At 61.9% G+C, this 57,671-nt stretch carries 51 protein-coding genes and 1 pseudogene (2 of these 52 running past the window's edge); 18 read left to right on the forward strand and 34 right to left on the reverse strand.

Annotated features, from left to right (window positions below; all coding sequences use genetic code 11):
- The 14 genes and pseudogenes from THL1_RS30175 to THL1_RS18670 all read right to left on the reverse strand — a co-directional run.
- Positions 1-1,528, reverse strand: the start of a protein-coding gene (locus tag THL1_RS30175; protein ID WP_069084603.1) for an AAA family ATPase. The gene continues 1,628 nt to the left of window position 1, outside the view; 1,528 of the gene's 3,156 nt are visible here — the first part of the coding sequence; its start codon is at positions 1,526-1,528; its stop codon lies off the left edge, out of view.
- Entirely contained in the window at positions 1,525-2,058 is a 534-nt protein-coding gene (locus THL1_RS29800; RefSeq protein WP_145928342.1) for an ABC-three component system middle component 1, read from the reverse strand. Before THL1_RS29800 ends, THL1_RS30175 begins: the two co-directional genes overlap by 4 nt.
- Positions 2,042-3,319: an ABC-three component system protein gene (locus THL1_RS18615; protein WP_069084604.1), complete on the reverse strand. Its 1,278-nt coding sequence runs from the start codon at positions 3,317-3,319 to the stop codon at positions 2,042-2,044. The genes THL1_RS29800 and THL1_RS18615 overlap by 17 nt, the downstream gene beginning before the upstream one ends.
- A 1-nt stretch (position 3,320) precedes the next feature.
- A complete protein-coding gene (locus tag THL1_RS18620) occupies positions 3,321-4,379 on the reverse strand; it encodes a ComEC/Rec2 family competence protein (protein ID WP_069084605.1) in 1,059 nt (352 codons plus the stop codon).
- Positions 4,380-4,881: 502 nt separating this feature from the next.
- Positions 4,882-5,175 (reverse strand): annotated as a pseudogene (gene tmk, locus THL1_RS18625) (dTMP kinase); the annotation flags it as partial.
- Positions 5,176-5,188: 13 nt separating this feature from the next.
- On the reverse strand, positions 5,189-6,226 hold the full coding sequence (mltG, locus tag THL1_RS18630) for an endolytic transglycosylase MltG (RefSeq protein WP_069084606.1): 1,038 nt from the start codon (positions 6,224-6,226) through the stop codon (positions 5,189-5,191).
- Between the two features lie 3 nt (positions 6,227-6,229).
- Positions 6,230-7,045 carry an aminodeoxychorismate lyase gene (gene pabC, locus THL1_RS18635; RefSeq protein ID WP_069084607.1) on the reverse strand — a complete coding sequence of 272 codons (816 nt, stop codon included), beginning with the start codon at positions 7,043-7,045 and terminating at the stop codon, positions 6,230-6,232.
- On the reverse strand, positions 7,045-8,289 hold the full coding sequence (gene fabF / locus THL1_RS18640; protein ID WP_069084608.1) for a beta-ketoacyl-ACP synthase II: 1,245 nt from the start codon (positions 8,287-8,289) through the stop codon (positions 7,045-7,047). Before fabF ends, pabC begins: the two co-directional genes overlap by 1 nt.
- Positions 8,290-8,459: 170 nt before the next feature.
- Positions 8,460-8,696 carry an acyl carrier protein gene (gene acpP, locus THL1_RS18645; protein ID WP_016493661.1) on the reverse strand — a complete coding sequence of 79 codons (237 nt, stop codon included), beginning with the start codon at positions 8,694-8,696 and terminating at the stop codon, positions 8,460-8,462.
- 191 nt (positions 8,697-8,887) lie between these two features.
- Complete coding sequence (gene fabG, locus THL1_RS18650) at positions 8,888-9,631, reverse strand: 3-oxoacyl-ACP reductase FabG (protein WP_069084609.1); 744 nt, start codon at positions 9,629-9,631, stop codon at positions 8,888-8,890.
- 15 nt (positions 9,632-9,646) lie between these two features.
- Positions 9,647-10,585: an ACP S-malonyltransferase gene (gene fabD, locus THL1_RS18655; RefSeq protein WP_069084610.1), complete on the reverse strand. Its 939-nt coding sequence runs from the start codon at positions 10,583-10,585 to the stop codon at positions 9,647-9,649.
- Positions 10,586-10,739: 154 nt separating this feature from the next.
- Positions 10,740-11,750 carry a phosphate acyltransferase PlsX gene (gene plsX, locus THL1_RS18660; protein ID WP_083245948.1) on the reverse strand — a complete coding sequence of 337 codons (1,011 nt, stop codon included), beginning with the start codon at positions 11,748-11,750 and terminating at the stop codon, positions 10,740-10,742.
- A 3-nt stretch (positions 11,751-11,753) separates the two neighbouring features.
- Positions 11,754-11,936 (reverse strand): 50S ribosomal protein L32, encoded by a 183-nt coding sequence (gene rpmF, locus THL1_RS18665; protein ID WP_069084611.1) that lies wholly within the window; start codon positions 11,934-11,936, stop codon positions 11,754-11,756.
- Positions 11,937-11,949: 13 nt separating this feature from the next.
- The gene (locus tag THL1_RS18670) at positions 11,950-12,477 is read right to left on the reverse strand and encodes a YceD family protein (protein ID WP_069084612.1); all 528 of its coding nucleotides are present in this window, start codon (positions 12,475-12,477) and stop codon (positions 11,950-11,952) included.
- 107 nt (positions 12,478-12,584) lie between these two features.
- Between THL1_RS18670 and THL1_RS18675 the strand changes: the two genes are divergently transcribed.
- Positions 12,585-13,163, forward strand: coding sequence for a Maf family protein (locus THL1_RS18675; protein WP_069084613.1), 579 nt, complete (start codon positions 12,585-12,587; stop codon positions 13,161-13,163).
- Between the two features lie 66 nt (positions 13,164-13,229).
- Here the strand turns inward: THL1_RS18675 and sppA are convergent, their stop codons facing one another.
- From sppA to rluC, 3 genes are read right to left on the reverse strand one after another with little or no spacing between them, the layout of a single operon-like run.
- Positions 13,230-14,210 (reverse strand): signal peptide peptidase SppA, encoded by a 981-nt coding sequence (gene sppA, locus THL1_RS18680; RefSeq protein WP_069084614.1) that lies wholly within the window; start codon positions 14,208-14,210, stop codon positions 13,230-13,232.
- A complete protein-coding gene (locus tag THL1_RS18685; protein ID WP_069084615.1) occupies positions 14,203-14,895 on the reverse strand; it encodes an HAD-IA family hydrolase in 693 nt (230 codons plus the stop codon). Before THL1_RS18685 ends, sppA begins: the two co-directional genes overlap by 8 nt.
- On the reverse strand, positions 14,888-15,841 hold the full coding sequence (gene rluC / locus THL1_RS18690) for a 23S rRNA pseudouridine(955/2504/2580) synthase RluC (RefSeq protein ID WP_069084616.1): 954 nt from the start codon (positions 15,839-15,841) through the stop codon (positions 14,888-14,890). Before rluC ends, THL1_RS18685 begins: the two co-directional genes overlap by 8 nt.
- A 558-nt stretch (positions 15,842-16,399) precedes the next feature.
- Here rluC and rne point away from each other — a divergent pair.
- Complete coding sequence (rne, locus tag THL1_RS18695; RefSeq protein WP_069084617.1) at positions 16,400-19,429, forward strand: ribonuclease E; 3,030 nt, start codon at positions 16,400-16,402, stop codon at positions 19,427-19,429.
- A gap of 66 nt (positions 19,430-19,495) precedes the next feature.
- Here the strand turns inward: rne and THL1_RS18700 are convergent, their stop codons facing one another.
- From THL1_RS18700 to THL1_RS18710, 3 genes are all read right to left on the reverse strand, one after another.
- Complete coding sequence (locus THL1_RS18700) at positions 19,496-21,277, reverse strand: ABC transporter transmembrane domain-containing protein (protein WP_069084618.1); 1,782 nt, start codon at positions 21,275-21,277, stop codon at positions 19,496-19,498.
- Between the two features lie 130 nt (positions 21,278-21,407).
- Positions 21,408-21,848, reverse strand: coding sequence for a thiol-disulfide oxidoreductase DCC family protein (locus tag THL1_RS18705; RefSeq protein ID WP_069084619.1), 441 nt, complete (start codon positions 21,846-21,848; stop codon positions 21,408-21,410).
- 71 nt (positions 21,849-21,919) lie between these two features.
- Positions 21,920-23,047 carry an ATP-NAD kinase family protein gene (locus tag THL1_RS18710; RefSeq protein WP_069084620.1) on the reverse strand — a complete coding sequence of 376 codons (1,128 nt, stop codon included), beginning with the start codon at positions 23,045-23,047 and terminating at the stop codon, positions 21,920-21,922.
- 191 nt (positions 23,048-23,238) lie between these two features.
- Between THL1_RS18710 and THL1_RS30340 the strand changes: the two genes are divergently transcribed.
- Positions 23,239-23,415 carry a PA1571 family protein gene (locus THL1_RS30340; protein WP_177343842.1) on the forward strand — a complete coding sequence of 59 codons (177 nt, stop codon included), beginning with the start codon at positions 23,239-23,241 and terminating at the stop codon, positions 23,413-23,415.
- A gap of 34 nt (positions 23,416-23,449) precedes the next feature.
- Here the strand turns inward: THL1_RS30340 and pdxB are convergent, their stop codons facing one another.
- Positions 23,450-24,592 (reverse strand): 4-phosphoerythronate dehydrogenase PdxB, encoded by a 1,143-nt coding sequence (gene pdxB, locus THL1_RS18715; protein WP_069084621.1) that lies wholly within the window; start codon positions 24,590-24,592, stop codon positions 23,450-23,452.
- A 267-nt stretch (positions 24,593-24,859) separates the two neighbouring features.
- Here pdxB and THL1_RS18720 point away from each other — a divergent pair, with 267 nt between their 5' ends.
- Positions 24,860-26,242 (forward strand): MATE family efflux transporter, encoded by a 1,383-nt coding sequence (locus THL1_RS18720; RefSeq protein ID WP_069084622.1) that lies wholly within the window; start codon positions 24,860-24,862, stop codon positions 26,240-26,242.
- 205 nt (positions 26,243-26,447) lie between these two features.
- Positions 26,448-27,587, forward strand: a complete 1,140-nt coding sequence (locus THL1_RS18725) for an IS481 family transposase (RefSeq protein ID WP_069081451.1) — start codon at positions 26,448-26,450, stop codon at positions 27,585-27,587.
- Between the two features lie 237 nt (positions 27,588-27,824).
- Here THL1_RS18725 and THL1_RS18730 read toward each other — a convergent pair whose 3' ends face one another.
- Positions 27,825-28,280, reverse strand: a complete 456-nt coding sequence (locus tag THL1_RS18730) for a gamma-glutamylcyclotransferase family protein (RefSeq protein WP_069084623.1) — start codon at positions 28,278-28,280, stop codon at positions 27,825-27,827.
- Complete coding sequence (gene tusA / locus THL1_RS18735) at positions 28,280-28,519, reverse strand: sulfurtransferase TusA (RefSeq protein WP_069084624.1); 240 nt, start codon at positions 28,517-28,519, stop codon at positions 28,280-28,282. The genes THL1_RS18730 and tusA overlap by 1 nt, the downstream gene beginning before the upstream one ends.
- Before the next feature lie 167 nt (positions 28,520-28,686).
- Between tusA and THL1_RS18740 the strand changes: the two genes are divergently transcribed.
- Positions 28,687-30,231: an alpha/beta hydrolase gene (locus THL1_RS18740; protein ID WP_069084625.1), complete on the forward strand. Its 1,545-nt coding sequence runs from the start codon at positions 28,687-28,689 to the stop codon at positions 30,229-30,231.
- 36 nt (positions 30,232-30,267) lie between these two features.
- On the forward strand, positions 30,268-30,435 hold the full coding sequence (locus tag THL1_RS30345) for a hypothetical protein (protein ID WP_177343843.1): 168 nt from the start codon (positions 30,268-30,270) through the stop codon (positions 30,433-30,435).
- Between the two features lie 552 nt (positions 30,436-30,987).
- Here THL1_RS30345 and rlmM read toward each other — a convergent pair.
- Positions 30,988-32,037, reverse strand: coding sequence for a 23S rRNA (cytidine(2498)-2'-O)-methyltransferase RlmM (gene rlmM, locus THL1_RS18745; RefSeq protein WP_069084626.1), 1,050 nt, complete (start codon positions 32,035-32,037; stop codon positions 30,988-30,990).
- Between the two features lie 214 nt (positions 32,038-32,251).
- Between rlmM and acnA the strand changes: the two genes are divergently transcribed.
- Entirely contained in the window at positions 32,252-34,942 is a 2,691-nt protein-coding gene (acnA, locus tag THL1_RS18750) for an aconitate hydratase AcnA (protein WP_069084627.1), read from the forward strand.
- Positions 34,943-35,001: 59 nt separating this feature from the next.
- Here acnA and THL1_RS18755 read toward each other — a convergent pair whose 3' ends face one another.
- From THL1_RS18755 to THL1_RS18795, 9 genes are all read right to left on the reverse strand, one after another.
- Positions 35,002-36,447, reverse strand: a complete 1,446-nt coding sequence (locus THL1_RS18755) for a mannose-1-phosphate guanylyltransferase/mannose-6-phosphate isomerase (protein ID WP_069084628.1) — start codon at positions 36,445-36,447, stop codon at positions 35,002-35,004.
- Positions 36,448-36,553: 106 nt separating this feature from the next.
- Complete coding sequence (locus tag THL1_RS18760; RefSeq protein WP_069084629.1) at positions 36,554-37,645, reverse strand: mannuronate-specific alginate lyase; 1,092 nt, start codon at positions 37,643-37,645, stop codon at positions 36,554-36,556.
- Entirely contained in the window at positions 37,642-39,027 is a 1,386-nt protein-coding gene (locus THL1_RS18765; RefSeq protein WP_069084630.1) for an alginate O-acetyltransferase AlgX-related protein, read from the reverse strand. Before THL1_RS18765 ends, THL1_RS18760 begins: the two co-directional genes overlap by 4 nt.
- A 4-nt stretch (positions 39,028-39,031) precedes the next feature.
- A complete protein-coding gene (gene algG, locus THL1_RS18770; protein ID WP_069084631.1) occupies positions 39,032-40,552 on the reverse strand; it encodes a mannuronan 5-epimerase AlgG in 1,521 nt (506 codons plus the stop codon).
- Between the two features lie 12 nt (positions 40,553-40,564).
- On the reverse strand, positions 40,565-42,007 hold the full coding sequence (locus tag THL1_RS18775; protein WP_237234846.1) for an alginate export family protein: 1,443 nt from the start codon (positions 42,005-42,007) through the stop codon (positions 40,565-40,567).
- Positions 42,008-42,009: 2 nt separating this feature from the next.
- Complete coding sequence (locus THL1_RS18780) at positions 42,010-43,389, reverse strand: SEL1-like repeat protein (RefSeq protein WP_069084633.1); 1,380 nt, start codon at positions 43,387-43,389, stop codon at positions 42,010-42,012.
- On the reverse strand, positions 43,386-44,564 hold the full coding sequence (locus THL1_RS18785; RefSeq protein ID WP_069084634.1) for an alginate biosynthesis protein Alg44: 1,179 nt from the start codon (positions 44,562-44,564) through the stop codon (positions 43,386-43,388). The genes THL1_RS18780 and THL1_RS18785 overlap by 4 nt, the downstream gene beginning before the upstream one ends.
- 67 nt (positions 44,565-44,631) lie before the next feature.
- Positions 44,632-46,113 (reverse strand): mannuronan synthase, encoded by a 1,482-nt coding sequence (gene alg8 / locus THL1_RS18790; protein WP_069084635.1) that lies wholly within the window; start codon positions 46,111-46,113, stop codon positions 44,632-44,634.
- 80 nt (positions 46,114-46,193) lie between these two features.
- A complete protein-coding gene (locus tag THL1_RS18795; RefSeq protein ID WP_069084636.1) occupies positions 46,194-47,504 on the reverse strand; it encodes a nucleotide sugar dehydrogenase in 1,311 nt (436 codons plus the stop codon).
- 626 nt (positions 47,505-48,130) lie between these two features.
- Here THL1_RS18795 and THL1_RS18800 point away from each other — a divergent pair.
- On the forward strand, positions 48,131-49,696 hold the full coding sequence (locus tag THL1_RS18800) for a methyl-accepting chemotaxis protein (RefSeq protein WP_069084637.1): 1,566 nt from the start codon (positions 48,131-48,133) through the stop codon (positions 49,694-49,696).
- A 34-nt stretch (positions 49,697-49,730) separates the two neighbouring features.
- Here the strand turns inward: THL1_RS18800 and THL1_RS18805 are convergent, their stop codons facing one another.
- Positions 49,731-50,366 (reverse strand): alpha/beta family hydrolase, encoded by a 636-nt coding sequence (locus THL1_RS18805; protein WP_069084638.1) that lies wholly within the window; start codon positions 50,364-50,366, stop codon positions 49,731-49,733.
- A 109-nt stretch (positions 50,367-50,475) separates the two neighbouring features.
- On the opposite strand from THL1_RS18805, the gene ccoN (THL1_RS18810) reads away from it, so the two are divergent.
- The 9 genes from ccoN (THL1_RS18810) to ccoG all read left to right on the forward strand — a co-directional run.
- Positions 50,476-51,912 carry a cytochrome-c oxidase, cbb3-type subunit I gene (ccoN, locus tag THL1_RS18810; RefSeq protein WP_069084639.1) on the forward strand — a complete coding sequence of 479 codons (1,437 nt, stop codon included), beginning with the start codon at positions 50,476-50,478 and terminating at the stop codon, positions 51,910-51,912.
- Positions 51,912-52,523, forward strand: a complete 612-nt coding sequence (gene ccoO / locus THL1_RS18815; protein WP_069084640.1) for a cytochrome-c oxidase, cbb3-type subunit II — start codon at positions 51,912-51,914, stop codon at positions 52,521-52,523. Before ccoN (THL1_RS18810) ends, ccoO (THL1_RS18815) begins: the two co-directional genes overlap by 1 nt.
- Positions 52,524-52,527: 4 nt before the next feature.
- Positions 52,528-52,695, forward strand: a complete 168-nt coding sequence (locus THL1_RS18820) for a CcoQ/FixQ family Cbb3-type cytochrome c oxidase assembly chaperone (RefSeq protein ID WP_069084641.1) — start codon at positions 52,528-52,530, stop codon at positions 52,693-52,695.
- Positions 52,692-53,630 carry a cytochrome-c oxidase, cbb3-type subunit III gene (gene ccoP / locus THL1_RS18825; protein WP_069084642.1) on the forward strand — a complete coding sequence of 313 codons (939 nt, stop codon included), beginning with the start codon at positions 52,692-52,694 and terminating at the stop codon, positions 53,628-53,630. The genes THL1_RS18820 and ccoP (THL1_RS18825) overlap by 4 nt, the downstream gene beginning before the upstream one ends.
- Positions 53,631-54,063: 433 nt before the next feature.
- Complete coding sequence (ccoN, locus tag THL1_RS18830; protein WP_069084643.1) at positions 54,064-55,503, forward strand: cytochrome-c oxidase, cbb3-type subunit I; 1,440 nt, start codon at positions 54,064-54,066, stop codon at positions 55,501-55,503.
- A complete protein-coding gene (gene ccoO, locus THL1_RS18835) occupies positions 55,503-56,114 on the forward strand; it encodes a cytochrome-c oxidase, cbb3-type subunit II (protein ID WP_069084644.1) in 612 nt (203 codons plus the stop codon). Before ccoN (THL1_RS18830) ends, ccoO (THL1_RS18835) begins: the two co-directional genes overlap by 1 nt.
- Before the next feature lie 6 nt (positions 56,115-56,120).
- Positions 56,121-56,309, forward strand: coding sequence for a CcoQ/FixQ family Cbb3-type cytochrome c oxidase assembly chaperone (locus THL1_RS18840; RefSeq protein ID WP_069084645.1), 189 nt, complete (start codon positions 56,121-56,123; stop codon positions 56,307-56,309).
- A complete protein-coding gene (ccoP, locus tag THL1_RS18845) occupies positions 56,306-57,280 on the forward strand; it encodes a cytochrome-c oxidase, cbb3-type subunit III (RefSeq protein WP_069084646.1) in 975 nt (324 codons plus the stop codon). Before THL1_RS18840 ends, ccoP (THL1_RS18845) begins: the two co-directional genes overlap by 4 nt.
- Positions 57,281-57,415: 135 nt before the next feature.
- Positions 57,416-57,671: the 5' end (the start) of a cytochrome c oxidase accessory protein CcoG gene (gene ccoG / locus THL1_RS18850; RefSeq protein ID WP_069084647.1), read on the forward strand. The gene runs 1,160 nt beyond the window's last position; only the first 256 of its 1,416 coding nucleotides appear in the window; it begins with the start codon at positions 57,416-57,418; the stop codon falls past the right edge of the window.

Here is a 57,671-nt window from a genome sequence, read left to right on the forward strand (position 1 = left end):
CTACTAAACGTTCGATGGTGCTTGATTGCTCAGTTAGCGCATGCTGGACAGTAAGCAACCCACTTACCTGTTCTTCATAATTGATAACTCTAGATCGAAGCTCTGAAAGCTCTAATGTAAGAGACGCATCAATCTCAAGCGCAGAGATATCAGTAGAAAGCAAACCATCAACGCTCACGTCAAGTGAACTGATCTGGGCTAGCTCAAACCGCTTAGCCTCTATAGAGGCCAAATCTACATTTCTACTGGCATCTAGAGCCTCAATCTCCGAATTTAGATTGGAGGCAAGCTGGCGGGCATTAGCCATTTCAACATATATATTGCTGGCATTAATCTGCAAATCGACAATTTTTTGTAAATCGCCCTGCCAATTCGCAATGAGTGCCTCAACGCTCCTCAAACTAAATAGCTGTTTATCAATCTGTGACTCTAAATCAACCCGAAGACTGTGGAAATTCATATTTTCTGAACGCCCCTTCTCAAGAGTTGAATATAGCTCCATAAACTGAGGCAGTTCAGACTTTAGCCCGTTGAGATCATTGACTCTCGCTAAGGCAGTGCCTTGTTCGTCAATTTTCCTCATGTGGAGATGATAGAGCTCTTGATATTTCTGAGCGTCCTCAATGCCTTTATTAATACGCTGCGCCTCAGGCTCCAACTCAGATTTCTTGAGCAGTAGGCTCGTAACTTCGCCAGCTCTATCAAACTTCTGCTGCAATGACTCCACTACGGCATCATAATGCTTTATTTCTAAGCTGATCTGGTGCTTCCGTGTCAAAATAAACGATACAATTTCGAGCTCTTGGATCGAAGTAAGATCAGAAGAAATAGGTTGTATTGCCTCTCCAGCTGACGCCAGCGAGCTTACGGTATTGTTGTAGTCAACAAAGACGCTCTCATCTATACCATTAACGATCTGCGACGATATCTGGCCGCGCTTAACCTCCAAATCTGACAATGTGGCGCTATTTTCATACGCCAATATATGCAGGCCCTTCCGGACTTGCTCGGCGTTACCGCCGAAATGCGCCATAAATAGGTCATATCGATCTTCGGGCTTCACCTCTCGAACAAATCGATCTATCGCCTCCTGCGAGAGAATGATGTTCCTGAATTCTCTTGTACCGTCTTCAGTGTCCCGGTCATTAAATCTAATATCACGAGAATCCACACGGACGCTATTTAGCTTACGCGGAAAATCCTTCTCTGTAGTACTGACAAGAACAGAAGTCTCCACCGTGCTCTCGACATCTTTATTTCTCAGAATATACTGAGGCACACCCTCTAACTTTGTCCCTTTGGCCGCAATCTCATTATTTTTCTTATACGCGTCACCGATATACCGAGACACATTATTGGTAAGCGCCCATTCTACGGCGTCGTAAAATGAACTTTTACCGAATCCATTCGGTGCATAAATAGAGACAAACCCCGAAGGTTTGTTGCCGTCTACCGTAAAATCGAAAGTGCCATCCACCTTATACTTGTAGGCACGGAACGCTTCAATTGAAACCTTCTTAAGCTTCATGATTTGCCTACAAAATTAATAAGAGACATTATTTTTTCTGCACGAATGCTCCGAGCGCTCGCACTAGAATCAAAAGGTACATCTTCGAGAAAATCAGAGATAGCCGATTGATAGTTGCACTCTACAACCGCCTCGCTAAAGTCAGCCTTTAAGTCAAATCCCAGCAATTCATTGTTAAGAATTTGAACCGCTCTAGAGTTCTCGACTGGAATTGGTTCTCTTTCAACAATCAGCTTCCTGGCCGTGTAGGTGTCATTTTGAATAATGTACTTACCTCTAACATCGACATCTTCCGGACAAAGAAGAATAAGATACACATTCCACCGCGCAGCTTCGACCTTTGGCTGGTGATAAACAGAGACAAAATTCTGAATTGACTCCCATTGGTCTACGAGGCTTTGCGCAGTCTCAAACTCACATAGGATGCAGCTGATAAAAGAGTGGATTTCTGACTCATAAAACCCAAAGCCAACAGATGGGAAGCTTCGTTGAAGCTCTGTGAAATCGAAATCCTTAATTGACATAGACATTATAAAAGCCCCGAAGCATTTCAAGATGCTCAACTGAATCCCTTTCGTAAAACTCTTCAATGCGGTCGACTACACAGCGCCTATGCAAGGCCCGTATATGTGCAAGTTTGAATGTCGTGTATTTTTCTTTCGAAACCTGACTAATTCTCAGCCTACTACCGGCTGATCGTGGTCTAGTAATGTTTGCCAAAACATCCTGTATCTGAAAACTGGCGGGCTGTGCCATTGGCGCAGCTTCATGATTATCAATAAATAACGAGCCACCCTCGTCCAGAATTGAGCCTGCCAGTTCAAGCAAATTTCGCAACTCACCAATCCAACTCTTTTCGCTCTTACTGAAAACCAACCTCCTCTTTGGATCGAGCCCAGAGAAGTAGCTCGAATCGGCCTTAGCAGGATTATCGAGCAAGACCGATATAGCCATGAACTCTAAGTAAGATATCCATAATTTGACATCTAAAAGCGCTGACTTTCCTTCGCCACTGAATAGCAAACCAGACTCGTATTTCTTCAATATAAGATTTGGCTTTACCGACTCATCGCCCAATATTTCGTCAATGATCCCTCCAAGCTCCTCTCGAATATGCTCTATGAGAGCCACGCCTGGAACATCAAAAATAAACGCCTGGTCTTTCAGCCTAGAAAAGCACTCAAGAAAGCTAGGCATAATGGGCGCTAAAGAATTTGCCTCTACTATCTCCTCAAACCAGCGGATAGCATTACACTTAACACGGCCAAAATACTCTTCAGCCTTAGCGCCATCCATACGGAACTCGACAGCCACAAGACGTGGAAAATCATCATCGAGATAATAAACCCCGGCCCCCGAAAAGCCGTCGATCATCTCTTTATCTGGCGACCCATTAGCCGATATCACGATTTCTCCATTAACCCATGAGGTTAACGAAGCATCTTGCTGCTTAGCCTGTTGAATAAAATCTTTTTCTTTTGCACGAGTGTCCGGATATCCAACCATCATCAATGGAGCTTGGAAAGGCGGCTCCCCTAAGCAGAGCGATAAGTTGATGCTAGGATTAAAGGGGATCTTTATAACTGCGCAGTCGACTTTGGGATGGACATACGTCTGAATATCAGGAATCTGCTCACCCTTATAATTAAATATCGCTTGATTCTGAAATCCACTGACGACATGACCAGCCGTCAACACATATGAGTACTCATGAGACAACGCACTGATCAAAACACCACTGCCGTTGTTCACCTTTACTGCGTGAGCACCCATTAACTCGAAATTATTCATATCAGATCTGAATCCCACCTGCGAGAGAGCGCAATCTAGACTCGTAACCCTCGACCTCGCTATCTAACAAAACTCCGTCAAACGCATCTTCGTAATTGAAATATATTACATTGTCTGGATGTGCATTAAGGATTCTCGCCAACGTTCTCTTATGCGGATGACCATGCCTAGTCCCGTCAGTACTGATTAGATAGGATCTACACTCAATAAGCCCAAGCATCTCTACACTTGTATTGAAATGACTCCCATGATGAGAAATCTTTACGTAATCGACTACAAGCTTATTTTCTTGGGTATAACCAAGCTTTGCTAGAGCAGCCACAATGGTGGAAGCATAAGCATCGGCTAGGAATAGGACTTTCTTCCCTTCAACCTCAAGAATAAATGCGATGGAACTACCATTCGCAGGTGAAGAATCTTCAGTGAACGTATCATTATCGAGAAGATCACTGAGGCTCAGATGGTAGTCATTAGCCTCTCCTGACGTATCAGCTGAGAGTGACTCATCGGGCCATATGCAGTGTAGATTTTCGAGATTTTGATGCGCAGGCGAGAGAATTGTGAACTTGAAAGGCCCCTCAGTAATTACCTGCCCGGCAACAATGACTTCACTCCCCCAGCAGTGCAGCTTAGTAAGAGCCTGCTCAAATGTTTGGCCGTCGCTAACGCTCGTTTCCGGGCTCTCACCTGTGCTGAAGGGAATCGAGTTTTCAGGTATTTCAGGCTGGCTCAAGTAGGCTGAGATGTTGCTCGATGCGTTTAGCCATACTCTCTTTGCAAGAGTACTGAGGTAGCCTTCAGCCTTGAAGGCATTGATCAGCCCCCTGATATGATCCGAATCAATATGGGTCAGGATCACCAGATCGACGTGCTGGCCTTTTCCCTTGATCTCATCCAAGGCCTTGCGCAAGGGGCCGGGACGCCGCCCTCCTGGGCCTACGCCAAAAGTCTTGGCGGGGCCGCCATCAATCAGAAGGTTGGCGCTACCGGTCTCAGAGGAGTGGGAAACCACAATAGCGTCGCCATAGCTCGCCTCTAGTAGATGGATTGTAGTCGCCACGAAACCTCCCTGTTCTGATCACAGCTAATGCTGGTTGCCCTTTCGCTTTATATCACGTCGCCTAAGCCATTTCGAAAACTGTGACAGCGATCAAAAAATGAAGTGCATCGTACAACTGAATCAGGACGCCAAAACGCTCGGGCTGTCGCACAAGCGCCGCCATCAATCGCTATGCGACTAGGGCAACCAAGGGAAATGTAAACGTCGGGAAAGGGAGATTTCGGGGTTTCAGATGGTAAGCAGGGGGTAATTGAAGCTCTAGGAGGCGTAAAAAGAGGGCAAGTGAAGGAGGCAGGTTTACATTTTTTGGTAAGAACGAAGCCGAAAGCTATGGGGTTTACATTTTTGCGTGACTTCGTGTTAAAATTTCGTTAATAGGCAACCTAAAAACAGTTTAAGCCCTTACAAATTCTAGCCTCTAGGCTGATAGGGTGAATACTGAAGACGGAGCAGGCTGCAAACGATCTGGTTTACGCCATAGCCATTCAAGAACCAACGTCGCGGTGAAACGGTCGCAGAGCACCACGGCGCCACGGGCCAGGGCCGGCTTGATCACGCCTTCGAGGTGCTGGGCGCGGGCGGCGAACACCAACAGCAGCTCTGTGTCGACCCCCATGGTTTCGTCGCTGGGGGTCAGCAGAATTTCGCGGATTCGCTCAGCGATCGGCGTGCCGCCAGGCTCGCGGGTCAGCACCACCTCAATGCCGTGGCTACGCAGGCGCTCGGCGAGGTACTCGCGGTTGGTACTCTTTCCGGCGCCTTCGGGGCCTTCCAATGTGATGAACAGACCGCTCACTGGGTGTCCTTATTCATTGCGGGATCGGGCTGGAGCGGTAGCCGTTGCGGCGCTTCAACTGGAAGTCACGCACGGCCTGGTTGTGCTCGCCCAGGGTCTCGGAGAATACATGGCTGCCGTCGCCACGGGCGACGAAATAGAGGCTCTTGCCTGCCGCCGGGTGCAGCGCGGCATGAATGGCCTCACGCCCGACAAGGGCGATGGGGGTCGGAGGCAGGCCACTGATTACGTAGGTGTTGTAGGGCGTTGGCTCGCGCAGGTGGTCACGGGTCAGGTTGCCGTTGTAACGCTCGCCCAGGCCGTAGATGACGGTAGGGTCAGTCTGCAGGAGCATCCCGGTCTGCAAACGTCGCACGAAGACGCCAGCGATCTGCCCGCGCTCGCCGGGCACGCCGGTTTCTTTCTCCACCAGGGAAGCCATGATCAGCGCCTGGTAGGCATCGTTGTAGGGCAGCCGGTCCGCGCGCTTGCCCCACTCCTCGGCTAGTACCTGATCGAGCCTGTCGCGCGCCTGCTTCAGCAGGTCGATGTCGCGCATGCCGCGCACATAGCGGTAGGTATCGGGGAAGAAGCGTCCTTCCGGATACTCCCCCGGCCGACCGAGCCGGGCCATCAGATCGGCATCGCTGACGTCGGCCAGCGTCTGTTCCAGTCTGGCCTGCCTAGCCAGTGCCGCCCGCACCTGGCGGAAGTTCCACCCCTCTACCAACGTCAGGGTGTACTGCACCACCTCACCACGCTGCCACAGGCCAAGCAGGTCAGACGCGCTCATGCCGGGTGCAAGCCGGTACTCACCACTGTGCAGGGACGCGTTGGACAGGTTGAAGAGCCAGTACTGCCGGAGCCAGAAGGCATTGTTCAGTACTCCCTCCTCTTCCAGGCGATTCAACAGGCCACCCGGCGTGGCGCCTGCCGGGACGTCCAGCATCCGCTCCGACGAGATGTTCAGGGGTTGTTCGAGGGTGACGCGCTGCTGCCAGCCGGCAAAGGCTACCAGCAGGCCGGCAAGAAGCAGGCCTGCCTCCAGCATCAGCAGGAATTTGCGTATCACGAATCAGATGTCCAGTAGATCGCGGGCGATGGCCTGAAGTTTACGGGTCAGCGGCCCGACCGGCCAGTGATGGCCTGTTACAGAACACACCGGCCAGATACCGAAGAGGCTGTTGCAGAGAAAAACCTCGTCGGCCCGGATGAACTCCTCGAAGGCAATGTCACGCACCTCGGTCTTCATCCCGCTGGCCACGGCACTGTCCAGCAGAGCCGAACGCATCACACCGGCAACGCCACAACGGGACAGCTCAGCCGTAACCAGCACGCCATCACGAACGATGAACAGGTTGCTGAACACGCCCTCGATCACGCGTCCTGATTGGTCACGCATCAGTCCCTCGGCGTAATCGCTGCCCTGCCATTCTGCACGGGCCAAGACCTGTTCCAGGCGATTCAGGTGCTTGAGGCCGGCCAGCAATGGCTGCTCGGCGAGGCGAGTGGAACAGGGGAACAGTTGGACGCCCTGCTCCGCATTGGATTCCGGATAGACTGGAAACGGACTGCCCTGCAAGATGCGGCGAGGCAGTGCTACAGGCGGCGGCGCATAGCCCCGCAAGCCTTCACCGCGAGTGACCATCAACTTGGCGACGCCCTCTCCCAGCCCGGCCGAAAACGCCAGCAGCTCGGTACGCATCAGTTGAAGGTCAAGGGGAATGGCAAGGCGCCGGCAGCCTTCGGCCAGCCGCGCCATGTGGTACTCAAGAAGCGGGGGCCGACCGGCACGTACGGCGATGGTCTCGAACAACCCATCGCCGTAGGCCAGGCCGCGATCCTTGATGGACAGCGACTCGGCCGGGCGACCGTCGACCCAGTTCAGCATCAGCCCGCGAACCGGCGGAACACCAGGGAACCGTTGGTGCCGCCGAAGCCGAAGGAGTTGGACAACACCACATCGATGGACATGGAGCGCGCTTCGTGAGGCACGAAGTCGAGGTCGCAGCCTTCGTCCGGCTCGTCCAGGTTGATGGTGGGTGGCGCCACCTGGTCGCGCAGGGCCAGCACGCTGAAGATCGCTTCAACGGCGCCGGCGGCACCCAGCAGGTGGCCCGTCATGGACTTGGTAGAACTGACCGCAAACTGGTGGGCGTGCTCGCCAAACACCGATTTCAGCGCCATCGCTTCAGCAATGTCGCCTGCTGGCGTCGAAGTGCCGTGAGCGTTGACGTACTGAACCTGGTCAGTGTTCAGGCCGGCATCGCGCAGGGCGTTGCGCATGCAGCGGGCAGCACCTGCGCCATCATCCGGCGGGGACGTCATGTGATAAGCGTCGCCGCTCATGCCGAAACCAATCAGCTCGGCATAGATGGTCGCACCACGGGCCTTTGCGTGCTCCAGCTCTTCCAGCACCAAGGCGCCGGCGCCGTCAGACAGCACGAAGCCGTCGCGCCCCTTGTCCCACGGACGGCTGGCACGAGTCGGGTCATCATTGCGGGTGGACAGCGCGCGGGCTGCACCAAAGCCGCCCAGACCCAAGCCGCAAGCTGCCATTTCGGAACCACCCGCGACCATGACGTCCGCTTCGCCGTAGGCGATGTTGCGGGCAGCCATGCCGATGCAGTGAGTGCCGGTGGTGCAGGCGGTGGCAATGGCGTAATTCGGCCCCTGGATACCCAGGTGGATCGACAGGAAGCCCGACACCATATTGATGATGGAGCCGGGAACGAAGAAGGGCGAAATGCGACGCGGACCTTGATCGATCAGGGACTTGCAGTTGTTCTCGATATTGGTCAGGCCGCCGATACCGGAGCCCATGGCCACACCGATACGCTCACGATTGGCATCGGTGACTTCGAGCCCCGAATCACGCACAGCCTGGAAGCTCGCGGCAAGGCCGTACTGGATGAACAGGTCGAGCTTGCGCGCTTCCTTGGCCGACAGGTACTCCTCGACGTTGAACCCCTTGACCGAGCCACCGAAACGAGTGGTGTACGCGGAAAGGTCCATATGTTCGATCAGGCCAATTCCACTGCGGCCAGCCAGAATTCCCTGCCAACTGCTCGATACATCGGTACCCAGCGGCGACAGCATGCCAATGCCAGTGACCACGACGCGTCTACGCGACACAGCGATCTCCTTCTTCAATCTCTACACGGCGGTTGATTCGGATTAACAGACTGTTGAAAAGCCCGGCAGGCAACACGCAAACCGTGGATTTTCAACAATCGGCTTAAAGAAAAGCCGCACGCCCCAATCGGGTCGTGCGGCTTTTCCGCGTCGGGTAACCGACGACTACATTACTGCGCGTGGGCGTTGATGTAGTCGATGGCTTCCTGAACGGTGGTGATCTTCTCGGCTTGCTCGTCCGGGATCTCGGTCTCGAATTCCTCTTCCAGAGCCATCACCAGCTCAACGGTGTCAAGGGAATCGGCGCCCAGGTCTTCAACGAAGGAAGCGCTGTTGGTGACTTCGTCTTCTTTGACGCCCAGTTGCTCGGCGACGATTTTCTTGACGCGTTCTTCGATGGTGCTCATACCGTGTTTTCACTCCTATGGAAAAATCCGTGCAGCTGGGGCTGCAGTGTATAGAAAGGGTTTTCCGCATTTCAAGCAGAACGCCTGAACCCCTTCTGGATCGCCGCAACGAAATGTCTATAACCCGACTGCACTGTTATAGCGAATTCTAGACAGGCCATATGACAGCTTCCTGAAGGGATTCGTCACATTCAGCTCATGTACATGCCGCCATTGACCGGAACGGTGGCGCCGGTGACATAGGCGGCACCGTCGGAAGCAAGGAAACCAACTACCTTGGCGATCTCTTCGGCCTGGCCCAGGCGGCCCAACGGAATCTGGGTCAGCAGCGCATCGCGCTGGGCTTCCGGCAGCTCGCGGGTCATATCGGTGTCAATGAAGCCCGGGGCTACGGCGTTGACGGTAATGGCACGGGAACCGACCTCGCGCGCCAGGGCGCGGCTGAAACCTTCGAGGCCGGCCTTGGCTGCGGCGTAGTTGGTCTGGCCAGCGTTACCCATCGCACCCACCACCGAACCGATGTTGATGATGCGCCCCCAGCGAGCCTTGGTCATGCCACGCAGTACCGCCTTGGAGAGGCGATACAGGCTGTTGAGGTTGGTGTTGATGACATCGAACCACTCGTCGTCCTTCATGCGCAGCATGAGGTTGTCACGGGTGATACCGGCGTTGTTCACCAGGATCAGCGGCTGACCCTGGTGCTGCTGGATCTGCTCCAGCGCGCTGGCGACCGACTCGTCATTGCTGACGTCCAGCACCAGGCCAGCACCTTCGATGCCGTTGCTCTTGAGGTACTCGGTGATGCGCTCGGCACCGGAAGCGGAGGTCGCAGTGCCGATGACGACGGCGCCCTGACGACCCAGTTCGAGAGCGATAGCCTGGCCAATGCCGCGGCTCGCACCGGTGACCAATGCCACCTTACCTTGCAGACTCATAGGTCTTCTCCTTGTTCAGGCCAGCGCGGCACGGGCAGCCGCGAAAGCATCAGGGGTATCCAGGTTGTGGGTGTTGACACCCTTCACACAGCGCTTGTTCAGACCGGACAGCACCTTGCCCGGACCGCATTCCACCAGGTCGGTGACACCGCGTTCGGACAGGCTGACCATCGACTCAACCCAACGCACCGGGCTGTAGAGCTGGGCAAGCAGATCGAGCTTGAGCTGGGACAGATCAGCCACAACAGCGGCGCTCACGTTCTGCACCAGGGGAATCTGCGGTGCTTGCCAGGCGAGCGCTTCGACGGCCTCGGCGAAACGCTCGGCAGCTGGCTTCATCAGAGCGCAGTGGGACGGCACGCTGACCGGCAACGCCATGGCGCGCTTGGCGCCACGAGCCTTGCACGCCTCGATGGCACGCTCGACAGCAGCGGCAGCACCTGCGATCACCACCTGGCCCGGGGCGTTGAAGTTCACCGCACTGACCACTTCACCCTGAGCCGCGTCGGCGCAGGCTGCCAGCACGTCGGCATCATCCAGACCGAGGATGGCAGCCATACCGCCCTGCCCTGCCGACACAGCCTGCTGCATCAGTTGGCCACGACGCTCCACCAGCTTCACCGCATCGGTGAAGTCCAGGCTACCGGCAGCCACCAGAGCGGAGTATTCCCCCAGGCTGTGACCAGCCACATAGGCCGGGCGCGCACCACCCTCAGCCAACCACAGACGCCACAGGGCGATGGAAGCAGCGAGGATGGCCGGCTGGGTTTTGTCGGTCTGATTGAGTTGTTCTTCCGGACCTTGCTGGGTCAGTGCCCAGAGGTCATAGCCGAGGGCCTCGGAGGCTTCGGCGAAGGTATCCAGGACCAGCTTCTGCTGGCCCCCCTGCTCGGCCAGCATACCCAGAGACTGGGAGCCTTGGCCGGGGAATACGAAAGCGAGGGATGCGGACATGGGGTGAGGTCCCTTATCTGACGGTATAGGGAGATTGACGCCCGGCATAGCCAAGCGCACGAAACTGACAGTTGGATGACAGGCTGCCGGTGGCGGTCACATTCTAGGGTCTATTAGCGTTTCATCGCGAACCGCGAGCGAATGCCAATAGGCTCTACAGCAACAGATGCTCCAAACGACCATGAAGGCGCTGCGGGAGATTCTCTCGAACCTCGATCATCGCGCGACGAATGGCGCTCTGAAAGCCCTCTGAACCAGCCGAGCCGTGGCTCTTGATGACAATGCCCTGCAACCCCAGGAAACTCGCCCCATTGTGGCGCGCGGGTGCCAGGTCAGTGCGCAGCCGGCGCAACAAAGGCAACGCCAGCGCCCCCACCATTCGAGCCCCGAGACTCTCGGTGAACAAGGCCTCCATGCGCGAGGAAATCATCGACGCAAGCCCCTCGCTGGACTTGAGCAGGATGTTGCCGACGAAACCGTCGCACACCACCACGTCCGCTTCTCCCCGGTACAGGCCATCGCCTTCGATGTAGCCGATGTAATTGAGGCCCTCGGCCTGCTGCAACAGATTCGCCGCCAGCTTGACCTGCTGGTTGCCCTTGATGTCTTCGGTACCGACATTCAGTAGCGCGATGCGCGGACGCACAGTACCCAAGGCCTCGGCAGCAACCGCCCCCATCACCGCGAACTGATAGAGATGCTCGGCACTGCAATCGACATTGGCACCCAGATCCAGCAAATGGCAGTGGCCACGCGCCGTGGGAATCGCACTGACCATGGCCGGACGATCGATCCCGGGCAACGTCTTCAGGACATAGCGGGAGAGCGCCATCAAGGCACCGGTATTACCGGCACTGACACAGGCCTGGGCACGGCCATTGCGCACCAGTTCGAGGGCGACGCGCATCGAGGCATCCGGCTTGCCGCGCAGGGCTTGCGCAGGACGCTCGTCCATGGCGATCACTTCGCTGGCATGTTCGATTTGCAGGCGATGACGATCGGCCGCTGGAACACGGGCGACGAGATCTTCAAGAAGGGGGGCTTGGCCAACGAGGACCAGGTGAAGCGAGGGGAACTCAGCCAGACAGGCGATGCTGGCTGGAACAATGCAGCGGGGACCGTAGTCCCCGCCCATTGCATCAATCGCGATGATCGAGGCGGCCAAGGATTACTCGGCAGCGCCCTTGTCGACCACTTTGCGACCGCGGTAGAAACCGTCCGGGGAAACGTGGTGGCGCAGGTGAACTTCACCAGTGCTCTTTTCTACGGACAGTGCATTGGCCTCGAGGGCGTCGTGGGAACGACGCATGTCGCGTGCCGAGCGGGATTTTTTGTTCTGCTGAACAGCCATAATCAATTAACTCCTAAACGTTTGGGTCACGCTTTAACTGCGCCAATACACTGAACGGGTTGGACCGCGAAACCTCGTCCTTGCTCGGCTCGGGCTCATCGGTGCCCACCGGCTGTTGGCAATCTTCAGGGTCATGGGCCGGAACTATGGGCAGGGCGAGCAGCAACTCGTCCTCGACCAGAGTCATCAGATCCAGCGGATCTTCACCCACTTCCAGCACGTCATAGCCCTTCGGCAGCGACTGACTGTCAGCCCCTTCCTTCACCACCGCGTAATCACATTCGCTGTGGATGTTCAGAGCTACCAGCTCGAGACAACGCTGGCAAACCATCTTGACCTCGACGTCAATCCGGCTATGGATAACGACTGCGCGACGTTCGTCACGAGCAAACGCCAGGCTTGCATGGATGCTGCCCGCGCTGTCCGCTAAGGGTTCGCAGAGTCGCTCCAGACTGGCGAGCGCAATGTCACCTTCAAGAGTGACTTCGCGGTCCGCCAGCTTGCGCGGATCTACATGAGGTGGAATCGGCCCATTCAACATAGGCGCAGCATTCTATGGATGAGCCCCTGCCCTGTCAAAAGAAATTCCGCGCTGTCCGCAGCTTGAGGGGCTCGATAGAATCCTTCGCCCAATCCCCGGAGATCGCCATGCTACCCCTGGTGCTCGCATCCAGCTCCCCCTACCGCCGAGAACTGCTCGAGCGGCTGCGCTTACCCTTCACCTGGAGCGCGCCCGCCATCGACGAAAGCCGCCACCCCCAGGAGCCGGCCGAACAACTGGTACGCCGACTAGCCCTGGAAAAGGCCCGCGCCCTTACCCCGCAACACAGGAATCATTTGATCATCGGCTCCGACCAGGTCGCAGTGCTTGGCAACCAGATCCTTGGCAAGCCGCACGACTTCGAGCGCGCACGCAGCCAACTTCTTGCGGCCAGCGGCGCCAGTGTCAGTTTCCTCACCGGGCTGGCCGTATTGAATAGCGCCACCGGCCAATTCCAGGTCGATTGCGTGCCATTCACCGTGCACTTCCGCGACCTCGATGAAGCTCGCGTCACGCGCTACCTGGAAGCCGAGCAACCCTACGACTGCGCAGGCAGCTTCAAGGCTGAAGGACTGGGGGTCAGCCTGTTCCGCGCCACCGAAGGCAGCGACGCTACCAGCCTTGTCGGCCTGCCACTGATCCGCCTGGTGGACATGCTACTCGCCGAAGGCATGCAAATCCCCTGAGCGCACATATAGAAGGAAGAAAGCCCGGCAATGCCGGGCTCTCTTTTTTCTGTGCACTGCACCCCCCTAGCGCAGGGATGGCCCCTGGAAGCCCATCCACAGCGCCAGGCGCTCAGCAACACTGGCCCCGAATTTCTTCGAGAAACGATCGAAAGGCGACTCCTGAACGGTGTAGTCGACAATCTCCTTGGCGCCGATGACTTCACGCGCCACGAAGCTGGTATTGCCAAGCTTATCCACCAGACCCAGGGCCAGCGCCTGTTCGCCGGACCACACCAGCCCACTGAAGAGCTCCGGATGACCATCGACCTTGAGCCGGTCACCTCGACCCTTCTTCACGCTTTCAATGAACTGCTGGTGAGTGGTATTCAGCACACCCTGCCAGAACTCGGTTTCTTCCGCCTTTTGTGGCTGGAAGGGATCAAGGAAAGCCTTGTGCTCGCCAGAGGTATACACGCGACGCTCCACCCCCAGCTTACCCATGGCATCGACGAAGCCGAAGCTGGCCGCGGTGACACCAATGGAGCCCACCAGACTGGCCTTGTCGGCATAGATCTCGTCTGCGGCACTGGCGATGTAGTAGGCGCCAGAGGCCCCCAGATCGGCGATCACGGCGTAAACCTTGATGTCCTTGTGCTCTTCGCGCAGCCGACGAATCTCGTCATAGATGTAGCCAGACTGCACGGGGCTGCCGCCCGGACTATTGATACGCAGCACCACACCCTTGGTCTTCGGATCCTCGAAGGCAGCACGCAGGCCGGTGACGATATTGTCCGCGCTGGCCGCCTCCTCATCGGCGATCATGCCACGCACTTCCACCAGGGCGGTGTGCTCCTGGCCGCGAGCTGCGCTCTTCTGCAGATCGAAAGCCGGCGAGAAGAGCGCCAGCGCGATGAACAGATAGAGGAAGGTCAGCAACTTGAAGAAAATACCCCAGCGCCGGGCCCGGCGCTGCTCCTGAACTCCAGCTAGAACCGCCTTCTCCAGGAGCTTCCAGCTCTTCTCTTCAGCCTTGTCGGAGGCCGGCTCTTTCCATTCGTCAGACATAGAACCCCACCTCTCGGGATTGCGGGCGCAGGTCACCATCCAGCCAGTGACGCAACTCTTCGAAACGCTCGATCGCCAGCGTCGGCGACTCTTTGAGCAAGTCTGCGAGCGATTGGGCACCATAGCCCACCGCCACGGAATCCATTCCGGCCCCATGCGCCATGCGCAGGTCGAATGGCGAATCGCCCACCATCAGCGCGCGCTCAACTGCCACACCGCAATGCGCGAGAATTTCTCGCAGCATGCGAGGATCAGGCTTGCTGGCCGTCTCGTCAGCACAACGCGTGACGTCGAAATAATCCAACCACCCACGCCCCGCCAATACATGATCCAGCCCGCGGCGGCTCTTGCCGGTAGCCACAGCGAGGCGATAACCCTGCTCGCGAAACGCCTCGAGCGCTTCAGCCACCCCGCCGAACAGGGGCGAAGGCTGGCTCTCCAGGGCGTTGTAATGCTCACCATAGCGGCGCCGGAAGATATCGATACCCTGCGCGTCCTCGATTTCCGGATACAGGGTCGCAATCGCCTCGGGCAAGCCGAGACCGATGATGCCTTTGATAGCGGCATCGTCCCGCCAGGGCAGCCCACTCGCATCGGCAGCCACGCGCATGGACTCGACGATTCGGGCAATGGAATCAACCAGGGTGCCGTCCCAATCGAAGATCAGCAACTGGTAATCAGGCACCGAGTCGCTCCAGGGTTTTCCGCCACATATCATCCACCGGGGCTTCCAGCTTCAATTCACCGCCATCAGGAAGGCTGATGGTCAAGGCATGGGCATGTAGGAACAGGCGCTTGCCGCCCAGGTCACGAATCTCCCGCGTGAAGTCCTCATCCCCGTACTTGGGGTCACCCGCGATGGAATGCCCGGCATGCTTGGCATGCACACGAATCTGATGGGTGCGCCCGGTAATGGGGCTCGCCTCCACCAGCGTGGCGAACTCGCCAAAACGGCGTACGACGCGGAACTCGGTCAGCGCTTCCTTGCCCTCGGGATTCACCTCGACCATGCGCTCGCCAGAGCGCAGGTTGTTCTTCAACAACGGCGCACTGACTTGCTTCTTCGACGTAGGCCAACTGCCACGCACGAGCGCCAGGTAGCGCTTATCGACGCCATCGCCACGCAGCGCCTCATGCAGATGACGCAGCATGCTGCGTTTCTTGGCAATCATCAGCAGGCCGGAGGTATCGCGATCCAGGCGATGCACCAACTCCAGGTCCCTGGCATCCGGGCGCAACTGACGAAAAGCTTCGATCACCCCGAAGCTCAAGCCACTTCCACCGTGCACCGCAATGCCAGCCGGCTTATTCAGCACGATCAGCGCCTTGTCCTCATAGACGATCGCAGCTTCCAGGCGCTCCAGAAGCCCCTGGGCCACCGGCGCTGGCTCATCCGGTTCGGAGAGACGCAGCGGCGGAACTCGCACAATGTCACCCGCCTGGAGCTTGTATTCCGGCTTGATGCGCCCCTTGTTCACACGGACCTCGCCCTTGCGAAGGATGCGATAAATCAATGTCTTGGGCGCACCTTTCAACTGAGTGCGTAGGAAATTATCTATGCGTTGGCCGGCATATTCCGGCGGAACCTCAAGCAGCTGGACGCCGGAGGTTGGAGAGGCGGGAGTAGTCATCTAGGCATCATAACAATTTTTTATGGATTTGAAGCACTTAATGATTACTGCTATAGTCGCGAACGCCGCCAAAAGCGGCCTGGTTTCGGGGTGTTCGCCAAAACTGCCACCCCAACCGCTGCAACCCTTCTCAGGACGTAAGGCCGTCCGACAGAAAATTCGCCGCAATGACCGCGGATTTTCCGAAATCAAAGCCTTGAGCCATGACGCGTGATCACCCCTTTCAATGGGAGATCGCGGTAAATGCAACCCGCTACGGATTCAGCGAGCGGCACCCGATTTTCAAGGGATAAGTGTAGGGTGGAGATGCACAATCGTCGGACTGCGTAGTTTCAAGACGCTTCATTTCGTCCGCTACCGACCATTGATTCCTCCTCCTGACCAAGTGCTTCTGTCACGACACAGCAAGCAGGAGACGTAGTCGCGATTCCGGCCCCTTTGGCTGGAGTTCGCTGGACACTGGGACGGTCCGCCGCCCCTGACACGCACCTGACACCGACCGCGAGAGTCGTGTGCACCAATCGCCGTTTCCGGAAGCCCGGAACCTATTGGTACCACATGAAAAGAATGCTGATTAACGCAACTCAGCCCGAAGAGTTGCGTGTTGCTCTGGTCGACGGCCAACGCCTGTACGACCTGGACATCGAATCGGGTGCACGCGAGCAGAAGAAAGCCAACATCTACAAGGGCCGGATCACTCGCATCGAGCCCAGCCTCGAAGCCGCCTTCGTCGACTTCGGTGCCGAGCGCCACGGCTTCCTGCCCCTGAAAGAAATCTCCCGCGAGTACTTCAAGAAGTCCCCTGAAGGCCGCATCAACATCAAGGAAGTGCTCAGCGAAGGCCAGGAAGTCATCGTCCAGGTCGAGAAAGAAGAGCGCGGCAACAAGGGCGCAGCCCTGACCACCTTCATCAGCCTTGCCGGTCGTTACCTGGTGCTGATGCCGAACAACCCCCGCGCCGGTGGCATTTCCCGCCGCATCGAAGGCGAAGAGCGCAACGAACTGCGTGAAGCGCTGAACGGCCTCAACGCCCCGGGGGACATGGGTCTGATCGTCCGTACCGCTGGCCTGGGTCGCTCCAGCGAAGAGTTGCAATGGGACCTGGATTACCTGCTGCAACTCTGGAGCGCCATCAAGGAAGCTTCCGGTGAGCGCGGCGCCCCCTTCCTGATCTATCAGGAAAGCAACGTCATCATCCGCGCCATCCGCGACTACCTGCGCCAGGACATTGGCGAAGTACTGGTCGACAGCGTCGAGGCCCACGAAGAAGCCCTGAGCTTCATTCGCCAGGTGATGCCGCAGTACCAGAGCAAGATCAAGCTGTATCAGGACAGCGTTCCGCTGTTCAACCGCTTCCAGATCGAGAGCCAGATCGAAACCGCCTTCCAGCGCGAAGTGAAGCTGCCGTCAGGCGGCTCCATCGTCATCGACCCGACCGAAGCCCTGGTGTCCATCGACATCAACTCGGCTCGTGCGACCAAGGGCGGCGACATCGAAGAAACCGCCCTGCAGACCAACCTGGAAGCGGCTGAGGAAATCGCCCGCCAGCTGCGCCTGCGTGACATCGGCGGCCTGATCGTCATCGACTTCATCGACATGACACCGGCCAAGAACCAGCGCGCCGTGGAAGAGAAAGTCCGTGAAGCACTGGAGGCCGACCGTGCCCGCGTGCAGATCGGTCGCATCTCCCGCTTCGGCCTGCTGGAAATGTCCCGTCAGCGCCTGCGTCCTTCGCTGGGCGAGACCAGCGGCATTGTCTGCCCGCGCTGCGATGGCCAGGGCATCATCCGCGACGTCGAGTCCCTGTCGCTGGCCATCCTGCGCCTGATCGAGGAGGAGGCCCTCAAGGACCGCACTGCCGAAGTTCGTGCCCAGGTGCCGATCCCGGTTGCAGCGTTCCTGCTCAACGAGAAGCGCAACAGCATCACCAAGATCGAACTGCGTAGCCGTTCGCGCATCGTCATCCTGCCGAACGACCATCTGGAAACCCCGCACTTCGAAGTCCAGCGCCTGCGCGACGACAGCCCGGAAGTGCAGAGCAGCCAGTCCAGCTACGAAATGACCCCTGCCGAAGCGGAAGAAATTCAGCCGGTCAGTTCCACCCGCACCCTGGTTCGCCAGGAAGCTGCGGTGAAGACTGTTTCCCCTGAGCGCCCCGCTCCGGCCCCGGTTGCCCCCCTGGCCCCGCCTGCGCCGACGCCGGAACCCAGCCTGTTCAAGGGCCTGGTGAAGTCCCTGGTGGGTTTGTTCGCTGGCAAGGAAGAGCCGAAAGTCGAGGCCGAGAAGCCGGCTGCCGACCGCCAGGCCCGCAGCGAAGAGCGCCGTAATGGTCGCCAGCAGAATCGTCGTCGCGACGGCCGCGAAGGTCGTGAGGGCCGTGAAGCGCGCCGCGAAGATGAACGCAAACCGCGTGAAGAGCGCCAGCCTCGCGAAGCCCGTGAAGGCCAGGAGAGCCGCCGCGAGCGTCCGGCCCGTGAAGAACGCCAGCCGCGCGAAGAGCGTCAGCCCCGCGAAGAGCGTCAAGCCCGCGAGCCGCGTGAAGAGCGTCAGCCTCGTGAAGAACGCCAGCCACGTGAGGAGCGCCAGCCGCGCGAAGAGCGTCAACCGCGCGAAGCCCGCGAAGGCCAGGAAGGTCGTCGCGAGCGCGGTGAACGCGCCGAGCGCCCGGCCCGCGAAGAGCGTCAGCCGCGTGAAGAGCGTCAACCCCGCGAGGAGCGTCAGCCGAGCGCTGAACTGGCTCAGGCTGAGGTCGTCGACGAAGAACTGCTGAACAACGAAGAACTGCTGCAGGACGACGATGAAGGTGCCGACGGTGAGCGTCCCCGCCGCCGTTCCCGTGGCCAGCGCCGCCGCAGCAACCGCCGCGAGCGTCAACGCGAGGCCAATGGCGAGGAAGTGGTGGAAGGTCAGGAAGGCGCCGAACAGGCTACTCCTGCCGAGGCTGCTGAGATCGCTGCAGTAGCCGTCACTGCTGTCGTGGCCAGCGAGGTCGTCACCGAAGTCGTCAGCGAAGCTCCGGCACAGGTCGAAGCCCCGGTGGTTGAAGCAGCTGTTGCCGAAGTGGCTCAGGTCGAAGAAACCGCACCGGTTGCCGAGAAGGCCGCCGAAGTCAAGGAAGCCCCGGCTTTCGAAACCCCGGCCGCAGTCGAAGAGCCTCAGGTCGCTGAAGTCGCTCCGGTAATAGCAGTGGCAGAAGTGCCGGTTGCAGCTCCCGAAGAGGTAGCGCCAGTCGCGCCGCAAGCTGAAGAGCCCGCCCGCGCAGCCGCCAGCACCGGCCGTGCCGCCAACGACCCGCGTGAAGTGCGTCGTCGTCAGCGCGAAGCCGAACGCCTGGCCAAGGAAGCCGACGAGGCTGCCGCCAAAGCCGTTGCGGCCGTAGCCGCTGCCGAACCCGTGTCCGCCGCCGTACACGCCATTGCCGGCGTGGAAGAGCAAGTGGTAGCAGCGGAGCAGAAGGTCGAAGAAGCCGTCGAACCGGCTGTAGATGCCCCGGCCGAGCAGTCCGAGCAGGTGGCTGTAACAACCGAAACCGAGCCCCAGGAAGAAGAGAAGGATGAAGCCAAGGACGAGACCAAACCGGTCGTCTGAAGCCTGTCCTGAACAAAAAAGGGGATGCCATTGGCATCCCCTTTTTTATTGCGCGATCTATTCGCCCTACTCCACTTCGTCCTCTACCTGCGTCCTGAACTGCAGCTCCGCCAATCGCGCATAGAGCGGACTACTGGCTACCAGCTGTGAATGCCGCCCCACGGCCACTACCTTACCTCGCTCCATCACCGCGATGCGGTCGGCGGTCTGCACGGTAGCCAGACGGTGCGCGATCACCAGCGTGGTGCGGCCACTCATCAGGGCCGGCAAGGCCTGCTGGATCAGGTACTCACTCTCCGCGTCCAGGGCGCTGGTGGCCTCGTCCAGCAGCAGGATGGGCGCATCCACCAGCAGGGCACGGGCGATGGCCAGGCGCTGACGCTGTCCACCTGAAAGCCCGATGCCACCCTCCCCCAGATGCGTCTGGTAACCCTGGGGCAGACGGGTAATGAATTCGTGGGCATGGGCCGCTCGGGCTGCAGCCTCCACTTCGGAGTCACTGGCCTCGGGCCGACCATAGCGGATGTTGTCTTCGACGCTGCCGTAGAACAACGCGGGATTCTGTGACACCAGGGCGAAACAACGGCGCAGGTCAGCGGGATCGAGCTGTCTCAACTCCATGCCCTCGACCCGGATACTGCCCGTCTGAGGGTCGAAGAAACGCAGCAGCAATTCGAAGACTGTGGACTTGCCCGCTCCGGAAGGGCCCACCAGAGCCAGGGTCTCACCAGGCCTGACCTCCAGGCTCACGCCGTCCAGGGCGTTCACTTCAAGCCGACCAGGATAGGCGAAGTGCACCGCTGAAAGCGCTATGCGCCCACTGGCTCGTGCAGGCAATGCCACCCGCCCTTCAGTCGGCGCCTGAATGTCGTTGTGTGCCTGCAACAGCTCGGCGATGCGCTCCGCTGCACCGGCGGCGCTTTGCAACTCCCCGATCACTTCACTGATGGCGCCGAACGCCGCGCCCACGATCAGGCTGTAGAAAACGAAGGCCGCCAAGTCTCCCGGCGAGATACGTCCGGCAATAACATCCGTGCCACCCACCCAGAGCATCACGCCGACCGCCCCCAGCACCAGCAGGATCACCAGGGTAATCAGCCAGGCACGCTGGGCGATGCGTCGTCGCGCCGCGTCGAAGGCACCCTCCACCGTGCGGGCGAAATGCTGGCGATCCTGCGCCTGGTGGTTATAGGCCTGCACCGTCTTTATCTGCCCAAGCGTCTCGCCGACGTAGCTGCCAACGTCAGCAATGCGGTCCTGGCTCTGCCGTGACAGGCGCCGTACCCGCCGACCGAAGATGAGTATCGGCGCCAGCACCAGCGGCAGGGCCAGCAGCACGATACCGGTGAGCTTGGGGTTGGTGACGAACAGCAGGCCGATTCCGCCCACCAGCATGATGCCGTTACGCAGCGCCATGGAGAGCGACGAGCCGATCACCGACTGCAACAGTGTGGTATCGGCTGTCAATCGGGACTGGATTTCCGAGGCGCGATTGCTCTCATAGAAGCCTGGATGCAATTGGATCAGGTGATCGAACACGCGCTTGCGGATGTCGGCAACGAAGCGCTCACCAATCCAGGACACCAGGTAGAAACGCGTGAAGGTGCCCAATGCCAGGGCCAGCACCAGGCCGAAGAACAGCATGATCGAATGCTGTAGCGCTTCCGCCGACTGAGTCGCCAGCCCCTGATCCACCAGCAGGCGTATCCCCTGGCCCATGGACAATGTGATGCCGGCCGTGAACAGCAGCGCCAGCAAGGCGCCTATCACTCGCCAACGATAGGGGGCAACGAAACGCACAGCCATGCGCAGCGCATTACGCTGCCGAGGGGAGAGGAACGATGCCATCGAGGGGCTCAGTCGGTTTGTCCAAAGGGTTCCGGGATGCGTACTGGAGTCTCCGCCCACCACCCCACGAGGCAGAGGCAAAGCGCAACCAGGTTGCGTCGACAACGGAGGCTCAACAAGCCCGGCGTGCTCATTGCCCACCCTGCAGGAAGCGCCCTGCATGGTCGGGCGACGGCAACAGGCAGACGTCGTGTCGGCCAAACAGGCGGTAGCGGTTCAACGCAATGCGGTCATAGCACCAGTCGCGCAACGCCAGCGGCAGGAAACGGAAGATCGACAACAGCGGCCAGGGCGCGGGCAGCTGGTGCAGAATGCGCGCAATGGCCTCGGAGCGGACGAACAGCTCACGGCCTTCGACATAGAGCAGGGTTGCAAAGCTGTCGGCGGGCTGGCCGAACCAGCGCAGGATCGCCTGCCCTTCCGGCGATTGCACCGAGGCAAGTTTGAACACCCGTGCCCGGTCATGGCGGATCAGGAACCGCGCCCAGCCATTGCAGAGCTTGCACACGCCATCGAAGAGCACGATTCGCTCGCCGGGACGAACATGGGGCGGGTACGGCTCGACATCCATCGTGACGCTCCTGCATCCACGGGAAAGTGCTGTCGATCTTAGCCGATATCCCCAAAAATCGGTGATACGCCTCAGGCTGGATCGCCCCAGCCGAGGGGATAGAGCAGCTCTTCCTTGTAGCCCGCCCAGACCCTTACAGCATCGGGAAATGCCTCATCCAGGGCCGGATCTCCGCTGTCTACCAACAGGGGCCGCCCTTCCAGGGTGCCAAGCTTGCGCTTGGTCGCCACCACCCGCAGATGATCCAGGCCAATGGCCCGCAGCACTCGCGGGCTGATCTGCTGGTTGCCGCGGCCAATGATGTGGCCCTGGCCCCCGATCGCCGTGACCAGCAGCCGCGACGGGTGACCGGCGACGAGTTCGAACAGCTCCGCCTCGGTCACGTCCCGTGCAATCACGCGACCGTTCTCGATCACGTCCACGCCCAGGAGCGTGGTTTCCAGCCCCAGGTTGCCCGCCAGCCCGTGCAGGGTGGAACCCGGACCGAAGACGTAGCGCACGTCTGCTTCCCAGGTGTCGCTAAGCCAATCGGCAAGATCCACCAGCACCAGCTCTTCCGACTCCATGCCACCTTGCTTGACGTGCTGCATGAAGTGGCCTTCCTCAGGCACCGTCAGCTCGCCATACCAGCGCGCGGCAACTTTGCCGTCACGCAGCGCGGACTCATCCAGGTCACGCACTTCGCCACTGGCCAGGCGCACCAGTCCACCTTCCACCAGACGCCGCGCCAGTTCGCCGGCGGCGCGCGGGCTGATGGCATAGACCCCGGAGTGGATTTTCACTCCCGCGGGGATGCCCAGCACCGGCTGCCCCTCGCGCACTGCTGCGCTGACATCCCGCGCCGTGCCATCACCACCAGCGAACAGGATCAACGCCACGCCGGCGTCTTGCAGCGCTTCGACTGCATGCTGGGTGTCTTCGGCGCGGGTCGACTCCCCGTCGAGGTGCCCCAGCACGCGGTGAGCGAATCCCATCTCCGCCAACAGGTCCGCCCCCATCGGGCCAGGAAAAGTCAGGAACTGGAGGCGGCCGACAAGCGGCAACAAACGCTCCAGCGCCAAGCGGGTGCGTGCTGCTGCGCGCGGCTCGGCCCCTCTGGCAAGGGCCTCGTCTGCGACCCCGTCGCTTCCCTTGAGCGCAGCCGGGCCACCCAGGCCGGCCAGGGGATTGATGATCAGCCCCATATGGAACGTGGACATGCTTACCTCGAACTGAACTCTCGCCCCGCGCAGGGGGTCCATCCACCACGACCAGGACACTCGCAGTTGGCATACTCGCTGCTAGTGTTTCCTGGTCTTTCGTTTTTCCGGCGCCACGTGAGCGCCCACTGTCACTGCGTGTTCATCTACCCTACCTAGACTGCGCGCACTACCTGAAGAGGAGACAGCCCATGAGCTTGCACGACAGCACTTCTGATCGCCGCGTGATCCCGCTGCAGCAGCGTCGCCCCGTAGGCGGCGCCATCATCGACGCCCAGGGCCGTGAGATTCCGATTACCGAAACCATGATCCAGCGCGCCTGCCAGGAGCTCCACAAGCAATTGGCAGCCGAGTTGCGGCAGGCATGAAGCAGCTGGCCCGGAGCAATTCCGGGCCACGCTCCTAAATCAGTTGGGCGCCCAGTGCCCGCACGATGTCCACCAGTCTGGGTGCCTCACCCGCCAGGCGCACCCGCAATCCATCAATCTCCCGTCGCACCGGATAGTGCTTGCGCAATGCATCGAAGGCCGCGCGACGCTGGGCATCGTCGCCCACCAGGCTACGGCGGAAATCCGCATCGTCGCGGCGCGGGTCGTACACCGCCCGGCAAAGCGTGGCCAACGCCCAGCCCGGGTCGCAGCTGCCATCCAGCGAGAGCTCACTCAACCAGGCCGCAGGCAACAACTCATCGAGCTGGATGCTTTCCGCCTGTCCGCTGAACCGGCACCAGGCCTGATAGATCTGTGCCGTGCCACGCAGCTTGCCGTCGAGGCTGTAACCCGCGATGTGCGGCGTGGCGATGCGGCACAGGCGCGCCAGCTCCACGCTTGCCAGGGGCTCGCCCTCCCATACGTCCAGCACCACGCGCAAGTCCGTGCGCTGGCCCAGCAGTTCGCGCAGGGCCCGGTTGTCCACGACGGCCCCACGACTGGCGTTCACCAGCCAGGCACCCCGTCGTAGTTGCCCGAGGCGCTCGGCGTCCAGCAGGTGGCGAGTCGGGTGATCCCCACCGGCGTTCAGCGGGGTATGCAGGCTGATAGCGTCGCACTCGCGGAGAATGGTTCGCAGGTCGACGTAGTCGCCTCCTTCAACGGCCTGGCGCGGTGGATCGCACACCCGCACACGCCAGCCAAGGCCACGGAGCACCTCCACCAGGCGCCCGCCCACCTGGCCGGCCCCCACGACACCGTAGGTACGCGAGGCGGGGTCAACACCTTCATCCTCGGCCAGCACCAGCAGGCTACCCAGTACATAGTCCACGACGCCGCGGGCATTGCAGCCGGGCGCGCTGGACCAGGCGATACCGGCCTCGCTGAAGTAGTCGAGATCGAGATGGTCGGTACCAATGGTGCAGGTGCCGACGAAGCGCACCGGGCTGCCGGCCAGAAGGGCGCGATCGACACGGGTGACCGAGCGCACGAGGAGCAGGTCGGCGTCGGCCAGGGCTGCCGCATCGATGGCACGCCCGGGCAGGCGTCGGATTTCCCCAAGGTCACCAAAGAAGGCATCGACCAGAGGTATGTTTTCGTCGGCGACTATTCGCATGGCAGGCTCCAGCAGAGAGACCGCCATTCTACGCAATAGACCCGGACAGCGCCTGTCCGGCAGCCTGACGCCCCTCTTTTCTGACCAATGCGTCAGGGCGTAAACTAGCGCTCCTTCAGCCTCCACGTCCCGTTCCGCCGGCAGCCTCTCCTGCAAAGGCTGGGACAGTGCACCGTTGCGAGCCCGTCGCAACCAGGCAGCCTCAATTCCCAATCAGCCACCTTTTGCCTGGACACCACCGGTACGTCTGGAGGATGCCTTTTCGATATGGAACTCTCAGTGACTCAATCCCAAACCCGTTTCAGCCGCGCCAGCACGGAACTGCGCGCGCTGCTCAAGCTGGCAGCGCCGATCATGATCGCCCAGCTGTCCAACACCGCGATGGGCTTCGTCGACGCGGTAATGGCCGGTCGCGTCAGCCCTCGTGACCTTGCCGCCGTGGCGCTCGGCAACTCCATCTGGATTCCGGTATTCCTGCTGATGACCGGCATCCTGCTGGCCACGACCGCGAAGGTCGCCGAGCGCTTCGGCTCAGGCAAGCAGGAAGAGATCGGTCCGCTGGTGCGCCAGGCCCTCTGGCTGGCTCTGGTGGTGGGCCTCAGCGGCGCGCTGCTGCTCATCAATGCGCGGCCGGTACTGCAACTGATGGGCGTGGACCCCGAGTTGATCGACCCGGCCATGGGCTATTTGCACGGCATCGCCTTCGGCTTCCCGGCGGTGGCCCTCTACTACGTGCTGCGCTGCTTCAGCGACGGCATGGGCCGTACCCGTCCGAGCATGGTGCTGGGCATCTGCGGCCTGCTGCTGAACATTCCGCTGAACTACATCCTGATCTACGGCCACCTGGGCATGCCCGCACTGGGCGGCGTGGGCTGTGGCTGGGCCAGCGGCACAGTGATGTGGTTCATGCTGCTGGGCATGCTGGGCTGGGTGACCCGCGCCCCGGTGTACCAGCCTAGCCAGCTGTTCGAGCGCTTCGACACGCCGCAACTGCCGGTGATCAAGCGCCTGCTGTCAATCGGCGGCCCCATCGGCATCGCGGTCTTCGCCGAGTCGAGCATCTTTGCCGTGATCGCCCTGCTGATCGGCGGCCTGGGCGCCACCGTGGTCGCCGGCCACCAGATCGCCCTGAACTTCAGCGCATTGATCTTCATGATCCCTTACGCCCTGGCGATGGCCGTCACCGTTCGCGTCGGCCAAGCGCTGGGCCGTGGCGAACCACGGGCGGCACGCTTTGCAGCTGGGATCGGCATCGGTGCGGCGCTGGCCTATGCCTGCCTGTCCGCCAGCCTGATGCTGCTGTGCCGTGAACTGATCGCAAAGATGTACTCGCCCGATCCGGCGGTAATCGCCGTGGCGGCCATGCTGATTGTCTATTCGGCGCTGTTCCAGTTCTCCGACGCCATCCAGGTCGCCGCTGCCGGTGCCCTGCGTGGCTACCAGGACACCCGCGCGACCATGATCATCACGCTGTTCGCGTACTGGGGTATCGGCCTGCCGGTGGGCTACGCGCTGGGGCTGTCCGACTGGCTGGGTGAACCCAGCGGACCCAAGGGCCTCTGGCAGGGGCTGGTGGTAGGCCTGACCTGTGCCGCCGTACTGCTCAGCCTGCGGCTGGCGCGCAGTTCACGCGCGAGGATTGGCAGGTAGTAAAGATCCACGTTCGTAGAACGTGGACTTGTATTTGCCCCCTATAAGGGGGCCATCCTCACACGCAGCACCCAGCTGATCTCCGCCACCGTGCCCAGCAGTAGGGTGCGCCATGTGTTCAGCCGGGGGACATAGGTAACGGGTGTCGGGAGACATGGGTAACGCATTTAGGCTTACGGAATCCTTCGACTCTGGAGTTCGAGCGATGCCGTGGCAGGAGTGCACCACCATGTCGATTCGACGCGAGTTTGTGCGGTTGGCCGAACAACCGCAGAGCAACGTGCGGGAGCTGTGTCGGCGCTACGGCATCAGCCCGAAAACCGCCTACAAATGGTTACAGCGCCACCGCGAGCACGGCGATGCGGGGTTGCAGGAGCGCTCACGCCGGCCGTTGCACAGCCCTGGGCGCAGCGACCCGGACTTGGAACAGGCGGTGGTGCAGTTGCACCACCGTTTCCCGTATTGGGGCGCCCGCAAGCTGCGCGGCCTGCTGCCGGCCGCGTTCGAGCGTCCCCACCACAGCACCCTCGACGCCATCCTCCGCCGCCATGGTTGCCGGGTGCGCTACCACGCCGAGGAGGCCGAAGCTCCGGCCACGCAGCGCTTCGAGCACTGCCAGCCGAACGAGCTCTGGCAGATGGACTTCAAGGGCCACTTCCCGCTCGCCGACGGCCGCTCGTCGCGCTGCCACCCGTTGACGCTGTTGGATGATCACTCACGCTTTGCCCTCTGCCTGGAGGCCTGCGAGGGCGAGCGCCTCGAACTGGTTCGACCGCACCTGATCCAGGTCTTTCGCCGCTATGGCCTACCGCGCCGGATCACCGCCGACAACGGTCCGCCCTGGGGCTCGAACATCGCGGGCGGCCTGTCCGCCCTGGAGGTCTGGCTGATGCGGCTCGGCATCGAGGTCAGCCACAGCCGCCCTCATCATCCGCAGACCCAGGGCAAGCTGGAACGCTTCCACCAGACACTCAAGCGCGAGTTACTGCAGCGCTCGTTTCGCGACTTGGCGCACTGCCAGCAGGCGATGGCGCACTGGCGGGAGCAGTACAACCACGACCGCCCGCATGAGGCGCTGGGCCAACTGCCACCGATCACGCGCTACCAGCCAAGCCGGCGCAGCTACCCGGAGCAATTGCCTGAACTGGACTACGAACCGGGCGACCGGGTGCTCAAGGTCGGCCGCGTCGGCCAGGTCAGTTTCCAGGGACGCAGCCTGTTCGTCGGCGGGGGGCTGTACGGGGAACGCGTCGCTCTCCGCCCCACCGCCGTCGATGGCGTCTACGATGTGGTGTTCATCCACAAGACCCTGCGCCAAGTCGACTTGAGACCGGGCAAAACATGATCATCAACCCGTTACCCATGTCTCCCGACAAGCGTTACCCATCTATCCCGGCTGAACACCATGCGCACCGAGACGATGGTGGCGACTCCGCGTCCGTCTCACGGTGCGCGCGGCGCCCCCTACGGGATCAGCAGCATCCTGCTGGTTCGCTGACTCGAATCGTCACAGGCAGAGCCGATGACTCATGACCACGTTCCAAGAACGTGGTTTCCCAAGTTCAAATGAAAAAGTGACGTATCACTCGCCCGCATGGGCCGGCACTGCGGCCAGGGCATCCCAGTAGGCAGGGGTGAGGAACTCGCGGCCTGCGAGCAGGTGTTCCAGGTAACTCCGGGTCGGCCACAGGCCGTTCTCACGCATTGCCGGGTTGGCGATATAGACCCACGCCGGCTGCATGCCTTGCGCAGTGATCACCGGCATGCGTTCGCGGCTGTAGAAGATGGGCGTGCCCTCGAAGGGGTCCATCTTCCAGATTTCGTCTGCATGGTCCAGGCGATAGAGCACGCCCTCCACCACACCGCCCTGCTGGTGACGAATGTTGGCGTAGGAGCGGCCAGGTCGATCATGGGCTCGCTTGTCGAAGCACAAGTCGTAGCCGTCCAGGCGCCCCGCCAGGGCTTCACTGAACGCCAGTCCACGGCTGCGCATGCGCGCCGGGTTCATGTTCGAGCCATAGGCGAAGTAGAAGGGCATCAGTCGGTCTTCTTGCGAATCCAGTAGAGGTAGGTACCCGCCTCTTCCGACTGGTCCAGCAGCTCATGGCCGAGGAAGACGCAGAACTTGGGGATGTCGCGGCGCGTGGAAGGGTCGGTGGCAATCACCTTGAGCAGGCCGCCGGCCGGCAGGTCGCGGACCTTGTTATGCAGCATCATCACCGGTTCGGGGCAGTTCAGGCCGGTGGCGTCGAGGATGGCATCAGGCTGTTGGGACATGGGGCACTCCAAAAACTGGCGGCTATTGTGGCGCAAAGCCGGGTATCCGCACAGCCTTGCGGCCTCCGCTGCGACGTCCGGCCACAGCAGCGCACAACCTTCGATGGGCACATTGCGCCACCGCGCTCGGGCAAGCTGAACGGATCACCCTCGCCTGCGGAACCCCGATGCGCCTCGCCAGCCTGTTCCTCGCCCTCCTCCTGCTCGGTGGCTGCGCCGCCCGTGAGCAGCTTCCCGACTACAGCGCCCTAGCCGACCACGAGTGGCCCGCCACCCACTTCGAGACGGTGATCACCGCGCGCGACGGCACCCGGCTTTCCGCCACCGTGTTCCAACCCGCCCTCAAGCGCGGCGAACACGCGCCGCTGGTGGTGCACACCCACGGCTGGGGCGGATGGCGGGTGACCGGGCCGGACGGATTCTACGGCCAACAGATGATGTCCGGCCGCGCCGCGCTCAAGGCGTGGCGCGCGGGCTTCTGGGTGATCAGCTACGACCAGCGCGGTTGGGGCGGCAGTGACGGGAACATCGAGATGATGGACCCACGCTACGAGGTGCAGGACGCACTTGCCGTCATCGACTGGGCTGGCGCCCATCTGCCGCGCCTGACCATGGATGGCCCAGGCGATCCGCGCGTCGGCATGCTCGGCGAGAGCTACGGAGGTGCCGTGCAGTTGCTCGCCTCGGCCGAAGACCCGCGCATCGACGCCATCGTGCCCATCGCCACCTGGTACGATCTGTCCGAAGCCCTGGCGCCGGGCGGGCACATGAAGGTGGGCTGGACCGGCGTGCTACTGGGCCTGGGCGTCGCCACCGGCTATGACCTGGGCAAGTTCGCCCAGGCTCCCTACCTGAAAAGCGCCGGCGGCACGATGACGCCCGAAGTGAAGGCCGAACTCAGGGCCCACAGCCTCGTCAGTTACTGCCAGCGCGGCCAGCGCCCCCATGCGGACGCGCTGCTGATCCAGGGCCTGCGCGATACCCTGTTCCCCCTCGACCAGGGCCTGGCCATCCGCGACTGCCTGAGCCAGGGCGACACCGACGTGCGCCTGCTGGGCATGCAGGGCGGGCACATCCTGCCGCCGCCTCTGCAGCACTGGAGCGGCTTGCCGCCCTTCAACAACGAGCCCGTGCTGCATTGCGGCGAGCGCGCCATCAACCTCTATCAGGCGGTGGTGGCTTGGTACGAGGACAAACTGCGTGGGCGACAGGGGGTTGCCGACAGTGTGCCGAACCTCTGCCTCAGCCTCGATCTGGACCACGGCCTGGCGCTGCAGCAACTTCCCCGGGTGGATACGGCGCAGCCCGTGCCCGAAACCCGCATCCGCCCGCTGACCAGCGGCTGGCTCAGTCCATCGAGCTTCATTCCCCTGCGCAAGGTCGATACTGCCAGCGGACTGGTGGGTAGCGCACATCTGGAACTGGATCGCGACGCCGATGCGCCGCAGCTGTTCGCCTCGTTGGCGGTGCGACGCGGCAGCGGAAGGGTAGAAGTGCTGAGCGAGCAGAGCACTCCGCTCAACGCTCGCCGGGTGGACCTCGCCACCTCCAGCGCCCTGCTCCAACCCGGCGATGAACTGGGTCTGCAGGTCAGTGGTTTCAGCGGCCAGTACCTGTTCAATAGTTCCTGGAGTCCCCGCGTGACGACGCTGAAGGGCCTCGTCAGCCTGCCGCCGCTCTTGCCCCTGGAAGCACCACTCGCCAGCCAATGAAAGGCGGCGCAACATGGAGCTTTCCGGGAGCTCGCCATGCCTGAATCCCCTGTGCGCAGCTGGTGCGTCAAGCGGCTGGACGACAACGGCAACGTTTTCGTCCTGCGCGCTAGGCTTAGCCGCGACGAAGCCGAGCGCCTGGTAGCGGAATACCAGGCGCGGGGGCACAAGCAGAGTTACTGGGTGGAGCGGATGGCGCTCTGACGCACAAACAGAACCTGTAGAAGGGGCGAATTCATTGGTTCTGTCTGCGTTAAGTGCTGCTAGAACGTCCTGAACCCAGCTGATTGCCGCGTTCTGTGGATGTTTCTGGTTTCGCCTCCCGGCGAGTCTCTTTTTTCAATCGTCGGAATGCCGCCCACAAAAAAGAAACCAAAAACGCTTGCCCTTGCATTCGGCCCGGCTTCGCCGGGTTCCCTGCCTCCATCGTTGCTCCGGGGCACGGCCTCCTGAAGGGGCGGAGTCGCTGCCCCACCGTTTCTGCCCGGTTACAGGCCCGTGTGGGCTTCAGGATGGCTTGTGCCTCGCCAGCGCGAGTCCCCCCTTTCCTCTTCAGGGAGAGGGGCCGGGGGTGAGGGCTGTGTCAGCAGGCACGGAGGCTTGGATATCCCGAGCTAGAGAGATCGCTTCAACGCTGCAACAGCTAACGCAGACAGAGCCAATTCATTCGCCAAGGGCCGCAACGCGGCCCCTGCGGTCACCCCTGTTTCGCGAATGAATTCGCTCCCACAGATCGGTGCCCTACAGCCCCCGTGATCACAACCTGCGCAGATGACAGGTCACTTCCTCACGGTCGTGATAGAGCTGCTTGCAGGCAATGGACACCTTCAGCCCCCTGCCCTTCAGTCCGGCGTCGATGCGCGCCAGCAGCTTCTGCACCTCGGCATAGCGCTGTTTCATCGGCAGTTTGAGGTTGACCACAGCTTCCTGGCACCAGCCCTCGCCCAGCCAGGTCTCGATCATCGCCGCAGTGCGCGCGGGCTTCTCGACGATATCGCAGACCATCCAGTTCACCGGACGCCGTGGCTTGAACGTAAAGCCGTCGGCGCGCTGGTGTTCGACGAAGCCGGAATACATCAGGCTCTCCGCCATGGGGCCGTTATCGACGGCGGTGACCTTGATCTCCCGCTGCACCAGTTGCCAGGTCCAGCCGCCCGGGGCGGCGCCCAGGTCCACAGCTGTCATGCCCGGCGCCAGGCGCTTGTCCCAGTCAGCTCGGGGAATGAAGTGGTGCCAGGCCTCCTCCAGCTTGAGGGTGGAGCGACTGGGCGCCTCGCGGGGGAACTTCAGACGCGGAATGCCCATCGGCCAGAGAGCCGAGTTGTTCGATTCGGCCAGGCCAACGAACGCCTCGCGGCCACTGCGGAAGGTCAGCAACAGGCGCGGCAGTTGCGCATCGTCCTTGAGCTTTCCGGCCTTGGTCAGCGCAGCGCGCAGGGGCTTCTCGAACTTGCGGCAGAAGTTCGACAGTTCCTTGCCGTCGTTGGTATCCAGCACCTCCAGCCAGAGACTGCCGCACACCGGGTAACCGGCCAGCGTGTCCAGCAGTACGCCGATGCGGTCGGTTTCCGGCAGTTCGACGTAATCGCCACGGGCCCACTGACGGGGGAAAATCAGTTGGCCGAAGCGCTGTTTGCGCATCAGTCGCTCCGTGCCGCCGGGTTCACTGCAAATGAACTCGGCACAGGCACTATTCGGCTTGGCCTTAGCGTAACCGGCCACGTCGAGGCGGGCGGCAAGCTCGGAAATCTCGGCACAGACTTCACCCTCGAAGCCGGGGCGGCAGTGCAACAGCAAGGTGTTCATCGGGGGCTCCTCCTGGGCGCGCACTATAGTTGCGCCGCGCCCGTTTTCACACAGGCCAGGAGGTAAATTCCTACAGTCGACTACCCAGCCCCAGGGAACTCCTGCCCCGCCCTGCCGGTCGGCTGAAATGGCAAGAACTGCCAAGCAGAGCTAGCTTCTTAGCTTCCGTACGAGCAGCCGGCCCATGCCGTGTGGGCCTCATGGAGAACGCCCGATGCCTTCCCTGGATAGCCTGAACTGCCGCCGCAGCCTGGAAATCGCCGGCAAGACCTACCACTACTTCAGCCTGCCCGAAGCCGCCAAACGCCTGGGGGCTATCGACAAACTGCCCATGTCGATGAAGGTACTGCTGGAGAACCTGCTGCACTGGGAGGACGACGAGACCGTCAGTGCCGCCGACTTCAAGGCCCTGGCCGACTGGCTCGGCCCGCGCAGCTCGGAACGCGAAATCCAGTACCGCCCCGCGCGCGTACTGATGCAGGACTTCACCGGGGTTCCCGCCGTCGTTGACCTGGCTGCCATGCGCGCCGCCGTGGCCGAAGCGGGAGGCGATGCACAGCGCATCAATCCGCTGTCCCCCGTGGACCTGGTGATCGACCACTCGGTGATGGTGGATCGCTTCGCCTCCCAAGCCGCTTTCGAGCAGAACGTCGAGATCGAGATGCAGCGCAACGGCGAGCGCTACGCCTTCCTGCGCTGGGGCCAGCGCGCCTTCGATAACTTCAGCGTGGTACCGCCGGGCACCGGCATTTGCCACCAGGTCAACCTGGAGTACCTCGCCCGTACCGTCTGGACCCGAGAGGAAGACGGCGTCACCTACGCCTTCCCCGACACGCTGGTAGGCACGGATTCCCACACCACCATGATCAATGGCCTCGGCGTGCTCGGTTGGGGCGTTGGTGGTATCGAAGCCGAGGCCGCCATGCTCGGCCAACCGGTGTCGATGCTGATACCCGAAGTTATCGGCTTCAAACTCATCGGCAAGCTGCGCGAAGGCATCACCGCCACCGACCTGGTGCTCACCGTCACCCAGATGCTGCGCAAGAAGGGAGTGGTAGGGAAATTCGTCGAATTCTACGGCGACGGCCTCGCCGACCTGCCCCTGGCCGACCGCGCCACCATTGCCAACATGGCCCCTGAATACGGCGCCACCTGCGGCTTCTTCCCAGTCGACGACATCACCCTCGGCTACCTGCGCCTGTCGGGTCGACCGGACGAAACCGTGCAACTGGTGGAGGCCTACAGCAAGGCCCAGGGCCTGTGGCGCGAACCCGGCCATGAACCGCTATTCACCGATACCCTGTCGCTGGACCTCGGCAGCGTCGAAGCCAGCCTGGCCGGCCCCCGCCGCCCACAGGACCGCGTGGCCCTGCCCCAGGTGCCCAAGGCGTTCGACGACCTGTTGAACCTGCAGCTCAAGGCCGCCGGGGCGAATTCCACCGGCAGCGCCGGCGTGACGCTGGATGACGGCCAGCGCTTCACCCTCGAAGACGGCGCCGTGGTCATCGCGGCCATCACCTCCTGCACCAACACCTCCAACCCCAGCGTGATGATGGCCGCCGGCCTGCTGGCCAGGAAGGCATTGGAAAAGGGCCTGACCCGCAAGCCCTGGGTGAAGTCCTCCCTCGCGCCCGGCTCCAAGGTGGTGACCGAGTATTTCCGCGCCGCCGGCCTCACACAGTACCTGGACCAACTCGGCTTCAACCTGGTGGGCTATGGCTGTACCACCTGCATCGGTAACTCCGGTCCATTGCTCGACCCCATCGAGAAAGCCATCCAGCAGGCCGACCTGACGGTGGCGTCGGTGCTATCCGGGAACCGCAACTTCGAAGGGCGGGTACACCCGCTGGTGAAAGCCAACTGGCTGGCCTCGCCGCCCCTGGTGGTGGCCTACGCGCTGGCCGGAAGCGTTCGCATTGATCTCGGCAGCCAGCCCCTGGGCCGAGGCAAGGATGGTCAGCCGGTATTCCTGAAGGACATCTGGCCGAGCCAGCAGGAAATCGCCACCGCCATACAGAAGGTGGACACCGCCATGTTCCGCAAGGAGTACGCCGAAGTCTTTGCCGGCGACGAGAAGTGGCAGGCGATCAAGGTGCCCGAATCCGACACCTACGCCTGGCAGGTGGACTCCACCTACATCCAGCACCCGCCCTTCTTCGCCAACATCACCGGTGCGCCGCCGAAGGTGGAAGACGTGCGCCAAGCGCGCATCCTCGCCCTCTTGGGAGACTCGGTGACCACTGACCACATCTCGCCCGCCGGTAACATCAAGGCCGACAGCCCGGCCGGGCGCTACCTGCGCGAACAGGGCGTAGCTCCGGCGGACTTCAACTCCTATGGCTCGCGGCGTGGCAACCATGAAGTGATGATGCGCGGCACCTTCGCCAATATCCGCATCCGCAACGAGATGCTCGGCGGCGAGGAAGGCGGCAACACCCTGCATGTGCCCAGCGGCGAGAAGCTGGCCATCTACGACGCCGCCATGCGCTACCAGGCCGAAGGCACACCGCTGGTGGTCGTCGCAGGCAAGGAATACGGCACCGGTTCTTCCCGCGACTGGGCGGCCAAGGGCACCAACCTGCTGGGGGTCAAGGCGGTGATTGCCGAGAGTTTCGAGCGTATCCACCGCTCCAACCTGGTGGGCATGGGCGTGCTGCCGCTGCAATTCAAGGATGGCGACGACCGCAAGACCCTCAACCTGACTGGCAAGGAAACCCTCGATATCCGCGGCCTGGACGGCGCCAGCCTGGGACCGCACATGGACCTTCGCCTGGAAATCACACGGGAAGACGGCTCCAGGGAACAGGCGACCGTGCTGTGCCGCATCGACACCTTGAACGAGGTGGAGTACTTCAAGGCCGGCGGCATCCTGCACTACGTGCTGCGGCAGTTGCTGGCGGGATAGCCAGACACTGCTCCGAACTGCGGCCCTCTCCCGCTAGCGGGAGAGGGGGCAGACAGACCTCAGCCCCTCACCACTCCAAGGTCCTGCACGTCGCGGCCGTATACGTCCTCCAGCCGCTCGATGTCGTCCTCGCCCAGATAGCTGCCGGACTGCACTTCGATGATCTCCAGCGGGATCTTTCCGGGGTTGGCCAGGCGGTGGATCGAGGCGATCGGAATGTAGGTCGACTGGTTCTCGGTCAGCAGGAAGGTCCGGTCGTCGCAGGTCACCCGCGCGGTGCCGGACACTACGATCCAGTGCTCGGCGCGATGGTGGTGCATCTGCAGGGAAAGCTGGGCGCCGGGCTTGACCGTGATGTGCTTGACCTGGTGGCGGCTGCCTGAATCCACCGAGTCGTAGCCGCCCCATGGCCGGTAGACCTGACAGTGGCTCCGGGTTTCCTGGCGGCCGGAGGCATCCAGGGTGCCCACCAGATTCTTCACCTCCTGAACCTTGTCCTTGTGGGCGATCATCACCGCGTCGCGGGTTTCCACCACCACCACATCATCCATGCCCAGCAAGGCCACCAGCTTGGAATTACCGTGGACGTAGCAGTTGTGGCTGTCGTGAGTCACCACATCGCCCTTGAGCACGTTGCCATCGCCGTCCTTGGAATGGACCTCCCAGAGCGACGACCAACTGCCCACATCGTTCCAGCCGGCGGCAAGCGGCACCACACAGGCGCGGGAGGTCTTTTCCATCACGGCATAGTCGATGGAATTGTCCGGGCAGCACTCGAAGGTTCCAGCGTCGATACGCAGTACCTCGCGCTCTGCCTTGCTGCGCTCCACGGCCAGCACGCAGGTGTCGTAGATGTCCGGTTCATGGCTGCGCAGCTCATCCAGATAGCGGCTGGCACGGAACAGGAACATGCCGCTGTTCCAGTAGTAGCCGCCGCTGCGCACGAATTCGGTGGCTCGGACGCTGTCCGGTTTCTCGACGAATTGTTCGACCCGATGGGCGCCGGGCGCCAGTTCCATGCCTTCCTCGTCCCGCGCTGCCTTGATGTAGCCGAAGCCGGTCTCCGGGCGTTCGGCGGGGATGCCGAACAGCACCATCTCGCCCTGCTCTGCCGCAGCCCTACCGATTTCCAGGGCCCGACGCAGGGCAGATTCGTCAGTGATCACATGGTCGGCCGGCAGCACCAGCAGCAACTCGTCGCGGCCCTCGCTCAGCACCCTCAAGGCGGCGATGGCGACGGCGGGTGCCGTGTTGCGGCCAAAGGGCTCCAGCAGCACGCCCTGGGCTGCCAGTCCGATACCGCTGACCTGCTCGTTGACGATAAAGCGGTGCTCCTGGTTGCAAACGACGATGGGCCGCTCGATACCCTCGAAACTCAGGCGTTGCAGGGTCTGCTGGAACAATGTGCGCTCACCGGCCAGAGCCAGGAACTGCTTGGGATAGAGCTTGCGCGACAGCGGCCAGAGCCGCGAACCGCTACCACCGGACAGAATCACTGGAATCATGTTTGCCTCTCCTCTGAACTCTTGTATCCGCAGTGGCCGCGCCGTCGTCCCGGTAGCCCGGCCGGATCAAGCCTCCGGCACGCCCTGTGCCGGGGAAACGCATCTCTCAGTCACCCCCACCCTGTTGCGGCGACACGGCGAACAGCTGGGTGATGTCGCCTCCCAACCGGTAGGTCTTCAATGGTTCGATCGAGCGCCGCCAGGTGTCGGTGCTTTGGGCGCAGCGGTAGAGCGCGCAGTAGGGCTCCAGCCAGGCGAACTTTCCACCTTCCTGGAGATCCTCCAGTTCCTGCCTGAACCCCGTCTTCCGCTCAAAGCGCTCCGGCTCTTCGATGCCCTGCTCGATCCGCGTCGCCAGTCGCTGGATGGCTCGGTGGTTGGCTTCGCGCAGGTCGATGCCGTTCGCTTGGGCGAAGGCCAGCATCATCAGCAACGGCCCCATGCTGTAGTTGTGATACGCCAGGGCGCGGGTCTCGCGGCGCAGCTCGTTGGGCAGGTAGCCCTCGGCATCCACCTGGGCAATGCCGATGCGCAGCTGCGCCACGGACCAGTCGAACAGGTCGCGGCGATCCACCACCACCGAGGCAGCCATCACGGCCCAGGCCGCCCAGTACTGGTGGTTGTTCAGGCGTTCCAGGGGCTGGTCGCGCCAGTCCGCCACCACCTGCTCACCGAGGCGAGCAATCCATTCCTCGATTGGCCGGGTCTGCGCTTCACGCCCGGCCAGCGGCTGGGAGCGGGAGAACTTCAGCCGCAGGTAGGCCGAGGAGATGCTGCCCAAGGCCCACTTGCGCATGGACTTGCCGGTATGGGTGAACTCCCGGCTCAGCAAAGCCTCGGCCTCAGCCCACTGCCCCAACCACTCCAGTGCGCAGTCCAGATGGCCTTGCCTCCCGAGTCGCAGCCAGGCCGCCACCTGTTTGTTGACCATCTTTTCCAACACGCGGATCTGCTCGGCCTGCGCCTGGTAGCGGGCATTGGATGCCTTGTTCAACTGGTCACGAGCAGGCCCCGAGCCTTCGTACTTGCTGGGGATCATCAGCTCCCCGACATAGGGCTTGGCCACCACCGGACAGGTTTCCGCCTCGCCCTTCTTGACTGTCGCCGGCAGGTAATAGCCGCCTGGCGGCACCAGTTCGGCAGCCATCCCGAAGGCTGGTAGCAGCAGGCCCATCAGCAAGACGCGGCAGACTTTCATGATCCGGCTCCGGCCTGGGCGGTGCGCAACTCAGGCCGCACCTCGTCGCTGCGTGCCTTGCACAGCCGCGCGCTGACCTGGCCATCGCTGCCGACCGGCAGCGCCTGCACATTGAGGGAGAGAAAGGTCAGCTCATCCCAATCGGCATCTTCGCGCAGCTCCAGCAGGAAACGCCCCTGCCCCGCACCGCGCTCGAACATCAGGTTCTCCTGACGGCCGTTCATGAAGGTCAGGGTGGCGCCCAGTTGCTGCACGGTCGGGTCATCCAGTTGGAGTTCGATGCGGTAGTCACTGCCACGGATCGGCAGTACACCATCCGCACCATTGAACAGCACCTGACGGCTGCCGCTGACCAGGCTGGTACGCCCCTGGAGCAATGCTGGCCGGCCACTGCAGCCGTCACCCACAGCAGCGATTGCCTGCCGGTAGAAATTGCGCTGGCTCAGGCTGTCAGCATCATCCAGCTCCCACACCAGCAACTTCGGCGGTTTCTGCTGGTAGCCCGCACTCATCAGATACTGCATCAACGCCGTGGCATGGCCGCCGTTGGCAAGGGAGGCGTTGTGCACCGGGGTGCCCAGGTACTGCCCGAGGAAACCGGCGAAGTTGAATGCGTCATCGGCGTTGCCACTGCCAACCAGCACCACTTCAGCGGCAGGCGCCTGGCCGGGCCGCAGCGGCCGAGTGACGTACCCCTGAACGAACTGGCGCGGGTAGCCGGTGCCGCAGGCCAGTTCAGCGGCCTTCTGCAGGGAGCCGCTGCGTCCCACGAGCCCGGCCGGTTGGCTGGCGTACTCCTCGCGAGGCAGGTGCTCCAGCGCGGGAATGCCACGTGCCGTCTCGGCCACCAGCCGAGCCGTACGTTCGGCCCCCTGTGGGGTCCAGTACTGGTCGCCCTTGAAGTAGTAATCCGCCGCTCCAGCCTGGGCCTTCAAGAGGCTGGTCAGGTCCGGTACCCAGATGTCCAGTTCACGCAGACGAACCAGAGTGGCGAGGTAGTTCTCCCTCGCTCGGGCCTGGTCGAAGTGCGCACTGTCCGCCGGCCGCAGCTTGTCGCCGTGGAGCAGACCCCGACTGGGCTGATAGATCACCAGCAGCTCGGTGCCGTTGTGCTTCAGGGCATTGCGCAGGCGCTTGAGCTGCTTGTAACTGTACTCGTCGAGGCCAAACTGGGTGCGCAGGTCCTGGGCGCGGCTGAACAGCCAGCCATCGCGGGCCTCTACCAGGCCACCCAGGCCCGACTGACCGGGTTGCCGTGGGTCGAGGCTGGCTGCCGCCGGGCAGAGGCTGCAGCAAGCCTCTGCCTGGTAGGTGGGCGCGCCGCGCAGGTCACCCGCTGCGGCCAGCAGGGTGGCCACGATCAGGCATCTGGTTCGGTTCATCACCTCACTCCTTGCTCGCCAGGCTGCCGGCGGGCTCGATCAGCACCGCACGCCGCTGGCGCAGCAGAATGTCCATGATTTCGCCCTGGCGTTCGCCCAACAGGCCACTGAAGGAAATACCGGAGGATTTCTGCGGCGCGAGGATGCTCAGCCGGTAAAGCTCCAGCCGGGTCGGCGAGTGGATCGAGATGGGGCTGGAGCCGTTGCCCACCAGTTGATCGCCCACGATGCGCAGGGACACGCGCGGATCGAAGGGGTCCTCTCCCAGGTCCCGGTCGGTGCCACGCAGGTCCTTGGTGTGGCCGTAGACACCGGTGAGCTTGTTGGCCGCCAGCAGGTTGCCGTGGAGGCTGACATCCAGGCTGTTGCGCACACGGATACCATGCCGCTCGTTGTTCATGCTGCGGTTCTGCCAGAGCAGGTTGCGCGGGCTTTCGTAGAGGGTGATGCCGTCGGCCTGGTTCTTGTAAGTCTCGTTGAGGGCGACAACATTGTTGACGCTGCTACGGTCGAGGACGATGCCGGACAGTTGGTTGTGGTGGGACTTGTTATTGATGATCCAACTGTCATTGACCTCGCGGGAAATGATGATGCCGTGCTTCTTCCGGGTCCCGAACGCCTCGTTCTCGGCAATGATCAGCCGCCGCGAACGGTCGTGCGGGTCAATGCCGTAGACGATGTTGTGCTCATAGGTGTTGCCACGGATCACTACGTCGTCGGACTCGTAGCAGTAGAAGCCGTACCACATGTCGATGAAGCGCGAATTGATCAGCCAGCCGGTGGGCCGTGACCGCTTCATCTTCGGCGCCATGCTCGGGCTGTACTGGGAAATGGAAAAGCCGTAGGCCTTGCTGGCGTCGTAGCCGAAACTCTGGATGATGCTGTCCACCACGTAGGTCTCAGTGCCGCCCCAGGCGAGGAAGTACGGGCGGAACTCCTTGGCTTCGCGCCACAACGCCGGGCCACCCTCTTTCTCGCGCCAGGCGGTAACGCGGGTACCGGTGATGAACATCCGCCCGTCGTTGACCAGGAAGGCACCGGCCTCCTGGGATAAGCGCAGCTCACGGGTATTACGGTCGATATGCAGGGTGGCACCGGGACGCACGATGATCGGCAGCCGCGCCAAGTAGACCCCCGGCTCAGTTTCGGCGAAGTAATCCTTCGGCAACTGCCGAGCCAGATCGGCCGTGTCCAGGTAGCCCTTCTCGATGAAGATCGCCTGAGGCATTCGCTTCTGCCGCACGACCCACTCTTTCAGGCGCTCGTCGCCGCCGATGAACTCGTCCAGGGCATCCTCATGGAGCATTTCCCTGACCACGGCGCGACCCGCCGGCTTCTGCTGGATCTTCGCCTCGGCCGCCGCCGCCGTGTAGACGGAGAGGTCCGGTAGCTGCGGTGCGGCGATTTCCAACGCATCCCCAGGCTCGGCGCTGAGCCGATATCCGTCCGAGAGCATGTCCGCATTGACCAGCGCGCAGGCCAGCCAGCCGGCCAGTCCCACGCCCGTCTTGAGCATCCCCCGCATCACATTTCCCCCTCAGATTCGCCAGATGAAATCGACGAAAGCACGATGCATGGTGGAGTCCGCGTCGTCGCCATAGGCATCGCCAGGGAACAGCAATCCCAACCGCAGGCGAACCAGTGCCGAAGGTTCATCCACCCAGTCCAGGCCCGGCGGCAGCAGGCCGCCCTTGATGTAGTAGGTGGCCACCAGGTCCAGTTCCTGCCCCAGGTCCTTTTCGCCGTTCTCCAGAGTGGCGCTGATGCCCGAGTCGCCGGTGGGCAGGTCATCCTCCAGGCGCCAGAAACGGTGGTACACCAGGCTGGCGTCGTAGTCCTCGCGCACCGCCCAGGAGCCGTAGAGCGTGGCCGCCTGGATATTGGTCAGCTCGCCCCGGAATGCCTCGCCGAAGCGGTGCACACGGGTTCTCGTACCCGTGAAGCTGGAGCGGTTGCTCTCCAGCCCCGGTTGCACGAACTGCTCGGAATCCTCGCCGTTGGAATCTTCGCCGCCACTGCCCCGGGCGTAAGCGCCGCCGACTTTCCACTGGTCGTCGATGTTCCAGCGCAGGCCCAGATCCACCGCCCAGGCATCCAGGTCACCGCTGCGCTGGCCCGTGACCAGCGGCAGGCCGCTGGCAGAGCTCTGGGTGATGCTGTCCTGGTCGCCGGTGAGCCAGATGGCCTGGGCCCAGTAGTTGAACGGCAGCGTGGTGCGCGGGTTGAAGTAGTCGCCATCGGCTTGCAGGCCCAGCCAGGTGAGATCACCGGTCTGGGTCTTGGTCAGGGAGTCCACTTCTTCGCCAACGTCGGCCAGGCTGCCTTCGTCACGGCTGTGATGGAGCTTGATGCCGACGCTATGGCCCGGCGCCCATTGGGTAGAAACGCCGGCGAAAAAGTGCCGGCGGTCCTCATCCTCGGGGGCCAGATCGTCGATGTCGGTGCGGTATTCGCTGAAACGCTCGGCCACGCCCAGGTTGGCCTTCAGCAAGGTGGTATCGAACACCCAGTGCAGGGCCTCGATATTGGTGTCCCACCAGGTGCCTTCATCGCTGCGCACCCGCTGTCGACCGAAGCGCAGGTGCTCACCCGGGTAGGCGGTGATCCCGCCGTAGTCCACCCAGAACTCGCGCATTGCCAGGTAGCTCTTATCGGCTTCGCGGGCGTCGTCATCGCCTTCGCTGTCGGCGACGATGCTGTCTGATTCCAGGGTGTCGGTCTCGATGGTGTCGGTCGCCGCCACGCCCTGCCCCATCGCATAGGCACTCCAGTCGCCCCACTGGCCATAGAGCCAAGGCCGCACGTCCAGGCCCAGCCCCTGGACGTCACCACCATGGCGAGTGCCGAGGTCACGGTCGTCCTCGGACTGGCCGGTGATCTTGATGTCCAGGCCGAAATTGCGTGGTTCCTCCAGCGACGCCGCCACAACCTGGCCACACAGCAGCGAGCCGCCGAGGATGCCTCCCATCCAATGCGTCATTTTCATAGCAGGTCCATCCCGTTCTGCAGCGGTTGAATACGGACCAGGCGAGCCGGGTCCATGTGCCGCGTGCCCTGCTCGTCCTGCAGTAGCTGCGCGGCGCGCTGGCGCTCGGCGGCGCTCATGGCCGGCTCGAGATTGGCGAGCAAGGCGGTCGCCTCGGGTTGCGCCTGACCGGCTGCCAGGCACGCGAAGACATACGCATTGACGCGGTCGACCTTCACCCCGAGGGACTCGCTGAACAGCAGCGCCAGGGCAAGATCGGCGCGCGTGTGGCCGGCGCGGGCGGCCTGCAGCAGGTGATCCGTCGCCTCTTGCGGACGTACTTCACCCAGGTAGCCACGGCGATAGAGCTGACCCAGATAGAAATGCGCCGCGGGCTGCTCGGCCGCCGCCTTCAGCAAGTGTTCTTCGGCCAGGCGCGGGTCCTGCGGCAGAACACGGCCGTCGTAGTAGAGGCGCCCGGTCAGCAGCTCCGCGCGGCTATCCCCGGCGGCGCGGCCGCGCTCCAGGTAGCCCAGCATCTCTTCGGGGCTCCCCAGGGCCGGGTAATCGTGCAGCAGCTTGGCCAGGGAAGCCCAGGCGCCGGGATAGACCGGAGCGACCTCATCGAGCAAGCCCTTGGCCTGGCTCAACTCGGCCGGCGCCGGAATGGCCGGATCGGCCAGGGTCAGCGCCACCGACTCGAGCCGCGCGGGTGCCACCACCCCGCTCGCGTAGGCGCTGCGCAGGTTGGCCAGCAGCAGCTGCATGGCTTCGGGTTGCTGACGCAGACGATGGACGGTGGCCAGCTCCACGTAACAGATGTCCTGCAGCTGTAACAGCGCCTGGCACTTGGCTTCCACCTCGCCCAGATGCGCGGTGTAGCTGCCCTGGCTGCGATAGATGAGGATCTGCGCCAACTCGGCTTCGGCTATACCCTGGGTACGCCAACCGTTCACCAACTGCTGCGGATCCAGTGCCGGCGACAGCTGCGGGTAACTCAGGTAGAGCAACGTCAGCGGCACCACTGCGCTGTACTCGCCACGGGAGATGGCCTGGTCCAGCAGGCCTTCGGCCTCCTTGAGCTGGATATCGCTGGCGCCCCCCTGGCGCGACAACAGCCGGCCCAGACGCGACTGCGCGCGCACCGAACTGGACGCGGCCTGGCGGTAAAGGCTTTCCGCTTCAGCCAGGCGGCTGGGGTCGCGACTACCCACGGCCATGTCGCCCAAGGCAGTCTGTGCCTCGGGGTAGCCCATGCCGGCCAAGGCCTGAAAGTTCTGCCGGGCAGTCTCATCGTCGCCACGCAGCAGGGCTTCCCGCGCCAGTTGCTGGTCGGGCAGCCCGGCGCAGCCCAGGAGCAGGCCACCCCCCAGCAGGGAAAGGAAAGCGGCCCTCATTGACCGGCCGCCATGACCTTGTCCAGCAGCAGATTGCCGGGCAGGCCGTCGATGGTCACTTCCGCCGGGCGCCCAGCCATTTCGGTCGCCAACGGTTCACGGGTGAGGATGGACACCCGCAGGTCTGACGCCAGGCCACCCTGTTGCAGCGATACGGAGCTGATATGGCCGATGCGCGGCACGCTCTCGCCGGCTACCTGGACGCTCACTTCGGCGCCTGGCTGCACCTTGGCGAATGTCCTGTAGGGGAAGCGCGCCTCAATGGTCACCTGGCCCTGCAGCGGCAGCAGCTCGAACACCGGCGCGCCCTTGCCGGCCGGCTGGCCGTCGCCCACCAGTTGCGCTACCACGCGGCAATCGCAGGGGCTGGTAAGGGTCCCCTGGAGGGTCTTGCTGAAGAGACGCTCGATGTTGTCCGGCGTCATCTGCCCTTCCGGCAAGCTGTTCTTCAGCACATCGAGCATGGTGGCGCTGAAGGTAGCCAGCGGTGCACCCTTCGCCACTTCACCGCCGACCTTGACCAGAGACGCCTGCACCACGCCCTCGCGGGGCATGCTGACAGTCTGGCTGGGCAGGTTGACCATGGCCGAGTCGGCATGGGTGACGAAGTACAACTGGTAGAGCTGGTTGAGGATGTAGGTGAAGGCACCAACGCCGACCAGGAAGATCGCCAGACTGAAGCTGAAGGCCCGTACGCGGCTGAAGAAGCCCATGCCAGCACCACCATCCTTGCCTTTGCGCGCCTTGGCGAAATTGTCGCGCTGCAAGGTGTTGAGCATGTCGCCCATGGTCACCATCTCGCCGCTGGTGTAGGCGGTGATCAGGTAGCGCAAAGCGGCCACTTCGCGGGGGCGAAGGTTATGGAACTCGCATCCGACACGGTCGCCCTTGCCGTGGACCGAGCGCACCTGGAACTCGATATCGATGGCCATGCCCAGGCCGTCCACCTGGAACACCAGCTTGCCCTTGTGGTGTCCACCGACCTGCAGCGAGAGGGCATTGGTGGCAAAGCTGAAGCCACCTGCGGAGAGGTCCAGCAACTCGCTCTCCAGTGCTTCGCGGTGGGGGCCGTGGAATCGCACCTTGGCCGGTATCTTGAGGCGCGCGTACTGCCGCTGGGCCTCGGACTCATGGACGATGTTGGCGTTGCTGGCTACACCCGTGGTTGTGCTCATTGTTCCTTATCCTTCCCGACTCGGATTTGTCCCCTGCCAGACCGACCGCTCCGCCGGCCCGGCCCCGTTACACGATGCTCACAAGTACGGCCAGAAAGACGCTGACCGCGGAAAAGGTCATGGCCCGTGACGACCATGCGTTGAACCCGTTCTGGAAGCTCGCCAGGCCCCGCTCCAGCTTGGTGCTCTGCCGCGTCCAGGACTGCCGGTCGAGGCGAAAGAAGACGTAGACCTTCACCATGGCGCCGAGGACCTGGTTGTAATAGAGAATCAGCGGATAGGCCGGCCCCACCGGATGCCCGGACGCCACCAGCAGCAGGGTCAGTGCCAGCCGCGTCATGCCGATCCAGAGCAGGTAGACCAGCAGGAACTGGATGCCGTACTTGAGGCTGGCGATGATCGCCACGGCCGGTCCCAGCAGGCTGGTCCACATGGCGACGCGCTGATCGGCCAGAACCAGGCAGGTGAACCAGCCCAGTCGACGCGCCCCCAGGCGCAAGGCGCGGGAGTTCTGCCGCAGGTTGTTGCCGTACCAGCGGAACATCAGCTTGCGGCTGGCCTTGAAGAAACTCTTCTCCGGCGGGTGCTCCACCGTATTGATCGCGGCATCCGGTACGTAGAAAGTGTCGTAGCCCAGGCGCATCAGGCTGTACCAGCTGGACTTGTCGTCACCGGTGAGGAACTGGAAGCGCCCAAGGCGCCAATGATCCAGATGATCGCTTTCGACATCGGCGATGAACCCAGGGTTGGTCACCACCTGGGCGCGCAACACCGACATGCGCCCGGTCAGGGTCAGCACCCGGTGCGACAGAGCCATGGAACACATGTTGATGTGGCGCTGGGCGAACCGCAGCTTGTGCCACTCGCTCATGATGTAGCCGCCGCGCACTTCGCAGAACTCATTGGTCGTAAGCCCGCCAACCTTGGGCAGCAGCCGGAAATAGGGCGCGGTACGGCGGATCACGCCCGGGGTCAGCACGGTATCGCCGTCTACCACCGCGACTATCGCGTCGTCGTCCGGCAGGTGCCGGGAAATGGCGCGAAAACCGTAGGCCAGGCCATCGCGCTTGCCCGTACCGGCGATCCGCACGAAGTCCAGGCTGACGCGCTCTGGTGGGTCGAGCTTCTGCCAGATGCTTTTCACCAACAGTTCATCGGACATTTCCACCAGGGAGCAGACCACCGTGGCCGGATAGCCACAGTCGATGGCCTCCGCGATCACCGAGCGATAGACCTGGGCAGTGGTCAGCGCATCGATGCGGAAACTGGTCACCAGCAGGAACACGTGGGACGGGTCCGCCGCCTCCCCGAGCTTGCGCGCCTGACGCCGATACCACGGAAAAACGACGTAGAGGAACAACATGCCGCGCAGGTAATGAATGGCGCCCATCGAATAGCGCCAGATACCCACCGCCCCCAGCAAGAGGAGGAAATCCCGGGATTCCGGGTCGAACACCGAATGCGGCATGGCCAGGGCCAGCAGCATCAGGGCCGTGCAGAAGAACATCCAGCCGGCGCCTTCGCGCAGGCCGCGTGCCAAACCATTCATCCCAATCGCCCTCCCGAGGTGGACGCCACTCCCCTGCCCCGGCGCTCGCCGGATTCAAAGACTGCCGCCGGGGCCTTTCGCTACCAGCAGATCCCTTCCCTGCCGGCACCACTGCGTTCCTTCATGAAGCCCACCAGGTCGACCACCGTCTTACCGGCTGGAACCTTGTCCACCAGGCTGGCGAACTGCTGGTCGGCGTTACCGAGGACGATGACGTCGGCCTGGGCCACCACATCATCCAGGTCGGAGCGCAGCAGCGATGAAACATGCGGGATCTTCGATTCGATGTAGTCCTTGTTGGCGCCGTAGACCCGCGCGTATTCCACATTGCGGTCGTAGATGTGCAGGTCGTAACCCTTGCCAATGAGCATCTCGGCAAGGTCCACCAACGGGCTTTCCCGCAAGTCATCGGTACCGGCCTTGAAGGACAGGCCGAGCAGGCCGATGCGGCGTTTGTCATGGCTGGCGATCAGGTCGAAGGCGCGCTCCACCTGGACCCGATTGCTTCGCATGATCGAGTGCAGAAGCGGATGCTCTATGTCCAGTTGGCCGGCGCGATAGGTCAGCGCCCGTACATCCTTGGGCAGGCAGGAGCCGCCGAAGGCGAAGCCCGGACGCATGTAGTACTTGGAGAGGTTGAGCTTGTGATCCTGACAGATCACCTCCATCACTTCCCGGCCGTCGACGCCGACAGCCTTGGCGATGTTGCCAATCTCATTGGCGAAGGTGACCTTGGTGGCATGCCAGACATTGCAGGTGTACTTGATCATCTCCGCAACTTCGATGCCCTTGCGGATGATGGGCGCGTCCAGCTCGCTGTAGATGGCCTGCAGCAGATCGCCGGAGTTCTGGTCGAGCTCACCTATCACCGTCATGGCCGGATAGTCGTAGTCCTTGATGGCGGTGCTTTCGCGAAGGAACTCGGGATTCACCGCCACGCCGAAATCGACGCCGGCCGTCAACCCCGAGCACTTCTCCAGCATGGGTACGACCACGTTCATCACGGTGCCCGGTAGCACGGTGCTGCGCACGACCACCGTGTGGCGCGAACCCTTCTCCGGCAGCACACTGCCGATCTGTTCGCAGACCTGAGCAATGTAGGAAACGTCCAGGTCACCGTTCTTCTTGCTCGGCGTAGGCGCGGCGATGAAGGAAATTTCCGTCTCGAGCACCGCTTCGCGCACGTCGAGCGTGCCACGTAACCTGCCGCTGGCCACGCCTTGCTGGAGCAGCTCTTCCAAACCAGGCTCGACAATGGGCGACTTGCCCTGGTTGATCATGTCGATCTTCACAGGCGCAACATCCACCCCGACTATCTGGTGCCCCCGCGCCGAAAGGCATCCTGCACAAACCGCCCCGACGTACCCCAACCCGAAAATGCTTATGCGCATTGCACGTTCCCCCAGGCGAATGGCCAGGGCGGACCTCGCGACTGACTTGCGAGCATCCAGCCCGAACAAGATTCGAAGGTACGGCAGGATTCTTCGTGAATGGCCAGAAGACATATTCACGACGCCAAGAAAGCACGACAGCCGCATTGCGAAAGACAACTTCGACAGAGCAAATCGAGTGCCATCCACACGGACATACAAACACTTCCAAGTTTCAAAATTAATAACCAATAGAAAACAACCAATTAACTCGAAAGCCCCGAAAACCAACGCCTTCAAGCCAAACGACAAAAAGCACCAAAAACAGGCAAGGCACGAAAAAGACCTTGAAAAGCGCACTCGCAACTTCCATTGAGAACTACCGAACCAGCCTTTATACGGCGCCATATATATGCCGCCAAAAACAAAACAACAGACCCGATAGCCATCTAACAAAACAAACCTGATAGCCCGTCAAATAATTAGCGCCAATACCCCACAAAGTTACAGACAAGCACTCAGCCGGGCGACCAGGTGCAATACAGAGGTGGGGGACAAGGGAATCCGGGTAGACTGGCGCCAAAAGAAAAGGCTCAACTTTAGGGCGCGGATGCCGATAGGTGCTGTAAGCCTTTCGGAAGGAAACCATGAGAAACAATCAACCGATCACCCAGCGGGAACGTAGCTTCCCAGCCGAACAGCGCCTGATTTCCACTACGGACAGCAAAGGCGTTATCACCTATACCAACGACGCCTTCATCGACATCAGCGGCTACAGCCGCGATGAACTGCTTCGAGCGCCCCACAACCTGGTGCGCCACCCGGACGTGCCGCCTGCGGTATTCGCCCATATGTGGACGACCCTGAAGAAGGGCCGCGCCTGGATGGGCGTGGTGAAGAACCGCTGCAAGAACGGCGATCACTATTGGGTAAATGCCTACGTCACGCCGATCTTCGAAGGGAGCCAGGTCGTCGGTTACGAGTCGGTGCGCATCAAGCCGACCGCCGAACAGGTACGCCGCGCCGAGGCCCTGTATCAGCGCCTGAACTCAGGCAAGTCCGCCATTCCGAAGCGCAACCAGTGGCTGCCGGTGCTGCAGGACTGGCTGCCTTTCATCCTCATCAGCCAGATCGGCTTTCTTATCGGTGCCTGGCTGAACTCCTCCTGGGGCTTCCTGCTCGCCGCCCTGCTCTCGGTGCCGCTGGGCCTGATCGGCCTCGCCTGGCAGAACCGCGGCATCAAGCGCCTGCTGCGCCTGGCCGAGCAGACCACCTCCGACCCGCTGATCGCGCAGATGTACACCGACAGCCGTGGTGTCCAGGCACGCCTGGAAATGGCCATGCTCAGCCAGGAAGCACGCCTGAGGACCTGCCTGACCCGCCTGCAGGACACTGCCGAACACCTCACCCAGCAAGCGCGCCAGGCGGACACCCTCGCCCACAACAGCTCCGAGGGCCTGGAACGCCAGCGCGTGGAAACCGAACAGGTGGCCACTGCGGTGAACCAGATGGCCGCCACCACCCAGGAAGTGGCCAACAACGTGCAGCGCACTGCGGACGCCACCCAGGAAGCGAACCGCCTGACCAGCCAGGGCCGCAACATCGCCGCCGAAACCCGCGAAGCCATCCAGCGCCTCTCGGCGTCGGTGGGTGAAACCGGTGAAACCGTTACGCGTCTGGCCCAGGACAGCAACGAGATTGGCGGCGTAGTGGACGTGATCAAGGGCATCGCCGACCAGACCAACCTGCTGGCCCTGAACGCCGCCATCGAGGCTGCGCGCGCTGGCGAGATGGGCCGGGGTTTTGCCGTGGTTGCCGATGAAGTCCGCCAGCTCGCCCAACGCACGGCGGAATCCACTGGGCAGATCCACCAGTTGATTGCCCAGCTGCAGAAAACCGCCGAGGAAGCCGTGCATACCATGGAGAGCGGCCGTCGCCAGGCGGACGAAGGTGTCGAGCGCGTCCTCCAGGCCGACCAGGCGCTGGTGGGCATCAGCGAGGCCGTGGCGAACATCGCCGACATGGCCGACCAGATCGCTGCCGCCACCGAGGAACAGAGCGCCGTGGCCGAGCAGATCAACCAGAGCATCAGCAGTATCGCTCAGTTGGCCGATCAGACCTCGGGCGAGGCCCAGCGCACCGCGCTGCTCAGCGAAGAACTGACCCATACCGCCCAGGGCCAATACTCCCTGGTGGACAGGTTCAATCGTTGAAGCAATGAGAACGGGCGCCAGCGGGCGCCCTTTCTTATTCCCTGTATCGCGCAGGTCCCGTCAGGAACCGCGCTATCGTGTCGGCCGCGCCGTCCAGGTGCTGCTCATGGGTAAGCCCTGAGGCTTTCAATGGCTTCAGATCGTGGTCCGCCGCCACCAACCAGTGCAGGCGAATGGACTCCGAGAGGCTGTAGTCCGCCACGGTCAATCGGTCGCCCATCGGGTCGCGCTCTCCCTGGAGAATCAGCGTCGGGGTCTTCAGATCGGCCAGGTGGGCGACGCGAGGTTTGTCCGCCTTGCCCACGGCATGGAAGGGATAACCCAGGCAGATCAGGGCATCCGCCTCCAGTTCGTCCGCCAACAGACTGGCCATGCGCCCCCCCATGGACTTGCCGCCAATGGCCAGAGGGCCTGTGACCTGCTGTCGCACCACGGTGTGGATTTCCCGCCAGCAGGCCAGCAATTGCGCCTGAGGATTGGGTGGCCGACGACGCCCATCCTCGCGCCTGGCAGCCATGTAGGAAAACTCGAAGCGCGCCACCGCAACCCCGTGTACAGCAAGCCTTTGCGCGATGCCCTCCATGAATGGACTGTCCATCGGCGCACCCGCGCCATGGGCCAGGATGAGCGTGCTCGCAACCGGGCCTGCAGGCTTGTTCCACAACAGCATTCAGACTTCTCCGTCTATCAGGGCCAATTGATTCAGATCAATGGTCGCCCAAGGGGCTTTCACCATGCTTGCCGCGCATTCTAAAAAACCGTGGACGGAAGCCCATAACATGAGCACAGCAAGCAGTACCGCCTATAACTACAAGGTGGTCCGGCAGTTCGCCATCATGACGGTGGTGTGGGGAATCGTCGGGATGGGACTCGGCGTACTCATCGCCGCGCAACTGGCCTGGCCGGAACTCAACTTCAATCTACCGTGGACCAGCTTCGGGCGCCTGCGCCCATTGCATACCAACGCGGTGATATTCGCGTTCGGGGGTTGCGCGCTGTTCGCCACCTCCTACTACGCCGTGCAGCGAACCTGCCAGACGCGCCTGATCTCGGACAAACTGGCCGCGTTCACCTTCTGGGGCTGGCAACTGGTCATCGTACTGGCCGCCATCAGCCTGCCGATGGGCTGGACCAGCTCGAAAGAATACGCCGAACTGGAATGGCCGATCGACATCCTGATCACCATCGTCTGGGTCAGCTATGCCATCGTCTTCTTCGGAACAGTGGCCAAGCGCAAGACCAAGCATATCTACGTCGGCAACTGGTTCTTCGGGGGCTTCATCCTCACCGTGGCCATCCTCCACCTGGTGAACAACCTGGAGATCCCGGTCACCCTGACCAAGTCCTACTCGCTCTATTCAGGCGCCACTGACGCGATGATCCAGTGGTGGTACGGCCACAACGCGGTGGGCTTCTTCCTCACCGCCGGCTTCCTGGGGATGATGTACTACTTCGTGCCCAAGCAGGCCGAGCGCCCGGTTTACTCCTATCGCCTGTCGATCGTGCACTTCTGGGCCCTGATTGCGGTTTACATCTGGGCCGGCCCGCACCACCTGCACTACACCGCCCTGCCGGACTGGGCCCAGTCCCTCGGCATGGTGATGTCCCTGGTGCTGCTGGCCCCGAGCTGGGGCGGCATGATCAACGGCATGATGACCCTCTCCGGCGCCTGGCATAAGCTGCGCTCCGACCCCATCCTGCGCTTCCTGGTGGTCTCCCTGGCCTTCTACGGCATGTCCACCTTCGAAGGCCCGATGATGGCTATCAAGACCGTGAACGCCCTGTCCCACTACACCGACTGGACCATCGGCCACGTACACGCCGGCGCCCTCGGCTGGGTAGCCATGGTGTCCATCGGCTCCCTGTACCACCTGATCCCGAAGGTCTTCGGGCGCGAGCAGATGTACAGCACCGGCCTGATCAACGCCCACTTCTGGCTGGCCACCATCGGTACCGTGCTCTACATCGCCTCGATGTGGGTCAACGGCATCACCCAGGGCCTGATGTGGCGCGCGGTCAACGAAGACGGCACCCTCACCTATTCCTTCGTTGAAGCGCTGGAAGCCAGCCACCCCGGCTTCGTGGTGCGGGTGATCGGCGGCGCCATCTTCTTCAGCGGCATGTTCCTCATGGCCTGGAACACCTGGCGCACCGTGAAGGCCTCCGAGCCTGCCGAATACGACGCCGACGCGCAGATCCCGCAAGGAGCCCACTGATGAAACAGCACGAGAAACTCGAGAAGAACGTCGGTCTCCTGGCGCTGTTCATGATCCTGGCCGTCAGCATCGGCGGCCTGGTACAGATCGTGCCGCTGTTCTTCCAGGACGTGACCAACACCCCGGTGGAGGGCATGAAGCCCTACACCGCCCTGCAACTGGAAGGCCGTGACATCTACATCCGCGAAGGCTGCGTTGGCTGCCACTCGCAGATGATCCGTCCGTTCCGTGCCGAAACCGAGCGTTACGGTCACTACTCCGTTGCCGGCGAGAGCGTCTGGGACCACCCCTTCCTCTGGGGCTCCAAGCGTACAGGCCCGGACCTGGCCCGCGTTGGCGGTCGTTACTCGGACGATTGGCACCGTGCGCACCTGTACAACCCGCGCAACGTAGTGCCCGAGTCGAAGATGCCCGCCTACCCCTGGCTGGTTGAGAACACCCTCGACGGCAAGGACACCTCCGCCAAGCTCCGCGCCATGCAGACCCTCGGCGTGCCTTACAGCGACGAAGACGTCGCCAGTGCCCAGGCAGCGGTCAAGGGCAAGACCGAAATGGACGCCCTGGTCGCCTACCTGCAAGTGCTGGGCACCAGCCTGAAGAGCAAGAGGTAAGGCCATGGACATCGGAACCTTGCGTGGCCTTGGCACCTTGCTGGTGCTGATCGCCACCTTCGGAGTCATCTGCTGGGCCTACAGCGGCAAGCGTAAGGCCAGCTTCGACGAAGCCGCCAATCTGCCCTTTGCCGACGATGACCAGAATGATTCTAGGAGCACCCGCGCATGACCACTTTCTGGAGCTGGTACATCTCCCTGCTCACCATCTTCACCCTGCTGGCGCTGCTCTGGCTGATCTTCGCCACACGCAAGGGTGAGTCCCAGGGCACCACGGATAAAACCATGGGCCACGCCTTCGACGGCATCGAGGAATATGACAACCCGCTGCCCAAATGGTGGTTCCTGCTGTTCGTCGGCACCCTGATCTTCGCCGCCGGCTACCTCGTGCTCTATCCGGGCCTGGGAAACTGGAAAGGCCTGTTCCCTGGCTATGCCGAAGGCTGGACACAAGAAGCCCAGTGGCAGCGCGAAGTCAAGAAGGCCGATCAACAGTACGGTCCTATCTTTGCCCGCTACTCCGCGATGACCATCGAGGAAGTGGCCACGGACCCTCAAGCGCTCAAGATGGGAGGCCGCCTGTTCGCCACTTACTGCTCCATCTGCCACGGCTCGGATGCCAAGGGTGCGCTGGGCTTCCCCAACCTCACCGACAGCAACTGGCGCTGGGGAGGCGATCCGGAAACCATCAAGACCTCCATCCTCCACGGTCGTATGGCCGCCATGCCGGCCTGGGGCGACATACTGGGTGACGAAGGTGTGAAGAATGTGGCCGCTTACGTACGCCAGGATCTGGCAGGCCTGAAACTGCCGGAAGACGCCAAGGTGGATCTGGAAGCGGGCAAATCGCTGTTCGCCAGCACCTGCGTAGCCTGCCACGGCGCTGAAGGCAAAGGCACCGAGGTTATGGGCGCTCCAGACCTGACCCACCCGGCCGGCTGGATCTACGGCTCGAGCCTGGCCCAGTTGCAACAGACCATTCGCCACGGTCGAAACGGCCAGATGCCTGCACAGCAGGAATACCTCGGCCAGGACAAGGTCCACGTCCTGGCGGCCTACATCTACAGCCTGTCCCACAAGAACCAGGGGCTGGTGACCCAGGAATGAAGAAGCCGGGGAGGCACAGGGAAGTGCCTCCCCCAACCACGCAGCAAGGTCCTCGGACCGAACTGCATGCCGCGCAAAACGGCACCCTGAGCCGGGTGCCCGGGACACAGGGAAGTGTCCACCCCTTCTTATATATAGTGCGACCCAGTGTCGCACCTCTCCGACCAGTAACACCCATCGCGCTTTGACATCGGCTAAGCTGCTTTTCAGTCGCCACTCGTCTCAACTCCAAGGCGATCCCTCCTGCCACGCAACACATCAGGTTTCGACGGCACGTCGAGAGACACCGTCAGCACAGCCGCAAATCCTTGTCTAGTGGGCTTCCCAGCCCGGAATGTGTCGGCTTGTGTCGTTGCAATGGCTACCCTCTTTCTCCATACTTGCCGCCGATTTTTTGTCCCCAAAAAACTCCATTAACCGTGGAACCCCTAGCATGAGCACAGCAATCAGTCAGACTGCTTATAACTATAAGGTGGTCCGCCAGTTCGCCATTATGACGGTGATCTGGGGGGTCATAGGGATGGGTCTAGGCGTGTTCATCGCCGCACAACTTGTGTGGCCGGAACTCAACCTGAACCTGCCCTGGACTTCGTTCGGCCGCCTGCGTCCCCTGCATACCAACGCGGTGATCTTCGCCTTCGGCGGATGCGCCCTGTTCGCCACTTCCTACTACGTGGTGCAGCGCACCTGCCAGGCTCGCCTGGTATCCGACAGTCTGGCCGCCTTCACCTTCTGGGGTTGGCAAGCCGTGATCGTGCTGGCAGTCATCACCCTGCCGCTGGGTTACACCTCCTCCAAGGAATACGCCGAGCTCGAGTGGCCGATCGACATCCTCCTGGGTATCGTCTGGATCACCTACGCCGTCGTCTTCTTCGGCACCATCCTGAAGCGCAAGACCAAGCACATCTATGTGGGCAACTGGTTCTTCGGCGCCTTCATCCTGGTGACCGCCATGCTGCACATCGTCAACAGCATGGAAATGCCGGTTTACGCCTTCAAGTCGTACTCCATGTACGCGGGCGCTACTGACGCGATGATCCAGTGGTGGTACGGCCACAACGCCGTAGGCTTCTTCCTGACCACCGGCTTCCTGGGGATGATGTACTACTTCGTTCCCAAGCAGGCCGAGCGTCCGATCTACTCCTACCGCCTGTCCATCGTGCACTTCTGGGCGCTGATCACCCTGTACATCTGGGCCGGTCCGCACCACCTGCACTACACTGCCCTGCCGGATTGGGCCCAGTCCCTCGGCATGGCCATGTCCCTGATCCTGCTGGCTCCGAGCTGGGGCGGCATGATCAACGGCATGATGAGCCTCTCCGGTGCCTGGCATAAGCTGCGCTCCGACCCCATCCTGCGCTTCCTGGTGGTTTCCCTGGCCTTCTACGGCATGTCCACCTTCGAAGGCCCGATGATGGCCATCAAGACCGTGAATGCCCTGTCTCACTACACCGACTGGACCATCGGCCACGTACACGCCGGCGCCCTCGGCTGGGTAGCAATGATCTCCATCGGTTCGCTGTACCACCTGATTCCGAAGGTGTTCGCCCGTGAGCAGATGCACAGTGTTGGCCTGATCAACGCCCACTTCTGGCTGGCTACCATCGGTACCGTCCTGTACATCGCCTCGATGTGGGTCAACGGCATCACCCAAGGCCTGATGTGGCGCGCGGTCAACGAAGACGGCACCCTCACCTACTCCTTCGTTGAAGCCCTTGAAGCCAGCCATGCGGGCTACCTGGTGCGCATGATCGGTGGCGCCTTCTTCGTGACCGGCATGCTGCTGATGGCCTACAACACCTACCGCACCGTACGCGCTGCCAAGCCGGCTGAATACGACGCCGCTTCGCAGATCCCGCAAGGAGCTCACTAATGAAGCAACACGAATTAGTCGAGAAGAACATCGGCCTGCTCGCCCTGTTCATGGTGATCGCCGTGAGCATCGGCGGCCTGGTACAGATCGTGCCGCTGTTCTTCCAGGACGTGACTAACACTCCGGTGGAAGGCATGAAGCCGCGCACCGCGCTGGAACTTGAAGGCCGTGACATCTACATCCGCGAAGGCTGCGTTGGCTGCCACTCGCAGATGGTCCGTCCGTTCCGTGCCGAAACCGAGCGTTACGGCCACTACTCCGTTGCCGGCGAAAGCGTCTGGGACCACCCCTTCCTCTGGGGTTCCAAGCGCACCGGCCCGGACCTGGCCCGCGTTGGCGGTCGTTACTCCGACGACTGGCACCGTGCGCACCTGTACAACCCGCGCAACGTAGTGCCTGAGTCGAAGATGCCTTCCTACCCCTGGCTGGTAGAGAACAAGCTGGACGGCAAGCACACCGCCGACAAGATGGAAGCTCTGCGCACACTGGGCGTGCCCTACACCGACGACGACATCGCCGGCGCCAAAGAGGCCGTCAAAGGCAAGACCGAAATGGACGCGCTGGTCGCGTACCTGCAAGGTCTGGGCACTGCAATCAAGAACAAACGGTAACGCAAGATGGAAATCGGGACTCTCCGCGGCATAGGCACCTTCATTGTTTTCGTAGCCTTCATCGGCGTCGTGCTGTGGGCCTACAGCAGCAAGCGCAAGAGCAGCTTCGACGAAGCGGCCAACCTGCCCTTCGCGGACGAGCCGCCCAAATCCTCCGAGCGTGACGAGCAAGCTTCTAGGAGTGAGAAAGAATGACTTCGTTCTGGAGTTGGTATGTAACCCTGCTCACCAGCGCCACGCTGGTAGCGCTGACCTGGCTGATCTTCGCCACCCGCCGTGGCCAGCGCCAGGAAAGCACTGAAGAAACCGTCGGCCACGCCTTCGACGGCATCGAGGAATATGACAACCCGCTGCCCAAGTGGTGGTTCATGCTGTTCGTCGGCACCCTGATCTTCGCCGCCGGCTACCTGGTCATGTACCCGGGCATGGGCAACTGGAAAGGCATCTTCCCCGGCTACAACGAAGTGACCGAAGGCAAGCCGTTCGCCAACGGCCAGGCCGGCTGGACCGGCGTGCACCAGTGGGAAAAGGAGATGGACAAGGCCGATAAGGAATACGGTCCGATCTTCGCCAAGTACGCCGCCATGCCGATCGAAGAAGTGGCCCAGGACCCGAAAGCCCTGAAAATGGGCGGCCGCATGTTCGCGTCCTACTGCTCCGTATGCCACGGCTCCGACGCCAAGGGCGCCTACGGCTTCCCGAACCTGACCGACCATGACTGGCGCTGGGGTGGCGAAGCCGCCACCATCAAGACCACCATCATGGGCGGCCGCCACGGCATCATGCCGGCATGGGGCGAAGTCGTGGGTGACCAGGGTGTGCGCGACGTTGCCGCCTTCCTGCGCGTAACCCTGCACGGTCGCGAACTGCCGAAGGACGTGAAAGCGGATCCGGAAGCGGGCAAGGCCATCTTTGCAGCCAACTGCGTGGCCTGCCACGGTCCGGAAGGCAAGGGCACCCCGGCTATGGGCGCTCCAGACCTGACCCACCCGGGCGCCTTCATCTACGGCAGCAGCTACGCCCAGCTGCAGCAGACCATCCGTTACGGTCGCCAAGGCACCATGCCGGCCCAGGAGCAAGTCCTCGGCAACGACAAGGTGCACCTGCTGGCTGCCTACGTTTACAGCCTGTCGCAGAAACCTGCTGCAGGTGCTGAAGCCAAGTAATACCCTCGCCTGCCATGCGCGACGCACTGTCGCACATGGCAGGCCGCTATCAGGCGTACCATATATAGCGGGCAAAAAGACCCCGACCGGCAATGTACCGTTCGGAGCGCCGACAACCGCCGTGGTATGAAAACGATGAGCGAACAGATTCCCGTCAAGAACATCACCCCTCCCCCGGCCAAGGGCGGTGCAACCACCGACCTGTATGCCAGCCGCGAAAAGATCTACACCCGAGCCTTCACCGGCATATTCCGCAACCTGCGGATGACCGGCGGCGCCTTCCTCTTCCTGCTCTACTTCGGCACCGTCTGGCTCAGCTGGAACGACCGCCAGGCCGTCTGGTGGAACCTCCCCGAGCGCAAGTTCTACATCTTCGGCGCCACCTTCTGGC

This window comes from Pseudomonas sp. TCU-HL1 (genome assembly GCF_001708505.1).
Classification (GTDB): Bacteria; Pseudomonadota; Gammaproteobacteria; order Pseudomonadales; family Pseudomonadaceae; genus Metapseudomonas.

Bases quoted from the DNA above. Each gene is read 5' to 3' on its own strand.
- THL1_RS29800 (WP_145928342.1), bottom strand. From the start codon at position 2,058: ATGTCTATGTCAATTAAGGATTTCGATTTCACAGAGCTTCAACGAAGC.
- THL1_RS18615 (WP_069084604.1), bottom strand. From the start codon at position 3,319: ATGAATAATTTCGAGTTAATGGGTGCTCACGCAGTAAAGGTGAACAAC.
- pabC (WP_069084607.1), bottom strand. From the start codon at position 7,045: ATGCTGAACTGGGTCGACGGTCGCCCGGCCGAGTCGCTGTCCATCAAG.
- acpP (WP_016493661.1), bottom strand. From the start codon at position 8,696: ATGAGCACCATCGAAGAACGCGTCAAGAAAATCGTCGCCGAGCAACTG.
- fabG (WP_069084609.1), bottom strand. From the start codon at position 9,631: ATGAGTCTGCAAGGTAAGGTGGCATTGGTCACCGGTGCGAGCCGCGGC.
- fabD (WP_069084610.1), bottom strand. From the start codon at position 10,585: ATGTCCGCATCCCTCGCTTTCGTATTCCCCGGCCAAGGCTCCCAGTCT.
- rpmF (WP_069084611.1), bottom strand. From the start codon at position 11,936: ATGGCTGTTCAGCAGAACAAAAAATCCCGCTCGGCACGCGACATGCGT.
- THL1_RS18670 (WP_069084612.1), bottom strand. From the start codon at position 12,477: ATGTTGAATGGGCCGATTCCACCTCATGTAGATCCGCGCAAGCTGGCG.
- THL1_RS18675 (WP_069084613.1), top strand. From the start codon at position 12,585: ATGCTACCCCTGGTGCTCGCATCCAGCTCCCCCTACCGCCGAGAACTG.
- sppA (WP_069084614.1), bottom strand. From the start codon at position 14,210: ATGTCTGACGAATGGAAAGAGCCGGCCTCCGACAAGGCTGAAGAGAAG.
- rluC (WP_069084616.1), bottom strand. From the start codon at position 15,841: ATGACTACTCCCGCCTCTCCAACCTCCGGCGTCCAGCTGCTTGAGGTT.
- rne (WP_069084617.1), top strand. From the start codon at position 16,400: ATGAAAAGAATGCTGATTAACGCAACTCAGCCCGAAGAGTTGCGTGTT.
- THL1_RS18700 (WP_069084618.1), bottom strand. From the start codon at position 21,277: ATGGCATCGTTCCTCTCCCCTCGGCAGCGTAATGCGCTGCGCATGGCT.
- THL1_RS18705 (WP_069084619.1), bottom strand. From the start codon at position 21,848: ATGGATGTCGAGCCGTACCCGCCCCATGTTCGTCCCGGCGAGCGAATC.
- THL1_RS18710 (WP_069084620.1), bottom strand. From the start codon at position 23,047: ATGTCCACGTTCCATATGGGGCTGATCATCAATCCCCTGGCCGGCCTG.
- THL1_RS30340 (WP_177343842.1), top strand. From the start codon at position 23,239: ATGAGCTTGCACGACAGCACTTCTGATCGCCGCGTGATCCCGCTGCAG.
- pdxB (WP_069084621.1), bottom strand. From the start codon at position 24,592: ATGCGAATAGTCGCCGACGAAAACATACCTCTGGTCGATGCCTTCTTT.
- THL1_RS18720 (WP_069084622.1), top strand. From the start codon at position 24,860: ATGGAACTCTCAGTGACTCAATCCCAAACCCGTTTCAGCCGCGCCAGC.
- THL1_RS18725 (WP_069081451.1), top strand. From the start codon at position 26,448: ATGCCGTGGCAGGAGTGCACCACCATGTCGATTCGACGCGAGTTTGTG.
- THL1_RS18730 (WP_069084623.1), bottom strand. From the start codon at position 28,280: ATGCCCTTCTACTTCGCCTATGGCTCGAACATGAACCCGGCGCGCATG.
- tusA (WP_069084624.1), bottom strand. From the start codon at position 28,519: ATGTCCCAACAGCCTGATGCCATCCTCGACGCCACCGGCCTGAACTGC.
- THL1_RS18740 (WP_069084625.1), top strand. From the start codon at position 28,687: ATGCGCCTCGCCAGCCTGTTCCTCGCCCTCCTCCTGCTCGGTGGCTGC.
- THL1_RS30345 (WP_177343843.1), top strand. From the start codon at position 30,268: ATGCCTGAATCCCCTGTGCGCAGCTGGTGCGTCAAGCGGCTGGACGAC.
- rlmM (WP_069084626.1), bottom strand. From the start codon at position 32,037: ATGAACACCTTGCTGTTGCACTGCCGCCCCGGCTTCGAGGGTGAAGTC.
- acnA (WP_069084627.1), top strand. From the start codon at position 32,252: ATGCCTTCCCTGGATAGCCTGAACTGCCGCCGCAGCCTGGAAATCGCC.
- THL1_RS18755 (WP_069084628.1), bottom strand. From the start codon at position 36,447: ATGATTCCAGTGATTCTGTCCGGTGGTAGCGGTTCGCGGCTCTGGCCG.
- THL1_RS18760 (WP_069084629.1), bottom strand. From the start codon at position 37,645: ATGAAAGTCTGCCGCGTCTTGCTGATGGGCCTGCTGCTACCAGCCTTC.
- THL1_RS18765 (WP_069084630.1), bottom strand. From the start codon at position 39,027: ATGAACCGAACCAGATGCCTGATCGTGGCCACCCTGCTGGCCGCAGCG.
- algG (WP_069084631.1), bottom strand. From the start codon at position 40,552: ATGCGGGGGATGCTCAAGACGGGCGTGGGACTGGCCGGCTGGCTGGCC.
- THL1_RS18775 (WP_237234846.1), bottom strand. From the start codon at position 42,007: ATGACGCATTGGATGGGAGGCATCCTCGGCGGCTCGCTGCTGTGTGGC.
- THL1_RS18780 (WP_069084633.1), bottom strand. From the start codon at position 43,389: ATGAGGGCCGCTTTCCTTTCCCTGCTGGGGGGTGGCCTGCTCCTGGGC.
- THL1_RS18785 (WP_069084634.1), bottom strand. From the start codon at position 44,564: ATGAGCACAACCACGGGTGTAGCCAGCAACGCCAACATCGTCCATGAG.
- alg8 (WP_069084635.1), bottom strand. From the start codon at position 46,113: ATGAATGGTTTGGCACGCGGCCTGCGCGAAGGCGCCGGCTGGATGTTC.
- THL1_RS18795 (WP_069084636.1), bottom strand. From the start codon at position 47,504: ATGCGCATAAGCATTTTCGGGTTGGGGTACGTCGGGGCGGTTTGTGCA.
- THL1_RS18800 (WP_069084637.1), top strand. From the start codon at position 48,131: ATGAGAAACAATCAACCGATCACCCAGCGGGAACGTAGCTTCCCAGCC.
- THL1_RS18805 (WP_069084638.1), bottom strand. From the start codon at position 50,366: ATGCTGTTGTGGAACAAGCCTGCAGGCCCGGTTGCGAGCACGCTCATC.
- ccoN (WP_069084639.1), top strand. From the start codon at position 50,476: ATGAGCACAGCAAGCAGTACCGCCTATAACTACAAGGTGGTCCGGCAG.
- ccoO (WP_069084640.1), top strand. From the start codon at position 51,912: ATGAAACAGCACGAGAAACTCGAGAAGAACGTCGGTCTCCTGGCGCTG.
- THL1_RS18820 (WP_069084641.1), top strand. From the start codon at position 52,528: ATGGACATCGGAACCTTGCGTGGCCTTGGCACCTTGCTGGTGCTGATC.
- ccoP (WP_069084642.1), top strand. From the start codon at position 52,692: ATGACCACTTTCTGGAGCTGGTACATCTCCCTGCTCACCATCTTCACC.
- ccoN (WP_069084643.1), top strand. From the start codon at position 54,064: ATGAGCACAGCAATCAGTCAGACTGCTTATAACTATAAGGTGGTCCGC.
- ccoO (WP_069084644.1), top strand. From the start codon at position 55,503: ATGAAGCAACACGAATTAGTCGAGAAGAACATCGGCCTGCTCGCCCTG.
- THL1_RS18840 (WP_069084645.1), top strand. From the start codon at position 56,121: ATGGAAATCGGGACTCTCCGCGGCATAGGCACCTTCATTGTTTTCGTA.
- ccoP (WP_069084646.1), top strand. From the start codon at position 56,306: ATGACTTCGTTCTGGAGTTGGTATGTAACCCTGCTCACCAGCGCCACG.